Origin of the sequence: uncultured Streptomyces sp. (assembly GCF_947488945.1) — a bacterium.
Lineage (GTDB): Bacteria > Actinomycetota > Actinomycetes > Streptomycetales > Streptomycetaceae > Streptomyces.
In genome coordinates this window covers 170,996-228,666 of sequence record NZ_CANLBS010000012.1, presented here as the reverse complement: position 1 = coordinate 228,666, position 57,671 = coordinate 170,996, and the positions used below count along the sequence as shown (strand labels likewise).

The window sequence follows — 57,671 nt, the reverse complement described above, 5'->3', positions numbered from 1 at the left end:
GCGCCTGATGGCGCTCGCCCGGTGGCCGGAACGCGAGCCGGTGGTGGCCCTGTGGGTCTGGCAGTGCGTGGTGGCCGGGGTTCTGGTGTCGTTCGCCCTCTCCATGACGCTCAGCGCGGCCGCCGCCTGGCAGGCGGTGCGCGGCCACGTGTTCGCGCCGGCCCCGCACGCCGTGGTCGACGCGTACGCCCTCGCCGCGTACGGCCCCTGGTCCGGTGTGGTGGCGGTCCTGCTCGCCTTGGGCGGGGTGTGGTCCGGCCTGATGCTGCTGCGCGAGATCGGCCGGGCGCGGCGGCAGCGGCGCGTGCGACGGGCCGAACTGCTGACCCGTGCGCCCCTGTTGCCGGGCGAGAAGCCCGGCGGTGACCGGTTGGTGGTGCTGGAGGGCGAGCGTCCGGATGCCTGGTGGCTGGCGGGCACGACGCCGCAACTGGTGATCACCACGGCCGCGCTGGGCCGTCTGAAGGGCCGCCAGCTCGACGCGGTGCTGGCCCACGAGCAGGGACACGCGCGGGCCCGGCACGACTGGCTGCTGCACTGTTCGGCCGCGCTGGCTGCGGGTTTCCCGCAGGTCCCGGTCTTCGCGGCGTTCCGGGACGAGATGCACCGGCTGGTGGAGCTGGCGGCGGACGACGTGGCGTCGCGGCGGTTCGGCAGGCTGACGACCGCGCTGGCGCTGGTGGGGCTCAACGAGGACCGCGGGGTCTTCGGACCGTGCCCGACGCCGCACGCCGAGGTGCCGAAGCGGGTGAACCGCCTGTTGTCCCCGGTCGAACGCCTGACGGCGGGCCGTCGGCTGCGGCTCACCGCGGTCGCGGCGCTGGTCCCTGCGGTGCCGCTGGTGGTCGCCCTGGTGCCCGGCCTCAACGCACTGCGCTGACCCTGCGCCCCGCGTGGCGTTGCCGGCTCTCCCCTCCCTGGCGCCCGCCGTCGGATCGGCACGGGGCGCGTGTCTCCCTGGCCCGCCATCGGATCGGTACGGGGCGCGTGTCTCCGGCCCCTGCGCTGGCCGTGGGCGGCGCTCATCGGCGAGGATCGGTCCATGTCCTCCCCGTCGCCGTCCTCGCTCCGCTCCCCCGCCCGCCCTGGATCGCCGGTGCGGGACCGCACCGTGGCCCGAGGGGTGCGTGCCGGGGTGGCCTGCGGCGGACTCTCGCTCGTCCTGCTGGGTCTGGTTGCGGCCGGCTGGGCGCCGCTGCTGCGGCTGGACCGCGCGGTGGCCGAGGCCCTGCACCGTCGCGCGGTGGCCGACCCCGGTCTCGTCCACGCCAACCGGATCATGACGGACTGGGTCTGGGACCCCTGGACGGTACGCGCGCTGCTCGCGGTGGCGGTGGTCGTGCTGTGGTGGAAGGGCGCCCGGACGACGGCGGGGTGGGTGGCGGCGACGGCGCTGCTGGCCTCGGCGGTGCAGCAGGGGGTCAAGGCCGCGGTGGGGCGGGAGCGGCCGCACTGGCCGGACCCGGTGGACCTCGCCCATTACGCGGCTTTCCCGTCCGGCCATGTGATGACGTTGGTGGTGGGGAGTGGGGTGCTGTTGTGGCTGGTGCACCGCGCCGGGGCCCGTCCCGCCGTCCGGCGGGGTGCGCTCGCCCTGGCCGGCGTCTCCGTCGTGGGGGTGGGGTTCACGCGGGTCTTCCTCGGGGTGCACTGGCTGTCCGACGTGGTCGGCGGGGTGCTGATGGGTTCCTGCACCGTGGCGTTCGCGGTCGCGGCGCGGGCCGCCGCACGGGCGCGGACGGGGAGCTGAGCGGACCGCGGGACGTACGGGGCGGAGCCCCGGCCGTGGTGGCGCGCCCGGACCGTGCGGTGCGGGCGGACCGGGCGACGCGGGCGGACCGGGCGGTGCGGGCGGGCCGGGCGGCGCGGGTGGGGCGGGGGTTCCGGGGCCGGTTGTGGCCCGGCGGACGGACCGGGCAGGATCGGCGCATGACGATCAAGGGCGTGATGTTCGATTTCTCCGGGACTCTCTTCCGCATCGAGTCGGTGGACTCCTGGTTCCGCTCGGTGCTCCCGGCGCACGGCGTCCGGCCGGCCGAGGAGGAGATCGGGCGGTACGTGGCGGAGCTGACGGCCGCCGGGGCGCTGCCGGGCGGTCCGCAGCCGGTGCGGGTTCCCGCGCGCCTGGCGCGGGCGTACGCGCGCCGGGACGAGAGCGCGGAGTTGCACCGTGCCGCGTACACCGGGCTGGCCCGCGAGGTGGCGCTGCCCGAGGACGGACTCTACGACGCGCTCTACGCCCGCCACATGGAACCGGCGGCGTGGCTGCCGTACCCGGACGCGGCGGAGGTGCTGCGTGGGCTGCGGGCGGACGGGACGCGGATCGCGGTGGTCAGCAACATCGGCTGGGACTTGCGGCCCGTCTTCCGCGCCCACGGACTGGACGAGTTCGTCGACGCCTATGTGCTCTCCTTCGAGCACGGGGTGCAGAAGCCGGACCCGGAGCTCTTCCGGACCGCGCTCGCGGCCCTGGACCTGCCGCCCGCGGAGGCGGTGATGGTTGGCGACGACCGGCACGCGGACGGTGGGGCGGCGGCCCTGGGCTGCGAGGTCCGCTTCGTGGACCACCTCCCGGTGACCGGGCGGCCCGACGGTCTGCGGGCGCTCGGGCTGGTCGGTGCCGGGGCGGCGTGACGGCGGGGCGGCCTGACGGCGGGGCGGCGGGGCCGTGTGACGGCGGGCACGAGCGGTGCCCCCGGTGTGACAGCGGGCACGGAAGGCGCGGGGCGGAGGGCGGTTGCCGCACGCAGTGTCCGGAATGTGAGCAAGGCCCCGGTGTGACAATCACCGCCGTGTGACAATCACCCTGCCCTTTAGCGTGCGGGTTGACCGAATTGCGGTCGTAGCCTGGGTCCATGTCCACCATGCCGACCTCGTCCCGTTCCGTACGTACCGCAGCCGCCGTGAATCGTGAGATCCGTGCCCTGTGGAAACGTTCGGGCGGCCTGCTGTCCCCCGAGGAGGAGAGGGCGTACCAGCGGTTGCTGGTGGAGTGGGCCGCGGCGACCGGTACCAGCGTGCGCACCGCCGCCTGATCCCCGCCGCCCCGCCCGCCGGGCCCTCGGGGCGTACCCCCGGCCACGGTGCGCGGCGCCTCTCTCCTACCCGTCCCGCCTCGTCGGCGCGCCCCCGTACCGCCCTTCCGTCGCGGCGCGTCCCCGAACCGCCCTTCCGCCGCGGCGCGTCCCCGAACCTCCGCCCCCTGCGTCCGGCATCCGGTCCGGCCGGGAACCTGCGACGGCGCACGTGCGAGAGTCGGACCATGAACGATCGGCGCACACCCACCGTCCTCCGGCTCGCCGGGCGGGACGTTCCGCCCGGGAGCGGGCTCGGGCCGCTTCTGGGGGCCTACCATCTGGCCACCGAGGCGGAGAAGGGCGTTCCGGTGCCGGGTGTCGGAGCGCTGCCGGCCCGCTACCGGGCCGAAGTGGTCTCCCCGCACATCGCCTTCGAGGGGGACACGGTGCTGCTGGCACGGCGGGAGGGGGATCCCGTCGGGTGCGCGGTCGTCACGCGGCCCGTCGACGGCGGCAGCGAGCTGAAACGGCTCTGGTGCGTTCCGGCGGCGCGCGGCACGGGGGTCGCCTCGGCGCTGGTCGCGGAAGGGCTCGCGGCCGCGGCGCGGGCGGGCGCGGGTACGGTCCGGCTGTCGGTGTGGCGGTGGCGGGAGGCGGCGATCGGCCTGTACGCGCGGGCGGGGTTCGCTGTGGTGGAGCCGTGGGACGACCGGCCGGGGCTGGTCTGCATGGAGCGGGCGGCGCCCGCCTGATTCCGGCGATCCCCCGCGTCGCCGGAACCGGGCGCCACCCGGCGGTCGTTCCGGCCGGGTGAGCGCCGGATCAGCGTTGCCGGGCCGGCGCAGGGCTACAGCATGTCCCCGGCGGGCTCACCGGTCAATGAATTTCCTTCGCCCTCGCGTGGGCGCTCCCTCTCCGGCCTCGTGCGCCGCCAGGAACGGCTGCGGGCCGCCGGGTGTCCCCGACGGCCCGCGCACGACGCTCCCGCGGAGGTCTCCGGCCGGATCAGCGGTCGAAGTAGTCCGGCTGCGTCTGCACGTTGAGCTCGTCCAGCCGCACCCGCTTGGCCGGGTCGGTACGCCGGTCGTTCAGCGCCAGGACGTCGAAGCCCTTGGCGATGTCGTTGGAGTAGATGTAGCCGTTGTAGTAGTACGCCGACCAGGGACCGGCCGTCGTGACGCGGTCGAGGGTGACCGGGCCGCGCTCGAAGTACCCGATCTCCTTGGGCTTCGAGGAGTCGGTGAAGTCCCAGACGGAGATGCCGCCCTGGTACCAGGCCTGGACCATGATGTCGCGGCCCTTGACCGGGATGATCGAGCCGTTGTGGGCGACGCAGACCTCGACGTCGGCCTGCGGGCGGTCGATCTTGTAGTAGCTGCGGAAGACCAGCTTGCGGTGGTCGCCCCGGCCGACGATGTCGTAGATGCCGTCGGCGCCGCGGTTCGGGCCGATGGCCGCGTTGCAGGTGGCCGCGCCGCCGCCGCCGAGCTCGTCCGTGAAGACGACCTTGTCCGCGTCCTGGTTGAAGGTGGCGGAGTGCCAGAAGGCGAAGTTCACGTTGTCCTGGACCCGGTCGATGATCTTCGGGTTCTCGGGGTCCTTGATGGAGAACAGCAGGCCGTCACCCAGGCACGCGGCGGCCGCCAGGTCCTTGGACGGCAGCACGGTGATGTCGTGGCAGCCGGTCGTCCTGGAGACGCCGGGGTTGGTCGGGGCCCCCGGGTTGCCACCGTCCGGGAAGAGGACGGGGAAGTTGACGATCCGCGCCTGCTCGGGCGCCTTGCGCGGCACCTTGATGATCGAGATGCCGTCGTGCGGCGGCTGGCAGTCCGGGAACGTCTCGTTGGGCGAGTACGAGGAGACGTAGATGTAGACGTTCTTGCCCTCGGGCACGATCGTGTGGGTGTGCGAGCCACAGGCGGTCTCGACGGCGGCGACGTACTCGGGGTTCCGCTTGTCGCTGATGTCGAAGATCTTCATGCCCTCCCAGGAGGACTTCTCCGTGGCGGGCTGGGTGGTGCTGGAGCACGAGTTGTCGCTGCGCGAGGAGTCGGTGGAGAGGAACAGCAGGTTCCCCGAGACCGAGATGTCGTTCTGCGAGCCCGGACACAGGACCTGGGCGACCGTCTTCGGCTTCCTCGGGTTGCTGATGTCGAAGATCCGGAACCCGTCGTAGTTGCCGGAGAAGGCGTACTTCCCCTGGAACACGAGGTCCGAGTTGGTGCCGGGCAGCGCGTCCTTCGGCACGTTGGCGAGGTGCTCGATGTTGGAGCTGTGGATGATCTCGTCCACGCCGGGTATCTCGCCGCTCGCGATCGCCGCCTCCGCCTCGGCCTGCTGGCTCGCGGAGGCGGCAGCGACTCCGGTGGAGGTGTCGCCGGGCTCCGGCGACGCGGACGCGCTCGTGGCGGTCAGCAGCGTGACGAGGAGTCCGGCGGCGGCTGCCACCGCGCCGAGACGTCTCCGCCGCGCGCGGATGGGATGCAACAAGGTCACTGGGGTCCTCCCTGGTATCCGTCCACGGGGACGGTTCCGAACGGGGGAAGTATCTCCCCTCTCATGTACACATCAACAGATGGCAACAGAGACGTAACGAAAGTTTTTGATCTTTGCCGAGCGGAAGCGTGCTAGGACGGTTCCAGCACATCAACCGGCGCAGGAGGTCCCCGTGTTGTTTCCCCGTCAGACCCGATGCCGGCGGACGGCCGCGCTCGCGGCGGCCGCGCTCCTCGCAATGCTCGCCGTGGCCGGCTGCGATTCCGACGACGGGGAAGGCAAGCCGGCGGCGGACGGACCGGGGGTGGTGGCACCGGGCAAGCCCGGCGAGCCGGCCAGGACGCTCACCGCGGAAGAGGCCTCGAAGGAGATCGTCGAGGACACCCCGAACTCCGCCGACTACCGCTACGTGCAGATGATGATCAAGCACCACGAGCAGGCGCTGGTCATGACCGGCCTGGTGCCGGACCGCGCCTCGTCGGCGTCCGTGAAGAGCCTGGCCGGCCGCATCTCCGCAGGTCAGCAGCCCGAGATCGCCGCGATGCAGGGCTGGCAGAAGAACCACGACGCCGACCGCCACGTGGTGGAGCACGATCACGCGGCGATGCCGGGCATGGCCACCGCCGCCCAGTTGGACGCGTTGCGCGCGGCCCGCGGCAAGGAGTTCGACCGGCTCTTCCTCACCCTGATGATCGCGCACCACCAGGGGGCCGTCACCATGGCGACGGAGGCGTTGTCCGAGGGCAACAACGTGCTGGTGGAGGAGATGGCGACCGACGTGGCCGCGCAGCAGACCGTCGAGGCGGACCGGATGCGGGCCCTGCTGGACTGAGCACGGCGGCCGGGCCGTGGGCCCGTCACGGGCGGGGCGCTCTGCGGACGCGCGTCCGGGGCGAGCCGGGCCGCTGCGGGAATCTTCGGCTGGGCACCGGGTAAGGCGGTGGTGCCGTCGCCGATGAGCTCCCGCGGGCGCCGGGGCTCAGCGGCCGGCCGGGCCGGCGGTCCCGCCGCCGCCCCGCGGTTCCGCTTCCAGCCGCACGGCCTGCAGGCCGGCGGCGAGCAGGACGCTGTCGAGGAGCCCGGGGAAGAGGGTGTCGAGGTCGTCGCGCCGCAGGACGCTCAGCTTCGCCGTTCCCCGGTAGACCTGGCGGATCACTCCGCTCTCCCGGAGCACCCGGAAGTGGTGCGTGGACGTGGACTTGGCGACCGGCAGGGCGAAGCAGGCGCAGTTCAGCTCGTCGGACGCGTCCGCCAACTGGCGCACGATCCGCAGGCGGACGGGGTCGGCGAGCGCGTGGAGGACGCTCTCGACGCGGATCTCGTGGGGCGCGGGGTGGCCGAGGGTGCGGGTGCGGTTTCCCGCGTCGGCCCCTGCCGCACCGCTGGTGGGGGTCACAGTCGCTCCACTTCGTTTCCGGGCACTCGTCGTCGGGCGGCATTCCTCCGGGTGCTCGTCCCGGTGGCCTCCATGGTACGAAAAGCGGCCCGTCCGGGGCCGAGCGGGCGGCCCCGCGCCCGCGGCCCCGTACCTCCGTGCTTGTCGGCGTCGGTCACTCCTTGGCGGCCACCACCAGGCCGGCCCGCGGAACGCCGTCGGAACGGACGCCCAGTTCGGCCAGGGGCTCCAGCCGGGTCCGGAAGCCCGCCCGCTCCAGGTCCCGCAGGACATCGGGCAGACGGAACGTCCGGTAGTACATGACGAAGCGTGGGCGCCACAGGGCGTTGCGCACCCGCATCGCCGTATCGAAGCCCAGCGTCGTCCAGTAGGCCCGCGAGGCGACCGGCGGCGGCGCGCCCATCGGGAAGACGAACAGGCCACCGGGACGCAGCGACGCGTGCACCCCGGCGAAGAGCGCGGGGCGCTCGCGCGGCAGGAAGTGCCCGAACGCCCCGAAGCTCACGGCGAGATCGAAGGACTCCGCGAACGGGAGGGCCAGCGCGTCGGCGCGCACCCAGTCCACCGCGGGTCCCTCGGGTGCGTCCGGCAGCGAGGCGCGCGCCCGCGCCAGCATGCCCGCGCTGAAGTCGACGCCGGTGACGCGCCCGGAGCAGACCTCCCGCAGCACGCCGACCCCCGCGCCCGTCCCGCAGCAGACGTCGAGTCCGGTACGGAACGGGCCGAGCGGCCGGAGCGCGCGGGCCACGGCGCCGAGCACCCGGCCGGGGGTGCGGTAGGGCGTGTGGTCGAACTTCGGGGCGAGCAGGTCGTATCCGTGCTCGACCGAGGAGAGCGCCTGCACGGCCAGTTCGCGGAGGGTGGGGCCCTGTGTGGTGGACATCGCGGCCACCCTACCGAGCGGGCGCCCCCGCCGGGGCCTCTCCGGCGGGGAGCCGAAAAGGCCGGCCGGTCCGGTGGGGCCAGCGGGTCAGACCGAACGGCCGTACTGCTCGGGGACGCGCACCTCGCCGCCGAGGGCGCGGGCGGCGCTGCGGGCGAAGTACGGGTCGCGCAGCAGTTCGCGGCCGATCAGCACCGCGTCCGCCTGTCCGTCGGCGAGGATCTTCTCGGCCTGTACGGGCTCGGTGATGAGGCCGACGGCGGCCACCGGCAGTCCGGTCTCGGTGCGCACCCGCTCGGCGAACGGCACCTGGTAGCCCGGCCCGGTCTCGATCCGGGCCCGGGGGGCGTTGCCGCCGGTGGAGACGTCGAGCAGGTCCACGCCGTGGGCGCGCAGTTCGCGGGCGAAGGCGACCGTGTCGTCCGCGGTCCATCCCTCGCGCTCGTCCTCGGCGTTCTCGGTGAGCCAGTCGGTGGCGGAGATCCGGAAGAACAGCGGCAGTTCCTGCGGCCACACCTCCCGTACGGCGTCGACGACTTCGAGGGCGAAGCGGCAGCGGTTCTCGAAGGACCCGCCGTAGGCGTCGGTGCGGTGGTTGCTGAACGGGGAGAGGAACTCACCGATCAGGTAGCCGTGCGCGCCGTGGATCTCGACGACCTTGAAGCCCGCTTCCAGCGCGCGCTTCGCCGAGGCGGCGAACTGACCCGCCACCTCGTGGATCTGATCGGTCGTCAGCTCCGCCGGAACCGGGTCGCCCTCGTCGAACGGCAGCGGACTCGGTCCGAGGGGCTGCCAGCCGAGCGCCTCGGGGCCGTCGGCGGGGAGCGCCTTGCCGCCGCGCCACGGGGCGTCGGTGGACGCCTTGCGTCCGGCGTGGGCGAGCTGGATGCCGGGCACGGTGCCCCGGCTCTCCAGGAACGCGGTGACGCGGCGCAGCGCTTCGGCCTGGCGGTCGTTCCACAGTCCGAGGTCCATGGGGCTGATGCGGCCCTCGGGGCTGACCCCGGTGGCTTCCACCAGGATCAGGCCGGTGCCGCCGACGGCGCGGGAGGCGTAGTGGGCGAAGTGCCAGTCGTTGGCGACCCCCGTGTCGGGCCCGGTCGCCGCGGCGCTGTACTGGCACATCGGCGGCATCCAGATCCGGTTCGGGACGGTGACCGAGCGCAGGACGTAGGGCTCGAAGAGGGTGTTCAACACGGGCTCCGTTTCGCAGAGGTGGCCGAAGGGGCCGGGGGCGTTCCACGGGACGGCTCCGGCAGGAGCTTTGTACGTGGAGCGTCGTAGTACGACGTTCATCGTACTACGAGGGCCCCGGAAGCCGCGCGGAAGCGGGGCGACGCCGTGGTCCTCACCCGTCGGAGCCGCTCCGGCGACGCAGGGCGATGGGGACGGACCCGTCGTACATCTGGGTCCAGCTCCGCCCCGCGGGGGATTTCCAGGTCACCTGCACCGACCCGCCCTCCACCCTGACGCCGTCCACGGTCATGGGCCGAGGGCCGTCGCGTACGTCGCCACGCCGCAGATCGCGGGCGGGGACGCTGACGGGGTCCGCCGTGCGGGCCAGCTCCGCCTCCCCGGCGGCGGCGAGCAGGGCGGCCGCCAGCCGTCTGGCGGCCTCCGGGGTACAGGTCCAGCGCTCCTCGCCCGCCGGGACGCCGATTCGCAGGCCGACGCGGAGGGGGTCGCCCGCACCGTCCGGGGCGACCTGCCACGCGATCGCGCGGCCCTCGTGGTCCTCGAAGGCGGTCTCCGTCGTCATGCGTCAGTCCGTTCTCGCTCACCGGCGCCGGCCGGTTCTTCCCGGCGCGCGCCGCACGCGCCTGCGGGCATTGCAGCACACCTTCCGCGCCCGCCTCCGGCCGGGCGGCGACGACCCGGTGCGCGCGGGGGGCCGGGCGGACGCACCCGTTCCCACCAGGGCGGACGTCCCGGCTGCGGGCCGTTGTCGGTGCCGGGGTGCACACTGACCGGTATCCGGCGACACAGGCGTTTCGGGAGGTCTTGTCATGACCGATGTGCTGCTCACCGTGGGCACCCGCAAGGGGCTCTTCATCGGCCTGGGCCGTGACGGCAGATGGGAGCTGGACGGCCCCCATTTCAACGCGCAGGCGATCTACTCCGTCGCGGTCGACACCCGTGGCGGCGGCACGCCCCGGCTGCTGGTGGGCGGGGACAGCGCGCACTGGGGACCGTCCGTCTTCCACTCCGACGACCTGGGGGCGAGCTGGGTGGAACCCCGGCAGCCCGCGGTGAAGTTCCCGAAGTCCACCGGGGCGTCCCTGGAGCGGGTCTGGCAGCTCCATCCGGCCGGTCCCGAGGAGCCGGGCGTGGTGTACGCGGGCACCGAGCCGGCCGCGCTGTTCCGCTCCGAGGACCGGGGCGAGTCCTTCGAGCTGGTGCGGCCGCTGTGGGAGCACCCCACCCGGTCGCGATGGGTGCCGGGGGGCGGCGGCGAGGGGCTGCACACGATTCTCACCGACCCCCGCGACCCGGCCGCGGTGACGGTGGCGGTCTCCACCGCGGGCGTCTTCCGGACCAAGGACGGCGGAGAGAGCTGGGAACCGGCGAACCGCGGGGTGTCGGCGGTCTTCCTGCCCGATCCGGACCCCGAGTTCGGCCAGTGCGTCCACAAGGTCACGCGGGACGCGGCCGATCCGGACCGGCTGTACCTCCAGAACCACTGGGGCGTGTTCCGCAGCGACGACGGCGGCGACCGGTGGACCGACATCGGTTCCGGGCTGCCGTCGGACTTCGGCTTCGCGGCGGTCGCGCATCCGCGCAAGGGCGGCACCGCGTACGTCTTCCCGATCAACGCCGACGCCGACCGGGTGCCGGCGGAGCACCGCTGCCGGGTGTTCCGCACCAGCGACGCAGGGGAGAGCTGGGAGCCGCTCTCCGCCGGCCTGCCCGAAGGCGCGCACTACGGCACGGTGTTGCGGGACGCGCTCTGCACGGACGACGCCGACCCCGCCGGGGTGTACTTCGGCAACCGCAACGGCGAGGTCTACGCCAGCGCGGACGACGGCGACACCTGGCGGCAGTTGGCCACGCACCTGCCGGACGTGCTGTGCGTGCGGGCGGCCGTGCTGGCCTGAGGCACGGCCGCGGACGGGGGGCGGGGACACGGCGGGGACACGACGAGAAGGCGTACGGGGGTGTACGGGCCGCGAGGGCCGGGCGGACGGCCCGCCCCTCGCGGCGCCCTCGCGCACTCCCGTCAAGCCCGTCAACCGGCCGCCGACCGGGCAGTTGATCACGCTCGTCGTATCAGCAGTAGAGTGCGGGCCGTGGCAGCACGACCTTTGAAGGACATCATCGAGCCCGGCTGGGCGCAGGCACTCGAACCCGTGGCCGGACGCGTCGCCGCGATGGGGGACTTCCTCCGCGCGGAGATCGCGGCCGGACGCACCTACGTTCCTTCGGGAGCCAACGTGCTGCGGGCGTTCCAGCAACCCTTCGACGAGGTGCGGGTGCTGATCGTCGGTCAAGACCCCTACCCGACACCGGGTCACGCGATCGGGTTGAGTTTCGCGGTCGCCCCGGAGGTCCGCCCGCTCCCCGGCAGCCTGGAGAACATCTTCCGGGAGATGCACACCGATCTCGGCCACCCGAAGCCGTCCAACGGCGACCTCACTCCGTGGACGCGTCAGGGCGTGCTGCTGCTCAACAGGGCGCTCACCACCGCCCCGAGGCGTCCGGCGGCCCACCGGGGGAAGGGCTGGGAAGAGGTCACCGAGCAGGCGATCCGCGCCCTGGTGGAGCGCGGCACCCCGCTGGTGTCGATCCTCTGGGGCCGCGACGCGCGCAACCTCCGTCCGCTGCTCGGCGACTACCCGGCGCTGGAGGCCGCGCACCCCTCGCCCATGTCGGCCGACCGCGGCTTCTTCGGCTCGCGCCCGTTCAGCCGCGCCAACGCCCTGCTGGAACAGCAGGGGGCGCAGCCGGTGGACTGGCGGCTGCCGTGACCGGCGGCGGGCCCTACGCACTCGGCGTCGACTCCGGAGGCTCCGGCCTGCGCGTCGCCCTGTGCGCCGTGGAACCCGACGGCGCGCAGGGGTCCGACGGCCCGGTTCCCGTGGCCCCGCAGGTCCGCACCGGCCCGGTCCGCACCGGCCCGGGGGGCATCGACGCCGCGCACCTGCTGGAACTCGTGCTGCCCGCCGTCGAGACCCTGCTGCACCGGGCCGAGGCGCCGGGCACGGCACCGTCCGGCGAAGTCGGGGCGGCCGGTGGCCGGATCGCCGCGGCGGTGGTGGGCGCCGCCGGGATGGCCACGCTGGGCGGCCGGCTGCGCGCCGTGCTGCCGGGGGCGCTGACGGCCGCGCTCGGGCCGCACCGGCTGGCTCTGGCCGCCGACGGGGTCACCGCGTACGCCGGCGCGCTCGGGATGCGGCCCGGGGCCGTGGTCGCGGCCGGGACCGGCATGATCGCGCTCGGCACCGACCTGTCCCGCTGGCACCGCGCCGACGGCTGGGGCCACCTCCTGGGCGACGCGGGCGGCGGCGCCTGGATCGGGCGGCAGGGCCTGGACGCGGCCCTGCGCGCCCACGACGGTCGGCGCGGCGGGTCGCCCGCGCTGCTGGAGCGGGTGCGGGCGGTGTTCGGAGCGCCCGCGGAGCTGCCGGGCCTGCTCTACCCCCGCGCCGATCGTCCCGCGTTCCTCGCCTCGTTCGCGCCCGAGGTCGCCGCCTGCGCTGCGGCCGACCCGGTGTCCGCGGGCATTCTGCGCGACGCGGGCCGGCACATCGCGGAGGCCGCCGCCGCGGTCTGCCCGGCCCCGGACGCGGCGGACGGGCGGGAGGAGGACCGCCCACGGGTGGCATGGACGGGCGGCCTGTTCTCTATGGGCGAGCCGCTGCTCGTGCCGCTGCGCGAAGAGCTCGCCGCACTGGCCCCGCACGCCGTCCCGGTCCCCCCGGACGGGGACCCGCTCGCCGGGGCGCTGCGGCTGGCACGGGCGCTCGCGCGGGACGAGGTGCGGCTGCCGTCCGATCCGGCGCTGCTGACGGTGGCGGAACCGGGCTGAACCCGCACGGATCCCGCAGGAGGGAGCGGGGCACACCTCCGGTACGTCACTCATACGACATAAGCGGACAGAGGCCGCTCCAGCGGACCCTCCCCGAACGGGAGGGCATCCAAAACCAGTAGCATGCGGCGCCATGAGCACCCCCACTGGGCCCGCTTCCGGCCTGCCCGTACGAATGCCGCGACCTCGCCAGTCCGGACGGCACCGCCGCCCGGAGCCCGTGGTCGCACCCGAGGGCGCCGCGGCGCTCGTCCTCGCCGTTCCCGGCGTCCCCTCCCAGGCCACGCGCGGCCTCGCGGAGGAAGTGATCAGCATCGCGCGTTCCGAGCTGCCCGGCCTCAACGCGCGGATCGGCTACCTCGACGGCGACGACGCGGACTTCCCCGCGCTCGCCTCCGTGCTCGCGCAGTGCGCCACCGAGCGGGTCGCCGCGTACGAGCTGGCCACGGCCGTCGGCCGGGAGGTGCCGGCGCCCGAGGGGCCGTCCGCCGTCGTGGTGCCGCTGCTGGCGGGGCCGGACAGTGCCACGATCCGCCGGATACGGCAGGCCGTGATGGACAGTGGCACGCAGGTCGAGCTCACCGACGTGCTGGGTCCGCACCCGCTGCTCGCCGAGGCGCTGCACGTGCGCCTGTCGGAGGCCGGTCTGGCGCGCGCCGACCGCGCCCGGCTGTTCACCGTGGCCACCGCGGCCGACGGCATCGTGCTCGCCACCGTGGGCGGCGAAGAGGCCGTGCGGGCGGCGGGCATCACCGGCATGCTGCTGGCGGCCCGGCTCGCGGTGCCGGTGATGGCGGCGGCGCTGGACATCGACGGCTCCGTCTCCTCGGTCGCCGCGCAGCTCACCGGCTCGGGCTCCGCCCAACTGGCGCTGGCTCCGTACCTGGTGGGTCCGGAGATCGACGCCAGCCTGCTGGAAGGGGCGGCGAAGGAGGTCGGGTGCGCGACGGCCGAGCCGCTCGGCGCCTACCCGGCCATCGGCAAGCTGGTCCTGTCGCTGTACGCCACGACGCTCGGCATCACGCCGGCGACGCCGCAGGGCGCCCAGGCGCACTGATTTCGCGGCGCACTGATGTCGCACCGAACTGATTTCGCAGCGCACTGATTGCGCACCGTCCCACCGTCGGGTCCGCGCGTTCCGGGATTCACCGGGCCGCGCGGCATCCGGGAAAGACGCCGGACGCGTACGACCGCCGCGGGCCCGAGGGCCCGCGGCGGTCGTGTTCGAAGGGGTCGTGTGAAGGGCCTCCCGGCCGGGCCCGCGAGGGCCGTCGCGCGGGCCGGGGACGCGCCCGCGCGCCGGGACGCGGTCAGGCGAAGATCACGCAGCTGACCGCCGGGACGTCCACGGACCCCGCGGCGGTGGGCACTCCGGTCTCCTGGTCGACGGCGAACCGGGCGACGTTCCCGGACCGCTCGTTGGCGGCGTACAGCCACCGGCCGCCGGGGCCGAGCGCGAGGTCGCGCGGCCAGTGGCCGCCGCAGCCGACGGTCGCGGCCAGCAGGGCCTTGCCGCCGGTCTCGTCGAGGGTGAGCACGGAGATCGAGTCGTGGCCCCGGTTGGCGGTCCAGAGGAAACGTCCGTCGGGCGAGACGACGACCTCGGAGGGGTAGGTGCGCTCCTCGCCGTCGCCGAGGGCGTCCTGCGGCAGCACCGGCGTCTCGTGGAGCGGTTCGAGGACCCCGGCGGCGGCGTCCCAGCGGCAGACCGTGAGGGTGGGCTCCAGCTCGTTCAGGACGTACGCGTGACCGCCGGCGGGGTGGAACGCCAGGTGGCGCGGGCCGGTTCCGGGCCGGAGCGCCGTCTCGCCGTGCCGGCGGGTCTCACCGGTCAGCGGGTCGATCTCCTCCACGCGCACCGAGTCGGTGCCGAGGTCCACGCTGAGCAGCCAGCGGCCCGACGGGTCGGGCCGCACCTGGTGGGCGTGCGGGCCCTCCTGGCGCTCGGGGTCCGGGCCCGAACCCTCGTGCTGGATCACGGCCACCGCGGCGCCGAGCGAGCCGTCGTCCCGGGTGGGCAGGACCGTGACGCTGCCGGAGCCGTAGTTGGCGGTGACCAGGTGGCCCGCCGCCAGGGCCAGGTGGGTGGGGCCGTCGCCCTCCACCGACCGGAGCCCGCCCAGCAGCCGGGGGACCTCGCCCGCGACGTCGAAGGCGGCCGCCGCGCCCTCGGCGGTCTCGCTGACGGCGTAGAGGACGGAGCCGTCGCCGGAGGCCGCCAGATAGGAGGGGTCGGGCACCGCGTCGGTCGCGCCGATCAGGGTCAGCTCGCCCGTGTCCCGGTCCACGGCCGCGACGGTCACGCCCGGACCGCCCGCCGAGGTGAAGGAACCCATGAATGCCCGCACGGCGTTGTTGCCGTCCATCGCGTTTACCCCTCTGCACCGTCGTCGTGCGCGCGCCTCGCGCGCACCCGCCCGACGGTAGCAGGCGGGGTCATGAGGTCTAGACCAATATGGCCCGACGTGTCTCCCTGACCGGGAGTGCGCGTGCGGCCCGGCCCCCGCCGGAGCCCCGGGGCCGGCCGGGTCGCACGCGCGCACGTCAGGAGATGTCGGCGTAGGCGGTGCCGATCCGCAGGTCGTCCACCCGGTTGTCCGCCGCGTGCTCCGGCGCGTCCCGGTCGTAGACGCCCCACTTGGGGTCGTTGTACGTGTTCCAGGTGCGGCCGGTGAAGCGGGTGGAGCCGGTGCTGAACGTCTGCCGGACGCCGTTGTACCAGAGTTCCGCCCAGCCGTCCGAGGCGGAGTCCGAGGTGTGGACCGCGAGGCCGATACGGTTCCAGACGGTCGGCGTCACCGGGGTGGACCAGAGCAACTGCCAGCTCTCGGTGGCCCCCTGCGGGATGTGGAACAGCCGGAGCGCGCCGTCCTTGACCGTCATGATGAGCGGGTAGTTCTGGCCTTCGCCGGGATACGACTTCCACTGGAACGTGACGAAGTCGCCGTCGGTGACCGTCAGATAGCTCGACCAGCCCAGGTAGTAGGTGCTGTTGTTCTGGAAGAGGTAGGCGGAGCCGCCCACCTTGACGCCGCGCGCCTCGCAGCGGATCGGTCCGGCGGGCTTGTCCATCCTCCAGTAGGTGTTGCCGCCGGACGTGGCGGCGGTGAGGCTGCCCGGGGCATCGCACTCCACGGTGCGGAAGACACCCGTCCCGCTGCCCGCGTCGCCGTTCCAGATCGTGGACGCATGGGCGGGTGACGCGAGCAGGAGCGAGGCGATGGCCGAGGCCACGGTGGGCAGGAGCAGTGCGCGTGTACGCATGGGACGCCTTCCTGAGGAGCGAACAGGGGGGTCTACGGGTGGCCGGGCAGTCCCCAGCGGGGTGCGGCGGCGCGGGGCCGGACGGCCCGGACGGCGAGTTCGCCGCCGGGGTCTTCGGCGCCGTCGGCGGGCGCCGGGCGGATGTACGCCTCCCGACCGGCTTCGAGGCCGAGGCGTAGGCTGCCGTCGGGCAGGTCGGTGCGGGGCAGTTCCCGGCCGTCGCCGTCGGTGACGGTCACCGGTCCCGGCATGCCGGTCCGCACGACGCAGGGCGCCCCCGCCTCGCTGCGCAGCCGTATCCAGCGGGTGACGCCGCCCTGTCGGGCGGCGCTCAGGAGGAAGGCGCCCTGGGTGCGGAAGTCGTGGACGGTGACGTCCTGCCAGGCGTCCGGCAGCGCCGGGAAGACCCGGATGACGCCGCCCCAGCTCTGGCAGACCATGTCGTGCAGCGACTGGGCGGCGGACAGCGGGGTCTCGATGACCGGGCCGGACTCCTTGTACATGGTGTTGGGCCGGACGAACCGGTCGAGCAGGCTGGTCAGATGACCGGCCGCCTCGTCCCCCCGCCCCATCTGCGCGGCGATCGAAGCCGCCCCGGTGAAGCTGTAGCCCTGAAGGGCCCCTTCGAAGCCGATCCAGTGCCGCAGCGAACGCTCGATGAGGTCCCGGTGAGCGGGGTTCTCCCAGGTGAGTTCGTACAGCGGATAGACGGCGAGCAGATGGGAGTAGTGGCGGTGCGACCGGGCGAACGGCACGCCGGCGCCGATCATCAGTCCGTTCTCGTCCACCGGGTACGGGGTGAGCCGGTCCAGCACCTCGTGCCAGCGGGGGGCGAGCGGGTCGTCGACGCCCAGGAGGTCCGCGGACTCGACCAGGGTGGCGCACCCCCACCGCAGGAGCTGGAGGTCGTAGGTGCAGTCGGGCGCGACCTCGCCGTACTCGGGCGAGAACGTCGGCGGCAGGTGCAGGCGACCGTCCGGGCCGGGGCGCAGGAAGTGCAGATAGTAGGAGACCGCCCGGCGCAGCAGCGGGAAGACGGTGTCCTCCAGGATGCCGCGGTCCATGGTGTGCCGGTAGCTGAGCCAGACGTTGTGCAGGGCCCAGAGGAGGTTGCCGACCTCGGGTGTCGGCTCCTGTTCGCCGGGGACGCCGATGGGACAGCCGCTCCCGGCGGTCTCGTACCCGCCGTCGAGGTACATGTCGGTGGTGCGCGGGAGGCCCGCCGAGTCGGGGCGGTACGGCCCTTCCAGCTGGTCGGTGAGCCGTTGACGATGGGCGGACAACGCCACCGCGGGGGCGTCGAGCTCCAGGTGGTTGGAGCCGTGGATCATCCAGTACTCCAACTGGACGTTGAGGTTCCACCACACCCCGGGCCAGGGGGTGGGCTCCAGCCAGGGGCCGCAGGTCGCCATCACCGGGGCGTCCGCACGGGCCGCGGAGGCGATCTTGTAGAGCTGGATCCAGTAGAAGCTTTGCAGCCGGGCGTCCGGCACGGAGAGGAAGCTCTTGCGGTAGTACGCGCGCCACCCGGCGCGGTGGTCGGCCGTGAGCGGACCGTACGCGAGCGTGGCGGCCCGGCGCACCGCGTCGAGCGCCGCCTCGCGGGCCCCGGGGGCTGGGTACGTCTGGGCGACGTGGGCGGACAGGACGCGGACCTCCCCGTGGGTCCGCTCGGTCCAGGCGGTCGCGTACTCCCCTCCGCCGAGCAGCTTCTGCACGGCGACGGTCTCCCTGCCGCAGGGCTCCACGGTCGCCGGGGGGTGACCGGTGTACCCCTCGGGGACCGGCTTGAAGGCGGCGCGCGGACTGACCGACTCGGCCGGGTGGAAGGTCCAGGAGAAGGCGTGCTCACCGCCGGTCGGGGTGACCTCGACGGCGAGGAGGGACCGCTTGTCGTGCACCACGGCGCGGAGCGCGAGGGTGCCGCGGGTGGTGGTGAGGGTGCCGGCGAGTTCGGCCTCCTGGAGACCGAGCCGCCAGTCCACGGCGGTGACGGCGCCGGCGGTCCTCAGGGTGAAGTGTCCGACGGGGAGCCGCGCCAGACCGAACAGGGCGCCGAACTCCGGTCGGTGGTCCTGGACTTCGCTGTGCTGGACGGTGAACCGGACGGCGTCGGAGCCGGGTTCGGCGTACACGAGGGAGCCCAGCCGGGCGTTGCCGAGGAACGGCCCTTCGTCCCAGGCGCGCGGCAGCGCGTGCCACACGAGGTCGGCTTCGTCGAGGACCCGCGTCCAGACGCCGTCGTCGGCCCGTACGCGTGCGGGACCGGACGGGGCGGGCCCGCGGCCCGGCGGGCGGTCCGGAGCGTTCGCGGTCCCGTGCGGCGACAGGGGTACGGGTACGGGGGGCACGTCGTGTCCTTGCTCTCGGGGCTCGGCCCGCGGGACGGCCGGCCGGAAGCGCGGGGTTGCTTTCGTGACTCCGTGGGCGGTTCGCGCGGCAGCCGTGCGGGCGGGTGGCCGGTGATGCGGCTCCACGCGGTGGGGTTCCCCGGGCCGGGTGTCCGGGGGACGCGGCCCGGGTGCGCGGGCCGTCGCCGACCTTATGGAAAGCCCTTTCGACCGTCAATACATAGTTTCCAAAATCGCTCATCGGGTTCGCTGCCGTAGGCTCGCCCTCGTCATCCCGACGTCGGCCGCACGCGGCGACGGACGGGCGTCCGGCGCCGATCAGCAGGAGTTCCCGTGCGTTTCACGATGGACGAGCGGCACACCCGCATCCTCGAACTCGTGCGGACCCACGGATCGTTGCGGGTGGCCGAGCTCGCGGAGCACCTCGGCGTCTCGCGGGTCACCGCACGCCGGGACGTGGACCTGCTCACCGACCGGGGGACGCTGCGGCGCTCCCGCGGAGCGGTCTCGTGGCCCGGCGCGTCTCCGGTCCCCCGGCTCCCCCGGGCGGGCTCACCGGATTCCGGGCCGCGGCCCGAGGAGGACGGCACCCCCCGCTCGGACGAGATGTTCGGCATGATCCTGCCCCGGACCAGGCACTACTACGACGAGGTCGTCCGGGGCGTCCGGGAGACCGTCGCCGCGGCCGGCGGGCGTCTGGTCCTGGACTTCACCCGCAGCCCTGCGGACACCGGCACGCAGATCGCGCGGATGGCGGACGGGGGCGCCCGCGGCCTGCTGCTGATTCCCGACTGGGCCGACGGATGGAGCGGCCGGGAGCCCTCCGGCACCGACTCCGGCCTCCCCACCGTGCTGCTGGAACGCCGCGGCACGCCCGGTACGCGCGCGGCCCTGCTGGACCGGGTCTGCTCGGACCACGCGGCGGGGGCGGGCCTCGCGGTGACGCACCTGGCCGCCCTCGGGCACCGGCGGTTCGCGCTGGTCGGCGGCCCCAGCCCCACCCGGGCCCAGACCTCGGCGGGGGCCGAGACCGCCCTGCGCGCGCTGGGTCTGGACGAACACCCGCTCGTCGCCTTCGGGTTCACCTCCTACGACCCGGAGGAGGAGCAGCGCGCCACGGCGGACCGGCTGGCCGGGGCGGTGGCCGGGGGCTCGGTGACGGCCGCCCTCGTCATCGACGACTCGGACGCCATGACCCTGGTGCAACTCCTGCGCGAGCGGGGGGTGGAGGTGCCGCGGGACCTGGCTCTGGTGGCGTACGACGACCATGTGGCGTCCCTGTCGCCGCTGCCGCTGACCGCCGTGGCGCTGCCCAAGTACGACGTGGGCAGGATCGCGGTGGAGCTGCTGCGGCGTCGGGTGCGCGAGTCGGGCACGGCGGGCACGGACGCCCCCGCAGGTGCGGAGGCGGGGCCTCGGCACCACCTCGACCTGATGCCCCGGCTGGTGGTCCGCGACTCGTGCGGGGCGCGGCCCGGTCAGGACCTCTCCGCCCGTTAGGGAGAGCCCCGCGTCGGCCCGGTACCGGACGGCGCTCCGGAGAAAGCTCGGCGTCATGTGTTGACACCTGATCGTGGATTGACCAAAACTTCGCATCGAAGCACAACACTTCCCATCCCCGGCCCGGCCCGCTGAACCGCGGCCCCGGCTCCGGAACCGCCCCCTCTCCCCGGCCCGCCCCGCGCACCCCGCAGGCCCCCGCCCCGCCGTGGCCGGGCCGCTCCGCGATCCCCCGCCCCGGCCCCGGCGCGGAGTCCGACACACCCGCCGGGAAAGCGCTTACCGCACTGCGCCTCCTTCCTCCGCTCGCTGCACCGCGCTCACACCGTCCGGCCGCCGCAGCCCGGTCGGTCGCCTCCCCCGCCGTCAACTCGTCGCCCGTGCAACAGTCCAGGAGACCCCGATGCCCGCATCCCCGTACCTCGACCGCCGTACCCTGCTCGCCGCCGGAGGGAGTGCCGCCGTGCTCAGCCTCGCTCCCCCGTCCGGGGCCGCGGCCCAGGGCGCCACCGGCGGTACCGGCGAGGACGAGTTCGGCATTCTTCTCGCACGTGCCGAAGAGCTCATGACGGGCGGCGCCTTCGACCCCGCCGACCCGGCCTACGCGTCCGCGCTGGCCTCCCTCGACGCGAACGCGTCGGCGCTGTGGGCCAGGATGAACCGCGCCGAGGACCGCACCCACCTGTTCGCCGAGTACGCGCCGGCCTCCCTCCCCGGCAACTTCGGCGAGAGCTACCCGCTGCTGCGTTCCCTCGCCGTCGCCTGGGCCACCCCCGGCACCTCACTGACCGGCAGCGCCGAGGTCGCCGAGGAGCTGGTGTCCGCTCTGCGCTTCCTGTACGACGTGGGGTACAACCCGTCGGGGGCCGGGGACGGCAACTGGTGGTACTGGGAGATCGGCGCGCCGCGCAACCTGCTCGACACCTGCGTGCTGCTCCGCGACCGCATCCCGGCGGACGACCTCGCCGCCTACGTGGCGAACGTCGGGACCTGGGTGCCCGACGCCGACAAGCACCACATCCACCCCGACTGGGGCTACATGACCGGGGCCAACCGGTCCGACAAGTCGATCGTCCTGGCGCTCCAGGGGTTGCTCGGCCGCGACTCCGCCAAGATCGCCCAGGCCCGCGACGCGCTCTCCGACGTGAACGGCGGCGGCGCCCGGACGCTGTTCAGCTACTCCTTCGCGGGGGACGGCTTCTACGAGGACGGCTCGTTCGTCCAGCACGGGACCGTCGCCTACACCGGGTCCTACGGCAACGTGACCCTCGGCGGCAGCGCCTTCGTCCTCGCCCTCCTCGGCGGCTCCACCTGGGCCGTCACCGACCCGGGCGTCACGGTGCTGTACGACGCGGTGGACCGCGCCTTCTCGCCGCTGATCCTCGACGGCCTCCTGATGGACTGCGTCCGGGGCAGGGCGGTGTCGCGCGAGAAGGAGCGCGACTTCAACGCGGCCACCGCCACGCTCTCCCACATGCTGCTGCTCGCCTTCGGCGCACCGGCCGACTACGCGGCCCGGTGGCGCGCGCTGGCCAAGGGCTGGATCGAGCGCAACGAACTCAACCCCTCTCTGGAGCGGGCGGGCATCCCGCAGATCACCCGGGCCAGGGCGGTGCTGGACGACGCCACGATCGTCCCGGCGAGACGTCTCACCGGCCACTTCGTCTTCGCCGACATGGACCGCGTGGTGCACCGCCGCCCCACCTGGGCCCTGGCCCTGTCCCTGTCGTCGAACCGCATCGCCTCCTACGAGTCGCTGAACGGCGAGAACATCCGCCCGTGGTACCAGGGCGACGGGATGACCTACCTCCACACGACCGACGATCCGGGCCAGTTCTCCGACGCGTTCTGGCCCACGGTGGACCCCTGCCGGCTGCCCGGCACCACCGTGGACACCCGTCCGCGCGCGGACGTCGCCCCGACCGACCCGTACCGCCCGCAGCCCGCCAACGCGATCGCGGGCGGAGCGGTCCTGGAGGGGCGCTTCGGGGCCGCGGCCCTCGACCTGGACGCGGCGGACGTCACGCTGCGGGCGCGCAAGTCCTGGTTCACCCTCGACAACGTGGTGGTGGCACTCGGCTCGGGCATCACCTCGACCGACGGCCGCACCGTCGAGACGGTCGTGGAGAACCGCAACCTGCACGCCGACGGCACCGGCCGGCTGATCGTCGACGGTGCGTCGCAGCCGGGCGTGCAAGGCTGGTCGGCACGGTTCGACCGGGCCCGGTGGGCCCATCTGGAGGGTGTGGGCGGATACGTCTTCCCCCAGCCCGCCCGGATGCGCGCGCTGCGCGAGGAGCGCACCGGTTCCTGGCGCGACATCAACACCGGCGGCTCGACGGCGTCCCTGACCCGCCGCTACCTCACCCTCTGGTTCGACCACGGGGTCTCCCCCACCGAATCCGACTACGGTTACGTGCTGCTCCCGGGTCTCTCGGCGGCCGCCACCGCCGTCTGGTCGCTCGCCGCTCCGGTACGGGTCGTCGCCCACGACTCCGCGGCGCACGCCGTCGAGGCCCGCCGCGACGGGCTGACCGCCGTGAACTTCTGGGAGCCGGGCACCGCCGCGGGCATCACGTCGAGCGGCCCCGCCTCCGTCCTCGTGCGACGCGCGCACGGCAGGACCACGGTCGCGGTGTCCGACCCGGGCCGCACCCAGGACACCGTCACCGTCCGGCTCCCCTTCGCCGCCCGCGAGGTGGTGCGTGCGGACGGCACCGTGACGGCCGTGCCGGGCCGGCGGCCGGTCGTCACCGTGCGCACCGGCGGCTCACGCGGGCACACCCACACCGTCGAGCTCTCCTGAACGGGCGAACGGCCCGCACCGCACGGGTGGCCGGCGGCGGACCGCCGGCCACCCGTGGCGTCAGACGAGCAGCCAGACCGCGGTGTCCCCGGGAAGCAGCCCGTCGTCGTCCAGTGGGCCGCTGGCCAGCAGGACCTCGCTGTGGGCGGGCAACTCCGCGGCGCGCTCGGCGAGGTTGACCGCGCAGACCAGGCCGGGGCCCCGGCCGAAGACCAGCGCGCCCTCCGGGGCGGGCAGCCAGCGCAGTGGCCCCTGGGCGAAGGCGGGCAGGGTGCGCCGCAGGCGCAGCGCCTCGCGGTAGAGGCTGAGCATCGAGCCGGGGTCGGCGCCCTGCAGGTCGGCGGCGTACGCCTCCCAGCCCTCCGGTTGCGGGAGCCACGGCTCGTCGCCCGCGCCGAAGCCCGCGTGGGGCTCGGCGGCGGCCCACGGGAGCGGGACGCGGCAGCCGTCGCGGCCCGGATCGGTGCCGCCGGAGCGGAAGTGCATCGGGTCCTGGATGCGTTCCCGGGGCACCTCGGCCTCGGGCAGTCCGAGCTCCTCGCCCTGGTAGACGTAGACCGCTCCGGGCAGGGCGAGGGTCAGCAGGGCGGCGGCGCGGGCGCGGCGGGTGCCGAGTTCCAGATCGGTGGGGGTGCCGAACTCCTTGCGGGCGAAGTCGAATCCGGTGTCCTCGCGGCCGTAGCGGGTCACCGTGCGGGTCACGTCGTGGTTGCAGAGGACCCAGGTGGCGGGGGCGCCGACGGGGGCGTGTTCGGCGAGGGTGTCGTCGATGGTCCGGCGCAGCGGGCCGGCCTGCCAGGGGCAGGCGAGGAAGTTGAAGTTGAAGGCGGTGTGCAGTTCGTCGGGGCGGAGGTAGCGGGCGAAGCGTTCGGCGTCCGGGAGCCAGACCTCGCCGACGAAGATCGCGTCGTACTCGTCGGCGATGGCGCGCCACGAGCGGTAGATGTCGTGGAGTTCGTCCTGGTCGATGTAAGGGTGCGGGTCGACGCCCTCCTCGAAGTCGGCGAGCGCCGGGTCCTTGGCGAGCAGGGCGGCGGAGTCGATGCGCACGCCGGCCACGCCGCGTTCGAACCAGAAGCGGAGGATCTCCTCGTGCTCCTGGCGGACGCGGGGGTGCGCCCAGTTGAGGTCGGGTTGTTCCGGGGTGAACAGGTGCAGGTACCACTCGCCGTCGGGGACGCGGGTCCAGGTGCTTCCGGAGAACTGCGAGGGCCAGTCGTTGGGCGGGAGTTCGCCGCTCTCGCCGCGGCCGGGCCGGAAGTGGAAGAGTTCGCGTTCGGGGCTGCCGGGGCCCGCGGCGAGGGCCGCCCTGAACCAGGCGTGCTGGTCGGAGACATGGTTGGGGACGATGTCCACGAGGGTTCTGATGCCGTAGGCGCGGGCCTCGGCGATCAGTTTCTCGGCCTCGGCAAGGGTCCCGAAAGCGGGGTCGATGGTGCGGTAGTCGGCGACGTCGTAGCCGCCGTCGACGAGTGGGGAGACGTACCAGGGGGTGAACCAGACGGCGTCGACGCCCAGTTCGGCGAGGTGGGCCAGCTTCGACCGGACGCCCGCGAGGTCCCCGGTTCCGTCGCCGTCCCCGTCGGCGAAGCTGCGTGGGTACACCTGGTAGATGGCGGCGGTGCGCCACCAGTCGTCGGTGCGGTCCGGGCGAATGGCTGCCACGTGACGGTCCTTTCGGGCAGGGGGTTCCCCCGCCGCCGGCCCGGTCGGCGGGGCGTCGGCGGCCGGCGGCGGCGGAGGCTTCATGGGTGTGCGTGCGGGTGGCGCGGTACGGGAGTGCCGGGCGGGAGGGGCGGTCAGCCCTTGAGGCCCCCGGCGGTGAGGCCGCTCATGATGTTCCGCTGGAAGACCAGGAAGATCAGGAGTGTCGGCAGCGAGGCGATGGTGAGCGCGGCGATCAGCACGTTCTCGGGCACGCCGGTGGAGAGGGAGTAGATGCCGACGTTGAGGGTCTGCAGGGCCGGGTCCGGCAGGGTGAGCATCGGCCAGAGGAAGTCCTTCCAGACGCCGACCACCGCGAAGATGGAGACCACGCCGAGGATCGGCCGGGAGAGCGGCAGCACGATCGAGCGCAGGATGCGCATCGGCGAGGCCCCGTCCATCGAGGCGGCGTCCAGCAGTTCCTTCGGGAGGGAGTCGAAGAACCGCTTCAGCAGGAAGATGTTGAAGGCGTTGGTCACCGACGGGAGCCAGATGACCCACGGCGAGTTCAGCAGGTTGCGTTCGACGACCGGCACGTCGAGGACGGTCAGGTACTGCGGGACGACGAGCACGGTCGCCGGGATCATCAGGGTGGCGAGCATCATGCCGAGGATCGCCTTGCCGAAGACCGGGCGCAGCCGGGAGAGCGAGTAGGCCGCGGCCACGTCGAACACCAGCTGGAACGCGAGGGCGCCGAACGCGTAGTAGAGGGTGTTGAACAGGAGTCTGGCGAGGTCCATGACCTCCCAGGCGCGGGAGTAGTTCTCCGTGTGGACCGCGTCGGGGACGAGGGTCGGCGGGATCTGCACGGCCTCCTGGGTGGACTTGAGGCCGCTGGAGGCGAGCCAGTAGAGCGGCCCGAGGAAGACCAGGGTGAACAGGCCGACGACGAGTACGAGGGTCACCCAGTAGAGGACCTTGCCGCGGGGCCTGGCGAGCTGGGCGGGCGAGATGAGCGTGCGTGTGGACATCGTTGGTATCCCCCGGTCCTACTCGTCCTCGGCGCGGCTGAGCTTCACGTACGCGGCGGAGACTCCGGCGAGCAGTACGAGGAGCAGCAGGCCGAGCGCGGCAGCGGCGCCGTAGTCGTTGAAGTTGAAGGCGTACTGGTAGATGAGGTGGACGACGGTGGTGGTCGATCCCTCGGGGCCGGCGCCGCCGGTGAGCAGGAACGGCTCCACGAACACCTGCATGGTGGCGATCACCTGCATGAGCAGCAGCAGCGAGAGGATCAGCCGGGTCTGCGGGACGGTCACGTGCCAGATCTTGCGCAGCAGTCCGGCCCCGTCGAGCTCGGCCGCCTCGTACAGCTCGCCGGGGATGCCCTGGAGGGCGGCGAGGTAGATCAGGGTCGCACCGCCCATGTTCATCCAGGTCGAGGCGACGACGACGGAGAGCATGGCGGTGTCGGGGTCCTGCAGCCACTGCTGGGCGGGGAGGCCGAACGTGCCGAGGAGTTCGTTGAGCAGGCCGTAGCCGGGGTCGTAGAGGTACTTGAAGAGCAGCACGGACGCGACCGGCGGCAGCATGACCGGGAGGTAGACCAGCAGCCTGAGGTAGCCCCGGGCGTGCCGGAACTCGTTGAGGACCACCGCGACGACGAACGGCACGGCGAAGCCGAGCAGCAGCGCCAGCGCGGTGAAGAGCAGGGTGTTGCGCCAGGCCTGCCAGAACGCCGGGTCGGCGGCGACGGTGGCGAAGTTGTCCAGGCCGGCCCAGCTGGTCCGGCCGGCTTCGGTCTTCTGGAAGGCGAGCAGGAACTCCCGGACCATCGGGTACCAGGAGAAGACCGAGAAGCAGAGCACGGCGCCGATCAGGAAGCCGTGGGCGGTGAGGTTGCGGCGGAGGCGCAGGGCGAAGGACCCGCCGGAGGGCCGCGGCCCGTCGCCGCGGCGGGGGAAGTGGCCGGGCTCCTTCGCCGTCGGCGGGGAGAGGGTGGGGGCCGACATCGTCGCCTCCTCGGTTCAGGGGTGCCGGGGCCCGGTGCTGCGGGGCCGGGTCCGGACGCGGACAGGGTGCCGGAGGGCCGGCGGGGCCGGCCTCCGGAGCCGGGTCACTGGTGGGACAGGACCTGGTTGACCTGGTCCTCCGCGGTGGACAGGAGCTTGTCGATGTCGGCGTCCTTGTTGGTGAGCAGGCCCGACATCACGTTGTCGAGGACCTTGTACACCTCCTGCGCCTTCGGCGGTTCGGCCTTGCCGGGGACGGGGTTGTCCATGAACGTCTTGAAGTTGGCGACGGGCATCGTGGCGTGCTCGACCCGGGCGGCGTCGTCCTTCGCCTTGGAGTCGCCGAGCCAGAAGTTGGGCTGCGGGACGCCGACGGGCAGCTTGTCCGCCTTGGTGCGGGCCCAGTCGAACTGCCCCTTGCCGACGGTCAGGTTCTTGAAGTTCAGCCAGGCGACGGCGGCCTTGATCTTGTCGGAGGAGATGCCCTGCTTGATCGTGTAGTTGTTGCCGCCCGCGAGGGTGCTGCGCCCGCCGGGGATCGGTCCCATGCCGAAGTTCTCGTACTGGGCGCCGAGTTGCTGCACCATGTACGCGATGTCGTCGGGCGCGGCGAGGAACATGCCCAGCTTGTCGGTGGCTATCTGCTTCTGCAGGTCGCCCCACTTGAGGAGCTGGGTCTTGCCCATGCTGTCGTCCTCCCAGCGCATGGCGTGGAGGTTCTCGGCGACCTGGCGGCCGAGGTCGTCGTTGAAGGCGGCCTTCTTCCCGCTCGCGTCGACGACCTCGCCGCCGATGCTGTACATCTGGGCGGTGAAGTGCCAGCCTCCGGTGTTGCCGGCGCTGTACTCGCCGAAGCCGGCGATGCCCTTGCCGAGTCCGGCGATCTTCTTGGCGGCGGTCCGGACCTCGGCCCAGGTGCGCGGCGGGGCGTCGGGGTCCAGGCCGGCCTGCTGGAAGAGCTTGCGGTTGACGAGCAGGCCCATGGTGTAGTTGCTGGTGGGCAGCCCGTAGAGCTTGCCGTCGTGCTTCAGGGAGTTGAGGACATGGGGGTCGATGTCCTTCAACAGCGGCACGGTCGTGTCGTTGACGTACGCGCTGATGTCGGCGGCGCCGTCGTTGTCCAGGACCTGCGGCAGGTCGGTGAAGTAGGTGTAGAAGACGTCCGGTTGCGACTTGGCCTTGAGCATCGCGGTGAAGCGCGGGGGTTCCAGGCACTGGCCGGGGGTCGAGCGGCCGGAGACGGTGACGTTCGGGTAGGTCTTGTTGAACGCGGCGACGTCCTCCTTCCACTCCTTCAGCTCGGCCGCCTTCGCGGCGGGCGGCATGCAGTCGATGGTGATCGTCACCTTGGTCTTCGGGTCCAGCGGAGCGGCGGGGTCGGAGGCCGCGCCGTTCTCGGAGCCGTCCTTGCCGTCGTCGCTGCTGCTGCTCGTGCCGCAGGCGGCGAGAGCGGTGAGCGCGAGTGCGGAGACGAGGGTGACCGCGCTGGCGCGGTGGGTACGGCGGAACCGGGCGCTTCTCATGGATGATCCCCTTCGGGCATGAAGGTCGGGTCGCTCCACGCCGATGCGTGGTGAGGCGACGCACACTCAACCACCGCCCTCAGATGAACGCAATATCTCGCGCTGATTTCGTAAAAGTTCGACAGGTGACTGCATGTTCCGTTTCCCGGTGGGCTTCCACGAGGCTGATCGCTGTCGGCATCGGGCGTGGGAACGCCGCAGGTCCCCTCCCGCGCACACGGGGAGGGGACCTGCGGATCTGCGGGGGTACGGGCCGGCCGGGCTACCGGGGGGCCTGTGCGGTCGAGCCGCGCACCACCAGTTCCGGTTCGAAGAGCAGCTCGCCCGGGTGCACTTCGCCGCCCTGGATCTGCGCGCACAGCAGTTCCACGGCGGCCCGGCCCATCGCCTCGATGGGCTGGCGCACGGTGGTCAGCGGCGGCTCGGTGCAGTTCATGAACGCGGAGTCGTCGTAACCGACCACGGAGACCTCACCGGGCACCGCGAGTCCGCGCCTGCGGGCCGCGCGGACCGCGCCGAGCGCCAGCGGGTCGCTGGCGCAGACGATGGCGGTGGCGCCCCGGTCCAGCAGACGGGTGGCGGCGGCCTGGCCGCCCTCCAGGGAGAACATCGTCCGCTCCACCCACTCGTCGGACAGTTCGCGCCCGCCCGACCGGGCGATCTCGCGTGCCGCCGCCAACTTGCGCCGCGAGGGGATGTGGTCGGCCGGGCCGAGCACCAGTCCGATCGACTCGTGCCCGAGGGACACCAGGTGGCGCCAGGCCTGCTCGACGGCGACCGCGTCGTCGCAGGAGATGCCGGGGAAGTCGAGGTTCTCTATCGAGGCGTTGATGAGGACGACCGGGATCTTGCGTTCCGCGAGCCGCCGGTAGTGGTCGTGCGGGGCGTCCGCCTGCGCGAACAGCCCGCCGGCGAAGACGACGCCGGAGACCTGCTGCTGGAGCAGCAGGTCCACATAGTCGGCCTCGGAGACGCCGCCCTTGGTCTGGGTGCAGAGCACCGGCGTGAGTCCCTGCTGGGCGAGCGCGCCGCCGATCGCCTCGGCGAGGGCGGGGAAGATCGGGTTCTGGAGTTCCGGCAGGACCAGGCCCACGAGCCGGGCGCGTTCGCCCCGGAGCTGGGTGGGGCGCTCGTAGCCGAGCACGTCCAGCGCGGTGAGCACGGACTGGCGGGTCGCCTGGGAGACACCCGGCTTGCCGTTGAGGACCCGGCTGACCGTGGCCTCGCTGACACCCACCTTCTTCGCTACCTGAGCAAGTCGTCGCGTCATGAGCGCAAGACTAACGCAAGTTCCGCAAGGAACTTGCGTCAGTCTCACGATCCGTCGCGGCGGGGACGCGACCGCTCCCCCGCCGCGCCGCCCGCTCCCTCTACGGGTTGATCTGGATCTTGAAGGTGGAGGTGGTGTTCCGTACGTCCACCGCGTTGCCGGACAGCCTCAGGCCGTTGAAGGTCACCTCGCCGACCGCGGGCCCCTGGCCGGATTCCGGCAGTTCGTTGGCCCACAGACCGAACCCGGACTTCGCGTCGAAGGCGTCACCGCTCTTGCGCGCCCCGGTGATCGAGACGTCCGTGAAGACCGTGTCCTTGATCGGGAACTGGGGCTGACCGCCGACGTAGTTGGTCTGGAACATCACCCCGCTGTAGGTCGGATCGACGATGTCGACGTTGCTCACCCTGATGCCCTGGAAGACCTTCGAGGCGGAGAACACCCAGATCGCCGGGAAGGTCTGCGATCCCCAGAAGTGTCCGCCGGCCCGTTCGATCGAGATGTTCTCGAAGGAGGTGGGCTCGGTCCCGAAGCCGTTCATCGGGTAGCCGAAGTCCAGCGAGGAGATGGTGATCCCCGCGTAGACGAGGGTGTCCGCGACGCGGATGTTGCGGAAGGTGTTGGCGTAGCCGCCGTAGACCGCGATGCCCGCGGCCCGCCAGGTCAGCAGCGTCGTCAGGTTCTCGTAGACGTTGTTCTTCATGTCCGCGCCGCCGGCGTCGATCGCCGAGAACAGCGCGAAGCTGTCGTCGCCGGTGGCCCGCGCCTCGTTGTTGGACACCAGGTTGTCCGTGGAGCCGTTGGTCATGTTGACGCCGTCGGCGAACATGTTCCGGATCCGGGAGTTCTTGATCGTGATCCGGTCGGTGTTGGCGCCCCAGTAGAGGCACACCATGTGCTCGTTCCAGATGTTGTCGATGACGATGTCCTGGACGTTGGCGAAGTCGAAGACCTTGCCGGGACCGTCGATCCGCGAGGTGTAGTTGCCGAAGTAGGCGAAGTTCGCGAACGACGAGCCCTTCGCGGTCGCGTCGGCCCGCCATCCGATGTCGGTGTTCTCCTGTCCCGGAGGAGCCTTGAACTTGGTGTACCAGGGACCGGCTCCGACGACCTTCACGGCCTTGCCGTAGACCTGGAACTTGCTGGAGGTCTCGTAGTCCCCGGCCGGCAGGTAGACGCCGACCAGCGTGCCGGTGGTGTCCATCCGGACCCGGTCGAGGGCGTTCTGCACGTCCTGGTGGGTGAAGCCGGCCGGAACGGTGTACGCCGCCGGGTCCGGGTTGGCGATCTGCGCGACCTGCTCCAGGCTGACGAAGTCGATCGCGTAGGCGGAGGTGTTCGCGGCGTCCTTCTGGAGCCGGATCCTGCTGCCCGCCGGGACCGTCTCGCCGAGCGCGAGGTGCGCCTCGTCGTAGATGTGGCGCGGGGCGCCGGAGGAGGGGGAGTTGCCGGGTGCGGCCTCGGCACCGTACAGCCAGGCGTACTTCGAGGTGAGCGGCAGCGTCTTCTTCATGACGCCGTCGACGTAGACGTTGAGGGTGGTGTCGATGCCGCCGCCGCCCGGGGCGTCCGGTACCGAGAACCGGGTGACGAGGGTGTTGGTGGAGGCGCGGGTGGTGAACTCGACGTACTCGCCGGTGGCGTCCAGGTTGACCGCCTTGCGGCCGGACGCCTCGCCCGCGATGTCGCCGACGGTGCGGTTGGGTCCGACCACCTGGGCGCCGCCGCCGGGGGTGCCGTCCTCGGCCTCGTACAGGTCGAACGGCATGTCGGCGCCGCGGCCCACGAAGAGGGGCCGGCTGGAGGCGTTGTTGGCCCGCTTGACCGGCAGTTCGTTGGCGTCGTCGGCGAGGGTCACCTTGACCGTGAACGAACCGTTGGAGGCGGCCCAGGCACCGAGCTTCACCGGCACGGCGGTCGCGCCCGGCGCGAGGGCCCCGGTGAACGCGCCGGTCAGGGTCTTGACGGTCGCGCCCTTGGAGTCGACCACGGCCAGGGTCACCCCGTGGCTGCCCGGAGCCGCGGCGACGCTGCCCTGGTTCTTGACGGCGACGGAGAAGGTGACGTCGTCGCCGGCCGCCGGGCTGGACGGCGAGGTGGTCACGGAGGAGGCGATCAGGTCCGAACTGGAGACCGGCTTCACCACCAGCGGGTCGGTACCGGTCCAGGCGTTGTTGGTCTCGTTCTGCTCGATGACCTGGCCCGCCGGGTCGACGACCGCGCCGAGCTGGTAGCTGCCCGCCCCGCGCGCGCCGACGGAGGCGCTGACGGTGGTCTGCGCCCCGGCGGCCAGCGCGCCGACCGACGCGGTGGCGACCTTGGCGCCCGCCAGGCGCAGCTCCACCGTGGTGGCCGGCGAGGCGGCCGGGCCGCTGTTGCGGACGGTGGCCCGCAGGGTGATGTCGTCCGACTCGACCGGGGCGGCGGGGGCCGCCGTCACTCCGGTCACCTCCAGGTCCGGGTTGGGGGCCGGAACCCCGATGACCTGGAACTCGGCGATCTGACCGGCCGGGGAGCCGGAGTTGGCGGTGAACTTCAGCTGCACGTCGGCGACCCGTCCGGAGACGGGCACGGTGACGCTGTTGCCGCTCGCCGGGGAGAACGCGTAGCTCCTGGCCGGGACGAGGCTGGTGAACGACGTGGCGCTCTGCTCGCGTCCGAGCACCTCGACGGTCTGGTCGCGGGCCGCCCAGGCGCTGTCCGGGTTGAGCTTGAGCACCAGGTGACTCAGGTCCGCGTTGGAGCCCAGCTTGACCGTGAGGGTGTTCGGGTAGCTGCCGCCCGCGCCCTCCCAGTAGGTGGTCACGTTGTTGTCGTTGGCGTTGACGGCCGCGTAGGTGTGGACGACGGAGGAGGCGCTGATCTCCTTGCCGACCGCCAGGTTGGAGCCGGTCGTCCCGGAGCCGTTGCGGGTGACGGCGTTGCTGTTGCCCGACTGGTTGCCGGCCGCGTCCTTGGCGCGCACCCAGTACGCGACGGTGGCGGAGGCGGGCTGGCTGTCGGTGTACGAGGTGACCCCGGCGCCGACGCTGCCCCGGAGGGTGTTGTTGGCGTAGACGTCGTACCCGGTGACACCGGTGTTGTCGCTCGACGCACCCCAGGTCAGCCGGATCTGGCCGCTCGCCGGCTCGGTGAACGCCAGGTTCGAGGGGGCGGTGGGCGCCTGCGTGTCGCCGGTCGCGCCGCGCCGGGTGACGGTGTTGCTGTTGGCCGACTGGTTCCCGGCCGCGTCCTTGGCGCGCACGTAGTACGCGACGGTGGCGGAGGCGGGGCGGGTGTCGGTGTACGTGGTCACCCCGGCGCCCACGCTGGTCAGCAGCGCGTTGTCGGCGTAGACGTCGTACCCGGTGACGCCGGTGTTGTCGGTGGACGCGCCCCAGGTCAGCTTGATCTGGCCGGTCGCGGGCTCGGTGTAGGCGAGGTTCGACGGGGCGGTCGGCGCCTGCGTGTCACCGGTCTCGGGGCCGTATATCTCCAGTTCGGAGACCTGCGCGCCCGGCTGCACGCTGTTGGCGGTGACGGCCACGCGGACGTAGCGGGTGGTGGCGGCGTCGAAGGTGATCGTCGCCGACTGGCCGCCGGCGCTGTCGAAGGTGTACGCCTGCGACGCGGTGAGGTCGGTGAAGGCGGAGCCGTTGGTGCTGCCCTGGATCTTCAGCGTCTGGCTGCGCGGACCCCAGCCGTCGGGCAGCTTGAGCACCACCCGGTCGACGCGGACGGCGGAGCCGAGGTCGGCCTGGATCCACTGCGGGAAGGCGTTGTTGGCGCTCTCCCAGTAGGTGGCCTTGTTGCCGTCGTTGGCGTTCGGGGCCGGGTAGACGTCGGTGTGGCTGCTGGCGGTGAGGGTGCGGCCGCTCGCCAGGTTGACCGAGGCCGCGGCCGCGGTGTGCACCACCAGCTCGGAGAGCTGGGCGGCCCGTCCGGCGCTGTTGCCGGTGATGGCGACCCGCACCCAACGGGTCTTGGTGGCGGGGAAGTTCACCTTCACCACGTTGGCCGCGGCGGGACTGAAGGTGTAGGTGGCGGAGGTCTTCAGGGTGGCGAAGCTGGTGCCGTCGGTGCTTCCCTGCACCGAGAGGGTCTGGCTGCGGCTCTCCCAGCCGGCCGGCAGCTTGAGCACGACCCCGTCGGCCCTGACCGTGGAGCCCAGATCGGTCTGGACCCACTGCGGCAGCCGGCCCCCCGCGCTCTGCCAGTAGGTGTTCTGGTTACCGTCGGTGACGCCGCCCGCGGCGTAGCGGCTCTGGGCGCTGCTCGCCGCCGCGGGACGGCCGCCCGCCGCGTCGGGGCCGCCGGCCGCGGACGCGGTCAGCGCGGGCCAGCCGAGCGTCAGCAGGCTGGTGACGACCGCGGCGGCCAGGCCGCGCGTTCGCCAACGTTGCACTCTCATGGATCCTCGATCCTCGGCCTCGCGCCCTGACGGCGTCGAGGCACGGCTCAGTCGATGGGGCGATGAGGATTGGATTTATGCGTTCAGCAATACAGGCTTTGCGTTGAACGCTCAGAGAGTTGCAGACAACCCGAGACCCGTCTACCGGTCGCGCAGCCACCGATCGACGGGCCACGGAGGGCTCACCGGCCAACACCGGTGCGTACCAGCGGCTTTCACGGGAGCTGTCGGGAAACGCAAGTTCCCGGCACCGCACGCAAACCGTTTACGCCCTCCCGCAAGGCCGCATCCCCGCCGGACATCCCCGGGGCGGCGTTCGCCCTGCTCGGGAGCCCGCACCGGAAGCGGATCCGGACGGAAAGCGTCCGCCGTACGGGGCCGGGTGCGGGTTCCGCGGCCGGACGGGGACGACGCGGCCGGCCGGCGTTGGCGCGGGGGCGGCCGGCCGGCGGTGGCGTGGGGTGCGCGGCGCGGGGGTGGCGTCGGCCGTACGGCGCCGGGCCCTCCGCGCCCCGCACCCCCGTGGCGCACGCGAAGGGCCGCGGTCGCCCCGCGGGCACCACCGGTCAGCCGGGGGTCGCCGCCGCCACCGGCTGCGCGCCGGGCGCCTCCTCCGGCGCCGGGCGGGCCCAACGGCGGGCCAGCGCGGCGCACACGAGGAGCTGGAGCTGGTGATAGATCATCAGCGGCAGCACGGTGAGCGCCGCCCGGTCCCCGAACAGGACGGCCGCCATGGGCAGTCCGGTGGCGAGGCTCTTCTGCGATCCGCACAGGACGGCGGCGATCCGCGACTCCCTGCCGAGCCCCAGCAGCCGGGCGGCGCCCCGGGTGAGCAGGAGCGCGACGACGAACAGCAGGAGGAGCGCCGCCACCAGGACGAGGAGCGCGGAGACCGTGATCCGTCCCCACACCCCCTGGGTCATCCCGGTACTGAAAGCGGTGTAGACGACCAACAGGATCGATCCGCGGTCGACCGGCCCGAACACCCGCTTGTGGCGTACGACGAAACCGCCGATCCAGCGCCGCAGGAGCTGCCCCGCGACGAACGGTGCCAGCAGTTGACCGCCGAGGCGCAGCAGCCCGTCCGCCGACAGGGGTGCGCTCTCCCCGATCAGCCAGGTCGCCAGCAACGGTGTCGCCACCAGGCCCACCAGGCTGGAGTAGGTGCCCGCACAGATCGCGGCGGGCACGTCGCCCCTGGCCACGGAAGTCAGCGCGACCGAGGACTGGACGGTGGAGGGGACGACGCAGAGAAAGAGCACACCCGCGTACAGCGGACCGGGCCAGAACCCCGACACCGCTCCCGCCAGGGCCAGCCCCAGCAGCGGGAACATGACGAACGTCGAGGCCAGCACCATGGCGTGGAGCTTGACGTGGCGCAGTCCGGCGAGCGTCTCCCGGGTGGAGAGCCGCGCGCCGTAGAGGAAGAACAGCAGGGCGACGGCGAAGCCGGAGGCGGCCGCCGTCGCGTCGGCGGCGCGTCCGGTGGCGGGCAGCACCGCGGCGAGGCCCACCGTGAGGGCGAGCGCCACGACGTACAGGTCGAGGGCCCGGAGGGTCCGCCTCAGACGCGACGGGCCCGTGCGGGCCGTCGCGTCCTCGGCACCGGTCCCCGGGCCCGGGGGTGCCGGGCAGGGCCGCCCGGCACCCCCGTTTCCGGTCGCGGTCATCCCTCGTCGCTCCCGTCCCCGGCCGGGTCGGGGTTGATCAGGGTGTCCATCAGGTCCACGGCGCTGCCGTCGTGGTCGCTGCCCGCCGTCCCTCCCCCGCTCTCGACGTTCGCCGTCCGGTCGACCTCCAGGACGGAGTCGGCATGGGAGTTGTCGAACACGGTGATGAAGCCGCCGTTCGCCGCCTGGGCCTGCGGAGCGCAGGCCAGCAGGAGCGCGGAGGCAGCGGTCACGGTGGCCGCGGCGGCGCGGCGGCCGAGGCCGCGTCGGTGCCCGGTGCCGGTCATGCGCGGACGCCGGCGGGGCTGCCGTGGTGGCGGCTGATGTTGCGAGCGAGCAGGTCGGTGGACTGGCTGACGCCGATGCCGCCGGCCTCGTCGGTGGCCGGGAGGCGGCCGTCGGCGAACTTCAGCTCCGCCAGGGCGGTGTCCATCGCCCGGTGCGCCGCGAACAGGCACGGGGTGCTGTAGATCGCGACGTCGACGCCGAGTTCGGTCAGCTCGGTGAGCGACAGGCGCGGCGACTTCCCGCCCGCGATCTGGTTGAAGAGCAGAGGCTTGTCGCCGACGACGCCGCGGATCCGCCGGATCCACTCGACGCTGCGCACCCCGTCGACGAGGACGACGTCCGCCTCGGTCTCGGCGAGGGCCGCGGCGCGGCGCAGGATGTCCTCCTCCTCGGTGGCGTCCGTGCGGGCGATCACCAGCAGGTCGGTACGGCTCGCCAGCACCAGGTTCAGCTTCTCCAGGTACTCCTCCAGCGGCAGCACCTGCTTGCCGTCGGCGTGGCCGCACCTGCGCGGGCGCTTCTGGTCCTCCAGGATCACGCCGGAGGCGCCGATGCGCTCCAGCCGCTGCACGACGTGGCAGGCGACCTCCGGGTCGACGTACCCGTCGTCGATGTCGACCAGCAGGTGGTGCTGCGGGAAGGCCCCGCGCAGCCGGCCGACGAAGTCCAGCATGTCCGGCCAGGCGATGAACCCGATGTCCGGAAGGCCGTAGTAGGACGCGGCGAATCCGAAGCCGGAGACGAAGAAGCCGTTGTAGTGCCCGGCCGCGACGGACGCCGAGTACATGTCGTAGATGCCGATGAGGGGCGTGGTCCCGGGGGCCGCGACCTCGTCGCGCAGCGCGTCGCCGTAGTTCATGTGGGGGTCCTCCTGCTGGGGGGAAGGGGTGCCGTCCGCACGCGCGAACAACGCGCACGGAAGCAAACCGGAGCGATGGATTCCGTCGAGGCGGAACAAAGCACAGGTCTACCGAACGCAAAATTTTCATGCACAGGTGAATCGATAATTCCCGAGAATTTGCCCCCCAACTACCCCCCGGAGGGGGACAGTCGATGGATGGCTGACGCCACGGTCCGGCGGTCCGACCCACCGCCGGAAACAGCCGGTGCGGTACGAAAATCGGCGGTGCGCGTCGCGGCACCGGACGGTGCGTCCCAGGTACGGAAAGCGGGCGGGGCGGCCGGCCCGTCCCCCGGTCCCACCGGTGGATCCGGCACGTCCCTGTCAAGGCCGAGGTCCGTCGGATACCGTGGGGACGCACCGCCGAGCTCCCTGAAAGCCTTACGGCGCACGGGGGTTGGGGTGCGCGAGAGCGCGCGGGCCAAGGACGGCCACGGAGCGGACCGGCAGCCCCGGCGGGCCGGGTGACCCTCACCCCCGCGGACCGACGGTCCCGGTGCCGCACCGCAGCCCGCACGCGTACCCGTCCCCGCAGCCGCACCCGCACCCGCACCCGCACCCGCACCCGCCATCCGTACCCGTACCCGTACCGGGAGAGCCCGTTGGACACACCTCGCTCCGCCGACCGAACGCCGTACCGCCTGGACCCGGCGGGAGGCTGCCCGCACGCGGCGAACGCCCGGCTGCTGGCCGAGGGCGCCGTCGCGCCGGTGCTGCTGCCCGGCGGGGTGCGGGGCACGGCGGTGCTGGGGCACGACGCGCTGCGGGAGTTCCTCGCGCACCCGGACGTCGCCAAGGACGCCCACCACTTCGAGGCGCTCCGGGCGGGAGAGATCCCGGACGGCTGGCCGCTGCGGACCTTCGCCACCGTGCAGGGGATGACCACCGCCGACGGCGACGACCACCGGCGGCTGCGCTCCCTGGTGAGCAAGGCGTTCACCGCCCGCCGGGTGGAGCAACTGCGCCCCCGCATCGCGGCGTTGACGGCCTCCCTGCTGGACGGCCTGGAGGCGGCGGCCTCGGACGGGAGCGTCGTGGACCTGCGCCGGCACTTCGCGTTGCCGCTGCCGCTGGGCGTCATCTGCGAACTGCTCGGCGTGGACGCCGCGTACCGGGACCGGCTGCACCACCTGTCGAACCAGGTGGTCGCGACGGACATCGGCCCGAAGGAGGCGACGGCGGCCAACCGGGAGATGGTGGAGGTGCTCGGCGCGGTCGTCGCCACCCGGCGCGAGCGGCCGGGGGACGACCTCACCAGTGCGCTGATCGCCGCCCGCGACGAGAACGGCGACCGCCTCGGCCCGCACGAGCTGATCGGCACCCTGATGCTCACCGTCGTCGCCGGCCACGAGACGACGCTCAACCTCATCACCAACGCCGTACGCGCCCTGTGCGCCCACCGGGACCAGCTCGCCCTGGTCCGGTCGGGCGGTGCGAGCTGGTCGGACGTGGTCGAGGAGACGCTGCGGTGGGACAGCCCGGTCAGCTACTTCCCGTTCCGCTACCCGACCCGCGACCTGACGCTCGACGGCACCCTGATCCCTCGCGGTACGCCGGTGCTCGCCGGCTACTCCGCTGCGGGCCGCGACCCGCGGGCGCACGGAGCGGACGCCGACCGGTTCGACGTCACGAGGAGGGCGCGGCACCTCTCGCTGGGCCACGGCGCGCACTACTGCCTGGGCGCGCCGCTGGCCCGCGCGGAGAGCGTCACCGCGCTGGAGCTGCTGTTCACCCGCTTCCCCGGCCTCGATCTCGCCGTGCCGGACGCCGAGCTGCCCCGCCACGCCTCGTTCGTGGGCAACAGTGTGCGCGAGCTCCCGGTGCGGCTGCACGGCTGAGCGTGTGGGCCGCCGGGCGGCCGTACGGCTCCGGGGCACGGGGAAACCCGGCCCCGGAGCGGCCGGGCGGGGCTCAGACGAAGGCGCCGAGACCGGTCACCGCGCGTCCGGTGATCAAGGTGTTGATCTCGCGGGTTCCCTCGTAGGAGTACAGCGCCTCCGCGTCGGCGACGAAGCGGCCGATGCTGTAGTCGAGCACGATGCCGTTGCCCGCCAGGAGTTCCCGCCCCCAGCCGACGACCTCCCGCATGCGGGTGGTGCAGTGCGCCTTGGCCATCGCCGAGTGCTCGTCGCGGAAGGTTCCGGCGTCCTCCAGCTGGGCGAGCCGCACGACCATGCCGAGGCAGGAGGTGGCGTCGCTGAGCATCCGCACCAGCAGGTCCTGCACCAGCTGGAACCGGGCGACGGGACCGCCGAACTGCTCTCGCTCGCGGGTGTAGTCCAGGGCGATGCGGTACGCGGCCAGCATCACGCCGACCGCCTCCCAGGCCACCCCGCTGCGGGTGTGCCGCAGCACGTCGGCCGTGTCCCGGAAACCGTGGGCCTCCTGGAGGCGGTTCTCCTCCGGCACCCGGCAGTCGGTGAGCACGAGGTCGGCGTTCTCCACGGTCCGCAGCGCGATCTTGTTCTCGATCAGGCGTGCGGAGAAGCCGGGGGTCGAGCTGTCCACGACGAACCCGAGCACCCTGCCGTCGTCACCCTCCTCGCGCGCCCAGACCACGACCAGGTCGGCGAAGGTGGCATTGCCGATCCAGCGCTTGTTCCCGTTCAGCACCCAGGTGTCGCCCTCGCGCCGGGCGGTGGTGCGCAGGCCCGCCGCGACGTCGGAGCCGCCCTGCGGCTCGGTCAGCGCGAACGCCCCGATCTTCTCCATCCGCCCCATGGCGGGCAGCCAGCGGCGGCGCTGCTCGGCGGAGCCGCAGCGGGCGATGCTGCCCATGGCGAGTCCGGCGTGCACGCCGTAGAACGTGGCCATGGACGGATCCACCCGGGCCATCTCCAGAGCGATGAACCCGCTGAGCAGGCTGCTCGCCTTCCCCGGTCCTTCGCACTCCTCGTATCCGGCGCCCGCGATGCCCAGCTCGCCGTAGCGCGGGATCAGGTGGTGCGGGAACGTCGCCCTGCCCCACCACTCGTCCGCGTGCGGGGCCACCTCGTCGCGGAGGAACGCCCGGACGCGGTGGAGCGTCCCGCGCTCCTCGTCGTCCAGCAGCTCCTCGAAGCGGTACAGGTCCTCTTCCAGCATGCCGTCAGCCATCGGTCCACCCTCGCGCCGCATGATCAGGTTACTGATCGGTCACCTACCCGGTGATCGGCGGCCGATACCGGCCGGCGCCGCACCGGCGGCCCGGGTGGGCTTCCGGCCGGGCGTCCCTACAGGCCCGTCCAGCCCCCTACAGGCGTATCGGGGAGGCGGGCCGTGGGGCCTTCAGGGGAGCCGCCAGGTCGGCGAGCGCCCGTTCCAGACCGTGCAGGTGGGCCAGCGCCTGCCCGGCGCCCGGCGTGTGGGCGGGGCTGCCGGGAACCTCGGTCCCGAGCGCCGCGCCCGGTGTCGTCAGCGCCTCGACCGCCGCCTCGACCCGCCAGCACGCCGCCGCGAGCCGGGCGTCGTGCGAGGCGTCCGGATCAGCGGCGACGGAGGCGAGCCCGCGCACCTCGCGCGCGCAGTCGTCGAGGAGCGCGAGGACCTGCCGGGCCCGTCGCTTACGGGCCCTCGCGGGGTTGAGCGGATGGACCAGCGGGGCGAGCGACAGGCGCACCCGGCCGAGGACCCCCTCCAGCTCGGCGACCCCGCGCTGCGGATCGGCGTCCGCGTCCCCCGCGAGCCGGGCCGCGGCCTCCGCCGTGCACGCGTGCACGCAGCGCAGCGCCCGCTCCACCCACGCCTCGGTGACGGAGTGCGTGGTCACCGGCAGCACGAACAGCACCGCCAGCACCGCTCCGAGCGCCCCGACGGCCGTCTCGGACGCCCGCAGCACCAGCAGGTCCGCGTCGAGCACCCCGAGCAGCCCGTAGAGCATGCTCGCCATGACGGTCACGGACAGCATCATCCAGGTGTAGGAGACGGCGGCGGTGTAGAAGATCCCGAACACGCTGAGCGCCACGACCACGGCGGCCACGGCCGGCTCGTGGTGCAGCGGGACCGCCACGGCGAAGCCCAGCACGATCCCGAGCGCGGTCCCGAGGAACCGCCTGAACCCGCGCACGACGGTCTCGCCGCGCGAGGTGGTGGCCACGAACACCCACCAGGTGGCGCCGACCGCCCAGTACCAGCGCTGGTCGGAGAGCACCTGCCCGGCGGCGAGCGCGAACCCGGCCCCCAGCGTGGCCTGCACCGCCTGGCGCGTGGTGATCCGCCCGAGTCCGCTCCCCCCGGTCGGCGGGGTCACCGGCACGGGGGCCGCGAGCCGGCGCTCGTAGCACCACGCTCCGAAGCGGACGGCGGACGACGCGGCGATCGACAGCAGCATCGCCAGGCAGAGCGCGGGCAGCCGGCCGGGCACGACGTGGAGGAACTGGGCGCAGAAGTACGCCATGAAGGCGAACACACCGAGCGAGTGCCCCCTCGGTCCCCACCGCCGCGCGTAGACCCCACCGCCCACGACGGCCAGGAAGGCCAGATCGCGTGCGACGGGCGTGTCGTGCAGCACGGCGGCCAGCGCGAGCACCGGTATCCCGACCGGGGCGAGCAGGGCGGTCGTGATCGCCTGCCCGCGCACGGTCGGGTCGGTCACGGTGAACAGCGCGAGCAGCGCCGCCAGTCCGCCGGCGATGACGGCCGGGAGCCCGAGCCCCGCCGCCGCGCACAGGCCGACGGCGAGCGCGATGCCGAGCACCGCCCGCGACGCGAACCGCAGCCGGACCCGCCCCGGGTCCCGCGCGACGAACGCTCTCCTCAGCAAACCGGCCCCGCCCTCTCGCATCTGGTTCCGCGCGGAAACGGGCGCGGACATGAGAAAGGCGCCGCAAGGGTCCCGGAGGACCCGCAGCGCCATCGACCGGACCATCTCACCATCCGAGGGGCTGATGGTTCAACAGAGGCTCAGAATGGTGTGCCATTGGCCCACGTATAGCGCGACGGGTCGAGCCGTCACAGGGCCAACGGGCCGGTGCGGCGACGCGTCGCGCCGAGGAGGTCGTCCCGCCCTCGCCCCCGGATGCCTCAGGGGGGCGGCGCGGCTTGCGGGAGGCGAGTGCCGTCAGGGGTCGTGGGCGAAGTGGAGCCTCAGCAGGTCCACGCCGCGGTCGTCGCCGCGAGGGCGCGGATCGGCGTCCCCGACGGCGACGGCCCTGCGCGCACCGCCGGGCCGCCCGGCCGGGTACGGACGCCCCGGACCGCCCGCCCGAGGATCACCGGCCCCCGTCCGCGCGGGGACCTGGGCGGGAGAGCGCTCTCCGACGAGGCTCGTCCCGCGCGCCCCACCCTTCCGGAAACCGCCCCCGGCACCCACCAGCCACGACCCGCGACGAGGGGACGGCAGGGCCCGGACCTCGTATGCCGCCGTCCGTAACAGCTGGTTCACAAGGCCTTGACACGTACTCATCAACGGCGGAACACTCCGGCTATATCGGGAGAGCGCTCTCCGAGACTGCGGTCCAGCGGGCGAACCCGATCCGACGGCGGCCCGTCCGCCCCCGCACGCAACCTGCCCAGGAGGTCCGGCGACCCGGCACCCGGACGCCGTCGACGGCCCCCGCGCACCCCCACGGAACGGCGCCACCGCACCCCCCTCCCATCCCGACGGACACCCCAGGAGGTCTCCATGTCAGGGAGATCGATGTTCCGCAGGTCCGCACTGAACTCCGCGTTACTCGTCGGCGCGGCGACGCTCGCCACGGCGGCCGGACTCGTGCTGCCCGGCCTCTCCGCCGAGGCCACCCCGGCGAAGGCGCCGACGGCGGTCACGGCCGCCGGTCACGCCGGGCACGCCATGGCGGCACCGGCCGTCCCCTCCGGCGACGACCCCGACGGCGACGGCTACATCCCGGCGGTACCGCAGGTCACCGCCCCGCCGGCCGGCCCGATGCCGACCCACCGGTACTTCCACGAGTTCCAGGCCAACTGCACCGTCTCGCACACCAAGCCGGACGACCCGATCGTGTATCCGGGGCAGCCCGGCGCCTCGCACGACCACACGTTCATGGGCAACACCAGCACGTACGCCGGATCCACCACCGCCTCGCTGGCGTCGGCCGGAACGCTCTGCAAGGCGCCCGGCGACAAGTCGGGCTACTGGATGCCCTCGCTGTTCAAGGGCGACCGGAAGATCCTCCCGGTCGGCCCGCAGACGATCTACTACAAGGCGGGCGTCACCGACTACACCAGCGTGCGGCCGTTCCCGAAGGGGCTGCGGTACGTGGTCGGCAGTCCGATGCAGACCGCCGCCGAGTTCCGCGCGCACAGGGGCTTCGTCGAGGGCTGGGAGTGCGGGGACAGCTTCTTCAACACCGAATTCCCGGCCACCTGCCCCGAGCGTCCGGACGTTCAGCTCAACATCCGCTTCCAGGCTCCGAGTTGCTGGGACGGGAAGTACCTCGACACCCCCGACCACAAGGCCCACATGTCCTACCCGGTGGTCAAGCCCGGCACCAACGACAACATCTGCCCGGCCACCCACCCGGTGGCGCTGCCGATGATCGAGTTCAAGATGGCGTGGCCGGTCAACGGCGACATGTCCCAGGTGCGGCTCGCCAGCGGGACCGGGCACTCCTTCCACTACGACTTCATGAACGCCTGGGACGACCGGACGCTCGCGGCGCTCGTGAACCACTGCGTCGTCGGCGGCCTCCAGTGCGACGCGCGGGGCTACGACCAGACGCACCCCGAAAGGGGCGCAGCGCTGAACGAGCGCTACGAACTCCCCTGATCCGGCTCCCGTCCGGCGCGCCGCGCGAGCCGTGGCCCCCACCCGCGGGGCGCCGGGCGGGCTCCGTCCCCCCTCGAAGGAGAAACCGATGCGCAGAACACTTCCCCTGGCGGTGTCCACCGCCCTCGCGGCGGCCGCACTCGCCCTGCCCGCCTCCCCCTCGCAGGCGGCCGGGTCCGCCGCGGGCACCGATACGCAACCACACGCCGCAGCCGCCGGAAACGTGGTGAAGGTGACCGGCGCACAAGGGAACTGGCAGCTGACCGTGAACGGCGCGCCGTACACGGTCAAGGGCCTGACCTGGGGCCCCTCCCCCACCGACGCCGCCCGCTACCTGCCCGACGTGAAGTCGATGGGCGTCAACACCGTCCGCACCTGGGGCACGGACGCTTCCAGCGCCCCGCTGTTCGACGCGGCGGCGGCCAACGGGATCAAGGTGATCGCGGGCTTCTGGCTCCAGCCGGGCGGCGGCCCCGGCAGCGGCGGCTGCGTGAACTACCTGACGGACACCGCCTACAAGAACACCGTGCTCGCGGAGTTCCCGAAGTGGGTGCAGACCTACAAGGACCATCCCGGCGTGCTCATGTGGAACGTCGGCAACGAGTCGGTGCTCGGCATGCAGAACTGCTACGGCGGGGCGGAGCTGGAACGGCAGCGCGACGCGTACACAGCGTTCGTCAACGACGTGACGAAGCGGATCCACGCCGTCGACCCGAACCACCCGGTCACCTCCACCGACGCGTGGACCGGCGCGTGGCCGTACTACCGGCGCAACGCGCCGGACCTGGACCTGTACTCGGTCAACGCGTACAACGACGTGTGCAACATCAAGTCCACCTGGCAGAGCGGTGGTTACACCAAGCCGTACCTGGTGACCGAGACCGGACCGGCCGGCGAGTGGGAGGTGCCGGACGACGCCAACGGGGTGCCGGCCGAGCCCGCCGACACCGCCAAGCGCGACGGTTACACCCGCGCGTGGAACTGCGTCACCGGCCACCCGGGCGTGGCGCTCGGGGCGACGCTGTTCCACTACGGAACGGAGTACGACTTCGGGGGCATCTGGTTCAACCTGCTGCCGGCCGGCGAGAAGCGCCTGTCGTACTACGCGGTGAAGCGGATGTACGGCGGATCCACCGCCGGCGACAACACCCCGCCCGTGGTCGCCCCGCTCACCCTCGACCGGGACGCGGGCAGCGTCCCCGGCGGCAGGGAGCTGACGGTCACGGCGCCGGCCTCCGACCCCGAGGGGGACGCCCTGTCGTACGAGGTGCTGCTCAACAGCAAGTACATCGACGGCAGCGGCGCCCTGACCAGCACCCCCTTCAGCAATCTCGGTGGCGGGAGGCTCCGGTTCACCGCGCCGGACCGCACCGGCGTGTGGAAGGTGTACGTCAAGGTCAAGGACGGCCGCGGCAACGTCGGCGTGGAGACCCGTTCCCTCCGGGTGGTCGCGCCGCCCGTGAGCGGGGTGAACCTCGGCCGGGGGAAGCCCGCCACGGCGTCCTCCTGGCAGCAGGACTCCACCGGCGGCTGCCCCTGCCCGGCCGGAAACGCGGTCGACGGCAGCGCCACCAGCCGCTGGGCGAGCGCCTGGAGCGACCCGCAGTGGCTCAGTGTCGATCTGGGCGCCCCGACCGCGGTCCGGCACGTCCAGCTCGACTGGGAGGCGGCGTACGGCAAGGCGTACGCCGTCCAGCTCTCCGACGACGGCCAGAACTGGCGCACCGTCAAGCAGGTGACGGACGGCAACGGCGGCATCGACGACTTCGACGTCTCGGGGACCGGCCGTTACGTGCGCCTGTACGCCACCGCGCGCGGCACCGGCTACGGCTACTCGCTGAACGAGTTCGGCGTCTACGGCTGAGCGGACCGGCCCCGCGCGCCCGCGCCTACGGGACGGTCGCGCGGACCGCGGCGGCGCAGGTTCGCGCGCAGGGGTGGACGCGACACGGAGGGTGACCGCCTCCCCCGCCCCTCGTCCGCGCGGGCCGGGCCGGGGGCCCTCCGGTCCGCCAACGTCCGGACCCCGAAACCCTGTTCACCTTCTGACGAACCGGCAGCCCGCGCACAGTTTCTCTGTCACAACTCTTGACGCCTCCCGCCCGCAGGAGAACCATCTGGACCCACGAGAGAGCGCTCTCCCGGCGTTCGTCCCACATCCCCCTCCCCGGGTCCGCGCACGTTTCCGCCTCCGGCAGACCTCCTCCGCCGGAGGCGGGGCGCGGCCCCGGGACACGACACCCGCACCCCCCGACACCTCAGGAAGGGCTGACATGCTCATGTCTCCCCCCGGTTCACGGCGCCCCGACGGCGCACGGTCCCGTACGTGGCGCAGGCCCCTGGTGGGTCTGCTCACCGGCGCGCTGGCGGCCACGGCACTCACCCTGCTGCCGGCCGCAACCGCCGAGGCGGCCCCCGCCCTGCTCTCGCAGGGCAAGACGGTGACCGCCTCCAGCCAGGAGAACTACGGCACCCCGGCGACCTCGGCGGTCGACGGCGACAACGGGACCCGCTGGTCCAGCGCGGCCGCCGACCCGCAGTGGATCAGCGTCGACCTCGGCGCGTCCGCCTCGGTCAGCCAGATCGTGCTGAACTGGGAGACCGCCTACGCCAAGGGATACCGGATCGAGTTCTCCGCCGACGGGTCGACCTGGACCACCAAGTACTCCACCACCACCGGCGACGGAGGCAACGACACCGTCGCCGTCTCCGGCGACGCGCGGTACGTGCGGGTGACCGGCACGACCCGTGCGACCCAGTACGGCTACTCCCTCTGGGAGTTCCAGGTGTTCGGCACCACCGGCGGCGGCACCACCGGCCCGATCCAGGGCGGTGGCGACCTCGGCCCGAACGTCCACGTCTACGACCCGTCGACGCCGGACATCCAGGGCAAGGTCGACGCGATCTTCCAGCAGCAGGAGTCCGCGCAGTTCGGCTCCGGCCGGCACGCGCTGCTCTTCAAGCCGGGCACGTACAACAACCTCAATGTGCAGGTGGGCTTCTACACCTCGGTCTCGGGCCTCGGCCTCAAGCCGGACGACACCACGTTCAACGGCGACGTGACCGTCGACGCGGGCTGGTTCAACGGCAACGCCACGCAGAACTTCTGGCGGTCGGCGGAGAACCTGGCCCTCAACCCGGTCAACGGCACCAACCGCTGGGCGGTCTCCCAGGCGGCCCCGTTCCGCCGGATGCACGTCAAGGGCGGGCTGAACCTGGCCCCGAACGGCTACGGCTGGGCGAGCGGCGGCTACATCGCCGACAGCAAGATCGACGGCACCGTGGGCCCGTACTCCCAGCAGCAGTGGTACACCCGTGACAGCGCGGTCGGCGGCTGGACCAACGGCGTCTGGAACATGACCTTCTCGGGCGTCGAGGGAGCGCCGGCGCAGGCGTTCCCGACCCAGCCGTACACCACGCTGGACACCACTCCGGTCTCCCGCGAGAAGCCGTTCCTCTACCTGGACGGCAACGAGTACAAGGTCTTCGTGCCCGCCAAGCGGACCAACGCGCGCGGCGTCTCCTGGGCCGGCACCCCGCAGGGCCAGTCCCTCCCGCTGAGCCAGTTCTACGTGGTGAAGGCGGGCGCGACCGCCGCCACCATCAACGCGGCGCTGGACCAGGGCCTGCACCTGCTGTTCACGCCGGGCGTCTACCACCTGGACCGCACCATCGAGGTCAAGCGCGCCAACACGGTCGTCCTCGGCCTCGGCCTCGCCACCGTCATCCCGGACAACGGGGTGACCGCGATGAAGGTCGCCGACGTGGACGGCGTGAAGCTGGCGGGTCTGCTGATCGACGCGGGTACCGTCAACTCCCCGACCCTGCTGGAGGTCGGCCCGGCCAACGCCTCCGCCGACCACGCCGCCAACCCCACCACCGTCCAGGACGTCTTCGTCCGGGTCGGCGGCGCCGGGGCGGGCAAGGCCACCACCGGCATGGTGATCAACAACGACGACACCATCGTCGACCACACCTGGATCTGGCGCGCCGACCACGGCGAGGGCGTCGGCTGGGAGACCAACCGGTCCGACTACGGCTTCCGGGTCAACGGCGACGACGTCCTCGCCACCGGCCTCTTCGTGGAGCACTTCAACAAGTACGACGTGGTGTGGGCGGGCGAACGCGGCCGGACGATCTTCTTCCAGAACGAGAAGGCGTACGACGCCCCGAACCAGGCGGCCATCCAGAACGGGAGCATCAAGGGGTACGCGGCCTACAAGGTCGAGGACTCCGTGAACGTCCACGAGGGCTGGGGCCTGGGCAGCTACTGCTACTACAACGTGGACCCGACGATCCGTCAGGAACACGGCTTCCAGGCGCCGGTGAAGGCGGGCGTGAAGTTCCACGACCTGCTGGTGGTCTCGCTCGGCGGCAACGGCCAGTACGAGCACGTCATCAACAGCACGGGTCCGGGCACCTCGGGCACCTCCACGGTGCCGTCCACGGTGACCTCCTTCCCGTAAACACGCCCCACCCGCGACACCGGGGGCCCCGCCGCGACGGAGGCCCCCGGTCCGCCACGCGGAACGCACCACGCACCACGACACCGACGCCGGCCGGGCTGGAACCACAGCCCGGCCGGCGTTCCGGCGTGCTCGGGTCGCCCCGCACCGGCCGGGCCATTGGTCCGTACATGGGACAATCCACCGGACCATCTGTCCTGCGGGGACGCTCCCCGCTCCCCCATCAGGAGGCACGGCCCATGGCGGTGGACGCCCTCGACACCCGCATCCTGCGGCTGCTCATCGAGCAGCCGCGCACCAGCGTGCGGGAGTACGCCCGGGTGCTCGGCATCGCGCGGGGGACGCTGCAGGCGCGGCTCGACCGGCTGGAGCGGGACGGGGTGATCACCGGGACGGGCCCCGTGCTGTCCCCCGCCGCGCTCGGACATCCGGTGCTGGCCTTCGTGCACCTGGAGGTCACCCAGGGGCATCTGGACGAGGTGGGGGACGCGCTCGCGGAGGTGCCGGAGATCATCGAGGCGTTCTCGACCACCGGCGGCGGCGACCTGCTGACGCGGGTGGTGGCCCGCGACAACGGGCACCTGGAGGACGTGATCCAGCGGCTGATCCAGTTGCCGGGGGTGGTGCGCACCAGCACCGAGGTGGCTCTGCGGCAGCGGGTCCCGCACCGGGTGCTGCCCCTGGTGGAGTCGCTGGCGCGGGCGGCGGCGACGCGCGGCTGAGGCGGTGCCGCGCGGGGCGGACGGGGACGGCGCCGACGCGGGGTCAGAAAGCGTGACGAACCGATGAGTAGGCCGTCCGTGGGCACCTCGCTCCCACCGGACCGATATCCTGATCATCGCCGCGCGTCCCGCCCTGTTCGCTCCTCGTGAGTCCGACCGGTGAGCCGTCCCGGCTGTCACAACGAGCCACAATTCGAGATTGGTGTACAGGTGCTGGTAGCTGATCGGTACCGGTTGGTGTCCCCCATCGGCCGTGGCGGCATGGGCGAGGTGTGGCGGGCCACGGACGAGGTCCTGGGCCGGGATGTCGCCGTGAAGCTGCTGCTGGGGGACCGGGCCGACTCCTCGTCGACCGCCCGGTTCCGGCTGGAGGCCCAGACCGCCGCACGGCTGAGCCATCCGCAACTGGTGGCCGTCTTCGACTTCGGCACGTGGGAGGACCGGCTCTATCTGGTGATGGAGCTGGTCGAGGGACGCAGCCTCGGCGACCTGCTGAACTCCCAGGAGTCGGTGCACCCGGAGCAAGTGGCCCGGATCGCGGGCGAGGCGGCGGCCGGTCTGGCCGCCGCACACCGCCAGGGCGTCGTGCACCGGGACATCAAACCAGGCAACCTGATGCTGGACGCCAACGGCTCGGTGAAGATCGCCGACTTCGGGATAGCCCAGTTCGTGGACGATCCGTCGACGGCGCTCACGACGGCCGGCCAGATCGTCGGCACGAGCCTCTATCTGGCCCCGGAGCGGGCCCTCGGCCGCACCGCGGGCGCGGACTCGGACATCTACTCCCTGGGCTGCGTGATCTACCAACTGCTGCTGGGAAAGCCGCCGTTCCGCTCGGACACCGCCACCGCGACGCTGTACATGCACGTCGACGCGGCGCCGGTACCGCTGCGCGACCAGGGGGTCGCCATCTCCCCCGCGTTCGACGCGTACCTGCTGGGGCTGCTCGCCAAGAAGCCCGAGGACCGGCCGACGGCCCAGCAGGTCGCCGACTGGTTCCGCACCGAGGCGTGGCGGGGGCGGCCGGAGCCGATGCCGCAGGCGGCGCCGGGGGCGCGGCCCGGCTCGGAGGCCGGGGGCAAGGCGACGTACCGGCTGCCGGCCTCGGGGGGCGGTGGCAGACGGCGGGCCGCCCCGCCCGCCTCGCGCGCGGCGGTCCGTGCCACCGCGCGCAACGCCGGGACCGGCCGGAGCACCGGCTCCGCGCACGGAACGGGCGGTGGCACCGGCCGCGGCGCCACCGCCGCGGGAGCGTCCGGTGCTGCCCGGCGGCGCACCGCGGGCGAGGCGATCAGACGGCGGCCGAGGGTGGCCAGCGCGGTGGCCGGCTCGATCGCGTTCGTGGTGGCCGTCTACCTGGGCAGTGTGATCTTCGCACCGGACTCGGACGCCCAGAAATCCGAGACGCCGGGCACCGAGACCTCGCAGGGCGTGGAACCGCAGACCGAGGGCTCCCCCGCCCCGGCCGTGTCCGGGGGGCAGCAGGACGGTGTTCCGCCCTCGGACCAGGACTCCGGCGACGAGCTGGACTCCGGGGACGACGAAGGCCCGGGCGGGAACGGCCCGGACGGCGGCGACGACTGACGGCCGCCGCCGCGCCGGGCCGGGCGGCTACCAGCGGTCGTGGACCGAGGTGCGGAAGCGCCGGTCGTACAACTCGCGCACCGCGTCCAGCGTGGTGTCCGGGAGCGGCGCGAGGGCGGCGGCGCCCGCGTTGGCACGGGCCTGGTCCACGGAGCGCGCGCCGGGGATGACGGTGGTGACGCCGGGCTGCTGGACGATCCAGCGGAGCGCGGTCTGCGCGGGCGTGGCGCCCTCGGGGGCGAGCGCGGCGAACTCCGCGGCGGCGGCCACCCCGGTCGCGTAGTCGACGCCGGAGAAGGTCTCCCCCTGGTCGAACGCCTCGCCGTGCCGGTTGAAGGTCCGGTGGTCGTCGGGGGCGAAGACGGTGTCCGCGGTGTAGCGGCCGGAGAGCAGACCGGAGGCGAGCGGCACCCGGGCGATGATGCCGACCCCGGCCTTCGCGGCCTGCGGCAGCACCTCGTCGAGCGGCTTGAGACGGAACGGGTTCAGGATGATCTGGATGCTCGCCACCCCCGGCCGGGCGAGTGCGGTGAGCGCCTCGGCGCAGGTCTCCACGCTCACCCCGTACGCGGCGATCCGCCCCTCCTCGACCAGGGTGTCCAGCGCGTCGTACACCTCGTCGGAGGAGAGGACGGCGCTCGGCGGGCAGTGCAGTTGCACGAGGTCGAGGGTGTCGACGCCGAGGTTGGCCCGCGAACGGTCGTTCCAGGTACGGAAGTTGTCCAGAACGTAGTTCTCCGGGAGCTGCTCGGCCCGGCGGCCCATCTTGGTGGCGACGAAGACGTCCGCGTCGGGGCGTGCCGCGAGGTAGCGGCCGATCAACTGCTCGCTGCGCCCGTCCCCGTACACGTCGGCGGTGTCGAAGAAGGTGACGCCGGACTCCACGGCGGCGTCCAGGACCCCGGTGGCCTCCTTCTCGCCGACCTCGCCCCAGTCGGCGCCGAGTTGCCAGGTGCCCTGTCCCACGACCGATACGTCACGGCCGGTCCTGCCAAGAGTGCGCTGTTCCATGGGATCATGCTAGGCGCTGTCTGCGAGGGGCCCCGCGGGGGTAGGCGGGTTCTGTCGTGCGGGTGCCCGAATCCGGCGGCACAGTGGAAGGAGCGGCCGGGCACGCGACCCGCCGCCCGACGGAGGGAGCCCGGCATGGCGGACGAGTCCGAACCGTCCCCCCGCTTCGTCGTGCAGATCCACGACGCCCGCCGGATGCACTTCGACTTCCGGCTGGAGGTCGACGGCGTGCTGAAGTCGTGGGCGGTGCCCAACGGCCCCTCGGACGATCCGCGCGACCGCCGGCTCGCCGTGCCCACCGAGGACCATGAGCTGGGGTACCGGGAGTTCGAGGGGGTCATTCCGGCCGGCCAGTACGGCAGCGGCACGGTGATCGTGTGGGACCAGGGCACCTACACCCCGCTCGGCCACGACAAGGCCGGCCGGCCGGTGCCGTTCACCGAGTCCCTGGCCCGGGGGCACGCCACGTTCCGGCTGCACGGGACCAAGCTCCGGGGGGAGTTCGCGCTCATCCGCTTCCGGGCGGGCGGCGAGGGTCCCGGCAAGGAGGCCTGGCTGCTGATCAAGGCCAAGGACGGCCTGGAGGTCAGGGACCGGCCGGGTTCGCCGGACCCGCACCACGCCCGCTCGGCCAGGACCGGGCGCACCCTGCGGCAGGTGGCGGCGGCCTCGGCGGTACGCGGAACACCCTGAGGCGGAGGCCTCCCGTCGCCCCGGAGGCCGTCAGTGGTCGCCGCGGGACTCGTAGGCGCTGCGCGCGGCCAGCACGTCGGGCATGGCGGCTTCGAGGAAGAGGATCAGGTCCACCAGCCTGGCGGCGGTGGCCGTCCCGAGGTCGGTGAGCGCGTACTCGACGTGCGGAGGGATGCTGGAACGGACCTCGCGGGTGACCAGCCCGTCCCGCTCCAGCGCGTGCAGGGTCTGGGAGAGCATCTTCTCGCTCACCCCGTCCACCTTGCGGCGCAGCGCGTTGAACCTCGCCGGTCCCTGGTGCAGGCCGGCCAGCACCAGGCTGCCCCAGCGACCGGTGGCGTGCTCCAGCACGGAGCGTGACGGGCAGTCGCGCTCGAACACGTCGAAGACGAGGGCGGTCAGGCCGTACGTCTCCTCCGCGGCGCGGGTCGGACCGGTCCCGTCGGCGGGCGGCTCGGACACCGGCGGCTCATTCGTGATCCCCATGACCCCAGGTTAACCGGACGAACCCACCGAAGGCACTGTCGGAACGAAAGTGCGTAACTCTCTCCGTGGCGACGTGTGGACCACACCGCGGGGGGTAGCCGCGCAGTCCGGGGAGGCCGGCGCCGACTCGCGGTCCCCTCGCTCCGCGTGGAGGATCGTTGCGACCGGTCAGCCGCGTGGTCGCCCCGGCGCCCCCGGCGCCCCACCCACCCATACCGACCGGAGACCGTACACATGGCAGAGAGCACCCTCCCCCTGCTGTTGAAGGGATACGCCTGGCTGCCGGACGCCCGTCGGCGCAACGGCGGCGAGCCCCTGCGCACCCGGCTGCTCGGGAAACCGGCGATCGCCCTGCACGGCCCCGAGGCGGTGAGGTTCTTCTACGACGAGGACCACGTGCACCGCCGCGCCGCGTTGCCGGAGCCGGTCGTCGACACGCTCTTCGGCCGGGGTGCCGTGCACACGCTCGACGGCGACGCGCACCGGGTCCGCAAGGCGATGTTCCTCGGCCTGCTCACCGACCCGGTGCGGGTGCGTGCGCTCGCCGACGAGGTGGCACGGGAGTGGGACCGCGCCAGGACCGAGTGGTCCGGGCAGCGGGAGGTGACGCTGTTCGACGCGTTCGCCCTGGTGCTGACGCGCGCCGTCCACACCTGGGCCGGCGTACCGCTCGCCGAGGGCGAGGCGGCGCCGGTCGCCCGGGACCTGGTGGCGATGGTGGACGGCTTCGCATCGGCGGGACCGCGGCACTTCCGGGCGCGGGCCGCCCGCCGCCGCCAGGAGGAGCGCATCGCGTCCCTGGTGGAGCGGGAGCGGCAGCGGGCGGCCGGCCCCGGAGCGGCCGACGACTCCCCGTTCCGGACGGTGACCGGGCACCGGGACGCCGACGGATCCCCGCTGCCGACGCACACGGCGGCGGTCGAGGTGCTCAACATCCTGCGCCCGACCGTGGCGGTGACCTGGTTCGCGACGTTCGCCGCGCACGCCCTGCACCGGTGGCCGGAGCACCGCGCCGCGCTGATGAACCCGGACGATCCGGCGTACGCGACGGCCTTCTCCCAGGAGGTGCGGCGCTTCTATCCGTTCGCCCCGTTCGTCGGCGGGCTGGCGGCCCGGGACCTCCAGTGGCTCGGCCGCCCGGTCCCCGAGGGCACCCTCGTCCTGCTCGATCTGTACGGGCACAACCACGACCCGGAGCTGTGGCCCCGGCCGTACGCCTTCGATCCGTCCCGGTTCCTGGACACGCCGGTCGGGCGCGACGACCTGGTCCCCCAGGGCGGCGGCGATCCGGCGGCCGGCCACCGGTGCCCCGGCGAGGACGTGACGCTCACCGTCCTCGCCACCCTCTCGACCCTGCTCGCCCGCCTCTCCTACGAGGTGGTGGAACAGGACCTCCGCATCCCCCTGAACCGCGTCCCGACGGCGCCGCGCAGCGGTTTCGTCGTCACGGACGTCCACTGACCCCGACCGGCCCGCACGGAAAGGAGCCGCACATGTCCGACGACGCACGAGGTGACGACGTCTACCAGCCCACCGGCGACGATTCGCAGAACCCTCCGACGGACGACCTCGACCTGGAGAACGTCCTGGACGAACGGGACCTGGACGACCAGATGGAAGAGGGCTACTCCCCGCCGGAGAAGCCGCTCGGCGTGGAGAAGTACGGCACCACGGGCGCGGAGGAGCGGGAGGGCGAGAGCCTCGACCAGCGCCTCGCGCAGGAGACCCCGGACGTCGAGCCGGTCCCGGGGGACGGCATCGGCGATCTGACCGACGGCGACGGGGAGCCGGAGGACGACGTGGTGTCCGACGGCCCGCGGGCCGGACGGCTGGCCCAGGACCGCTCGGAGCCCGGCCGCGCCAACGACGTGGTGGCCCACGACGTCGGCATCGACGGCGGCGCGGCGTCGGCCGAGGAGGCGGCGGTGCACCTGGTGGAGGACGACGGCACCGGGACCTGACCCCCGCCCCGCGCCCCCTCCGGCCCCTGCCGCCCCGCGCACGCGGGGCGGCAGGGGCCGTTCGTGCGCCTGGGAGGGGGCGGCGGATCAGGCGGGGACGGTGACCCGCCGGACTGCCCGCACCCGCGTGCCGCACCCGCCCTTCGGGGCGATCGCCGTCATCCCACGCGCCGCCCGGCGAGCGGGGCGGTCTGCTCGCCGTCTCCGTCGCGCACGCCGGAGAGGAAGGCGTCCAGCGCCTCCTCGGAGGTCTTCTCCGGCCGCCAGCCGAGGACGTCGTGCGCCCGCGAGCAGTCCATCAGCGGCAGGCGCAGCACCGCGTCGAACAGGTGCGGGGAGGCGGGCACCGCACGGGCGCGCCAGGCGGTGGCCAGCGCGGTGCGCACCACCGCCACGGGGACCCGGACCACCTTCGCGCCGAGCTTCTCCCCCAGCAGCCGGGGGTCGACGACCGGTCCGGCGGCCAGGTTGAAGGGGCCGCGCACGTCCTCGCGCACCGCCAGGAGGTAGGCGCGGGCCGCGTCGTCGGTGTGCAGGATCTGGAAGCGCAGCCCGTCCAGGTCGGGGACGTACGGCAGCAGGCCGGGCCTGATGAGAGGGCCGGGGAAGAACTTTCCGGCGAAGATGCGGCGCTGTTCGGGGGCCGCCTCCTTCTTGAAGAGGAAGCCGGGGCGCATCCGCACGACGCGGATCTGGGGATGGCGCAGCTCGAAGGTGTCGAGAACGCGTTCCAGGTAGGCCTTCTCCCGGCAGTAGGCGGCGTCGGGCCAGCCGTGGGTGGGCCAGTCCTCGTCGACGCCGGGGCCGGTCTTGGGACCCGGGGAGTACGCACCGACCGACGACGCGTGCACCAGGGCCGGCACTCCGGCGTCGCGGACCGCCCGGAAGACCCGCATCGAGCCTTCGACGTTGCCGCGCCAGGTGACGACGGGGTCATGGGTCGGCTGGAACCGCCAGGCGAGGTGCACCACCGCGTCGGCGCCGTCCAGCAGCGCGCGCAGGGTCCGCTCGCTGTCGTCCTCCTCCAGGTCGATGCCGGCCCAGGCGACCTTGGGCACCGAGAGCAGCGGAATCCTGCGCGCCAGTCCGAGGACCGAGCCGACCGAGGGGTCCGCCGCGAGGGCCCGGACCACGCTGGTCCCGACGTTCCCCGTCGCCCCGGTGACCACGACCCGCAGGCCGGCCTCCTCGTCCCTGTGCGTCTGCGGGGTCTGCGGCGTCTGCGGGGTCTGCGCGTCCATGACCGTGTCTCCGTCCGTGGTTGCCGTACGGCGTGGGGAGTGACCTCCTGGTCAACGTAGAGGAAGCGGAACGGTCCCGCGCCCGCAGCCGGGCAGGGATGAGTTCGGGAACGGGTGCGACGGAGCCGGGCTGAGGAGCGTGGTCCGGGGGCCGTGTACGGCTGCGCCCGCGGCCGGACGGCGGGCGCGAGGTCAGGCGAGGTGGTCGAGTTCCTCTCGGCGCACCGGGTGGCTGAAGGGGAGGCCGCGGGCGAACCGTGCGATCTCGTCGAGGGCGGAATCCGCCATCCGCTGCACCTCGTTGCCGAACGAACCGGCGAAGTGCGGGGTGAGCAGCACGTTGGGCAGGTCGTAGAGGGGCGAGTCGGACGGCAGCACCTCGGGCACGGTGACGTCGATGACGGCGCGCAGCCGTCCCGCGACGAGTTCGGCGGTGAGCGCGTCCTGGTCGACCAGGGCTCCGCGGGCGGTGTTGATGAAGGTGGCGCCGTCCCGCATCAGCGCGAGCCTCCGGCGGTCGATCATGCGGAGGGTCGAGGGGAGTTCCGGCGCGTGCAGGGAGACCACGTCGGACTCGGCGCAGAGCGTGTCGAGGTCGACGGCGCGGACGCCTAGCTCCGTCGCCCCGGTGGCGGAGAGGTACGGGTCGTGGACGAGGACGTCGAGGGCGTAGGGCCGCAGGAGTTCCATGACGCGCCGGCCGATGCGGGAGGCGCCGACGATGCCGACGGTGCGCCGGTAGTTGCCGACGTCCGTGAAGAGCGAGCGCCAGTCGTCGTGGCCGCGCACCCGGCGGTAGGCGTCTCTCGCCTCCAGCACGTGCTTGTTGAAGAACAGGACGCAGGCCACGGTGTATTCGGCGACGGGCAGCGCGTTGGCGGAGGCCGCCGAGGAGACCTGGATGCCGCGGTCCCAGACGTGTGCGGGAACATGGCCGCGGACCGAACCGGCGGCGTGCACCACGGCCCGCAGCTTGGGGGCGGCGGCCAGGACGGCCTCGTCGAGCGGCGGACAGCCCCAGAACGTGAGCAGGACCTCCGCGTCGGCGAGCGCCGCGCGCACGGCCGGGTCGGTGAGGTCCTGGACGAGGAGGCGGGTGTCGCACCGGGCGATCCGGGCGAGCCGGGTCAGGGTCCGCTCGCTGAGCAGGGTGGGGGCGAATTCGGGATCCATCGCCAGCAGGACACGGGGCCGGCTCGGTTCGTGCGGGGCGAGTGGGGCGTCGGCGGCCGGGTCGGCGGGCAGGGCGGTCATGAGGGCGACAGTAGGGATCACTATTTCGATCGTCAAGATCGAACGATCGCGTTTTTTCGATATTCGGTCGTCCTGATCGCTGTTGTAGATCACTGACCGGCACCCGGATCCCCTGAGCACCAGGAGCCGACGTGCGGTATTCGGCCGAGGAACGACAGCACGGCCTCTGACCGACACCCCTACCGGGACCGCGCCCAGGACCGCGCCAGGCTCGGCGCCTGGTCGGGTCCGGTGGGGGCGAGCCGCCGCCCACCCCGTTTGGATGCGGGACGGCACCGAGACCGACGGCGGCGGAGCCTCTGAGGCTCTGCGCCACTTCGCTCCTGCTGATCGAAAGATCGAAAATTCGCTCCATGCCTCTTGACGTCGATCGTCACGCTCGCCAATATTCGGCGTGTGGCCGGATACCGGCAGTTGGCCGGACACCTGGGCGCCACTCGTCCGATCCCGCCGGGCCGCGCTCCCTCAGTTCCGGGAGCCGTGGTGTGGACGCCGGGAGCGGAGCACGTCGTCATGTGGAAGAAGGGGAGCGGCATGTCGCTGGCACTGAAGGAACCGGAGGCCCGCCCGAAGAAGGCGGCGGGCACCGGGAATCCGGGCAGAACACGCCCCCGCCCCACCGGACTGTGGCACCGGATCGTCAGGGACCGGGCGCTCCTGCTGCTGATGCTTCCGGGCGTCCTGTTCTTCCTGGTCTTCCAGTACGGCGCGCTGTTCGGCAATGTCATCGCGTTCAAGAACTACATGCCGTTCCTCGGCCTCCAGGCCAGCCCCTGGGTCGGATTCGAGAACTTCGAGACACTGTTCTCCGAGCCGGCCTTCTGGCACGCGGCACTGAACACGGTGGTGCTGGCCCTGGTGCAGCTCGTCTTCTACTTCCCGGTCCCGCTCGCCCTCGCTCTGCTGCTGCACAGCCTCACCCAGGGGCCGGTGCGCAAGTTCGTGCAGAGCGTCGTCTATCTGCCCCACTTCATCTCGTGGGTCATCGTCGTCGCCCTCTTCCAGCAACTGCTGGGATCGAGCGGGGCGCTCAACGGCGCACTCGGCGGTGACGACGGGCATCTGATCGACATACTGGGCAATCCGGACCTGTTCAAGCCCTTGATGGTGCTG

Annotated in this window: 45 protein-coding genes (2 of these 45 running past the window's edge); 22 read left to right on the top strand and 23 right to left on the bottom strand. The window is 72.9% G+C overall.

Features of this window, described 5'->3' with window-relative positions:
- The 5 genes from Q0994_RS20875 to Q0994_RS20855 all read left to right on the top strand — a co-directional run.
- Positions 1-880, top strand: partial view of a M56 family metallopeptidase gene (locus tag Q0994_RS20875; RefSeq protein ID WP_299537239.1) — the 3' portion only. It extends 56 nt beyond the left edge of the window; 880 of the gene's 936 nt are visible here — the last part of the coding sequence; its start codon lies beyond the left edge, outside the window; it ends in the stop codon at positions 878-880.
- 162 nt (positions 881-1,042) lie between these two features.
- Positions 1,043-1,750 (top strand): phosphatase PAP2 family protein, encoded by a 708-nt coding sequence (locus Q0994_RS20870; RefSeq protein ID WP_299537236.1) that lies wholly within the window; start codon positions 1,043-1,045, stop codon positions 1,748-1,750.
- Positions 1,751-1,929: 179 nt separating this feature from the next.
- Positions 1,930-2,634 (top strand): HAD family hydrolase, encoded by a 705-nt coding sequence (locus Q0994_RS20865; RefSeq protein ID WP_299537234.1) that lies wholly within the window; start codon positions 1,930-1,932, stop codon positions 2,632-2,634.
- A 221-nt stretch (positions 2,635-2,855) separates the two neighbouring features.
- Positions 2,856-3,035: a hypothetical protein gene (locus tag Q0994_RS20860; protein WP_299537232.1), complete on the top strand. Its 180-nt coding sequence runs from the start codon at positions 2,856-2,858 to the stop codon at positions 3,033-3,035.
- A gap of 227 nt (positions 3,036-3,262) precedes the next feature.
- On the top strand, positions 3,263-3,769 hold the full coding sequence (locus Q0994_RS20855) for a GNAT family N-acetyltransferase (protein ID WP_299537230.1): 507 nt from the start codon (positions 3,263-3,265) through the stop codon (positions 3,767-3,769).
- 253 nt (positions 3,770-4,022) lie between these two features.
- Here the strand turns inward: Q0994_RS20855 and Q0994_RS20850 are convergent, their stop codons facing one another.
- Complete coding sequence (locus Q0994_RS20850) at positions 4,023-5,513, bottom strand: LVIVD repeat-containing protein (RefSeq protein ID WP_299537227.1); 1,491 nt, start codon at positions 5,511-5,513, stop codon at positions 4,023-4,025.
- 238 nt (positions 5,514-5,751) lie between these two features.
- Between Q0994_RS20850 and Q0994_RS20845 the strand changes: the two genes are divergently transcribed.
- Positions 5,752-6,345 (top strand): DUF305 domain-containing protein, encoded by a 594-nt coding sequence (locus Q0994_RS20845; protein WP_299537291.1) that lies wholly within the window; start codon positions 5,752-5,754, stop codon positions 6,343-6,345.
- A gap of 147 nt (positions 6,346-6,492) precedes the next feature.
- On the opposite strand, the gene Q0994_RS20840 is transcribed toward Q0994_RS20845, so the two are convergent.
- The 4 genes from Q0994_RS20840 to Q0994_RS20825 all read right to left on the bottom strand — a co-directional run bounded on the left by Q0994_RS20840 (position 6,493) and on the right by Q0994_RS20825 (position 9,551).
- Positions 6,493-6,909, bottom strand: a complete 417-nt coding sequence (locus Q0994_RS20840; RefSeq protein ID WP_299537224.1) for a helix-turn-helix transcriptional regulator — start codon at positions 6,907-6,909, stop codon at positions 6,493-6,495.
- Positions 6,910-7,063: 154 nt separating this feature from the next.
- The gene (locus Q0994_RS20835) at positions 7,064-7,792 is read right to left on the bottom strand and encodes a class I SAM-dependent methyltransferase (RefSeq protein WP_299537221.1); all 729 of its coding nucleotides are present in this window, start codon (positions 7,790-7,792) and stop codon (positions 7,064-7,066) included.
- A gap of 87 nt (positions 7,793-7,879) precedes the next feature.
- Positions 7,880-8,986, bottom strand: a complete 1,107-nt coding sequence (locus Q0994_RS20830; RefSeq protein ID WP_299537288.1) for an NADH:flavin oxidoreductase/NADH oxidase — start codon at positions 8,984-8,986, stop codon at positions 7,880-7,882.
- Between the two features lie 154 nt (positions 8,987-9,140).
- Entirely contained in the window at positions 9,141-9,551 is a 411-nt protein-coding gene (locus Q0994_RS20825) for a hypothetical protein (RefSeq protein ID WP_299537218.1), read from the bottom strand.
- Positions 9,552-9,798: 247 nt separating this feature from the next.
- On the opposite strand from Q0994_RS20825, the gene Q0994_RS20820 reads away from it, so the two are divergent.
- The 4 genes from Q0994_RS20820 (at position 9,799) to Q0994_RS20805 (ending at position 13,875) form a co-directional block, all read left to right on the top strand.
- The gene (locus Q0994_RS20820) at positions 9,799-10,887 is read left to right on the top strand and encodes an exo-alpha-sialidase (RefSeq protein ID WP_299537214.1); all 1,089 of its coding nucleotides are present in this window, start codon (positions 9,799-9,801) and stop codon (positions 10,885-10,887) included.
- 192 nt (positions 10,888-11,079) lie between these two features.
- Positions 11,080-11,757 carry a uracil-DNA glycosylase gene (locus Q0994_RS20815; protein ID WP_299537211.1) on the top strand — a complete coding sequence of 226 codons (678 nt, stop codon included), beginning with the start codon at positions 11,080-11,082 and terminating at the stop codon, positions 11,755-11,757.
- The gene (locus Q0994_RS20810) at positions 11,754-12,818 is read left to right on the top strand and encodes an N-acetylglucosamine kinase (RefSeq protein ID WP_299537208.1); all 1,065 of its coding nucleotides are present in this window, start codon (positions 11,754-11,756) and stop codon (positions 12,816-12,818) included. The genes Q0994_RS20815 and Q0994_RS20810 overlap by 4 nt, the downstream gene beginning before the upstream one ends.
- A gap of 133 nt (positions 12,819-12,951) precedes the next feature.
- On the top strand, positions 12,952-13,875 hold the full coding sequence (locus Q0994_RS20805) for a sirohydrochlorin chelatase (protein ID WP_299537205.1): 924 nt from the start codon (positions 12,952-12,954) through the stop codon (positions 13,873-13,875).
- A 253-nt stretch (positions 13,876-14,128) separates the two neighbouring features.
- Here Q0994_RS20805 and Q0994_RS20800 read toward each other — a convergent pair whose 3' ends face one another.
- The 3 genes from Q0994_RS20800 to Q0994_RS20790 all read right to left on the bottom strand — a co-directional run bounded on the left by Q0994_RS20800 (position 14,129) and on the right by Q0994_RS20790 (position 18,433).
- Positions 14,129-15,184 carry a lactonase family protein gene (locus Q0994_RS20800; RefSeq protein WP_299537202.1) on the bottom strand — a complete coding sequence of 352 codons (1,056 nt, stop codon included), beginning with the start codon at positions 15,182-15,184 and terminating at the stop codon, positions 14,129-14,131.
- Between the two features lie 178 nt (positions 15,185-15,362).
- Positions 15,363-16,082, bottom strand: a complete 720-nt coding sequence (locus Q0994_RS20795; protein WP_299537199.1) for a heparin lyase I family protein — start codon at positions 16,080-16,082, stop codon at positions 15,363-15,365.
- A gap of 32 nt (positions 16,083-16,114) precedes the next feature.
- Entirely contained in the window at positions 16,115-18,433 is a 2,319-nt protein-coding gene (locus tag Q0994_RS20790; protein WP_299537196.1) for a glycosyl hydrolase family 95 catalytic domain-containing protein, read from the bottom strand.
- A gap of 333 nt (positions 18,434-18,766) precedes the next feature.
- Here Q0994_RS20790 and Q0994_RS20785 point away from each other — a divergent pair, with 333 nt between their 5' ends.
- Together Q0994_RS20785 and Q0994_RS20780 are read left to right on the top strand one after the other, a co-directional pair.
- On the top strand, positions 18,767-19,933 hold the full coding sequence (locus Q0994_RS20785; protein WP_299537193.1) for a substrate-binding domain-containing protein: 1,167 nt from the start codon (positions 18,767-18,769) through the stop codon (positions 19,931-19,933).
- Positions 19,934-20,336: 403 nt separating this feature from the next.
- The gene (locus tag Q0994_RS20780; protein ID WP_299537189.1) at positions 20,337-22,739 is read left to right on the top strand and encodes a polysaccharide lyase 8 family protein; all 2,403 of its coding nucleotides are present in this window, start codon (positions 20,337-20,339) and stop codon (positions 22,737-22,739) included.
- A 60-nt stretch (positions 22,740-22,799) separates the two neighbouring features.
- Here Q0994_RS20780 and Q0994_RS20775 read toward each other — a convergent pair whose 3' ends face one another.
- The 9 genes from Q0994_RS20775 to Q0994_RS20735 form a co-directional block, all read right to left on the bottom strand.
- Positions 22,800-24,404: a glycoside hydrolase family 13 protein gene (locus Q0994_RS20775; protein ID WP_299537186.1), complete on the bottom strand. Its 1,605-nt coding sequence runs from the start codon at positions 24,402-24,404 to the stop codon at positions 22,800-22,802.
- A gap of 134 nt (positions 24,405-24,538) precedes the next feature.
- Complete coding sequence (locus Q0994_RS20770; protein WP_299537183.1) at positions 24,539-25,414, bottom strand: carbohydrate ABC transporter permease; 876 nt, start codon at positions 25,412-25,414, stop codon at positions 24,539-24,541.
- A gap of 18 nt (positions 25,415-25,432) precedes the next feature.
- Positions 25,433-26,392, bottom strand: coding sequence for a carbohydrate ABC transporter permease (locus Q0994_RS20765; RefSeq protein ID WP_299537180.1), 960 nt, complete (start codon positions 26,390-26,392; stop codon positions 25,433-25,435).
- A 104-nt stretch (positions 26,393-26,496) separates the two neighbouring features.
- The gene (locus Q0994_RS20760; protein WP_299537177.1) at positions 26,497-27,915 is read right to left on the bottom strand and encodes an ABC transporter substrate-binding protein; all 1,419 of its coding nucleotides are present in this window, start codon (positions 27,913-27,915) and stop codon (positions 26,497-26,499) included.
- A 262-nt stretch (positions 27,916-28,177) separates the two neighbouring features.
- On the bottom strand, positions 28,178-29,185 hold the full coding sequence (locus Q0994_RS20755) for a LacI family DNA-binding transcriptional regulator (protein WP_299537175.1): 1,008 nt from the start codon (positions 29,183-29,185) through the stop codon (positions 28,178-28,180).
- A gap of 100 nt (positions 29,186-29,285) precedes the next feature.
- Positions 29,286-33,575: a discoidin domain-containing protein gene (locus Q0994_RS20750; RefSeq protein WP_299537172.1), complete on the bottom strand. Its 4,290-nt coding sequence runs from the start codon at positions 33,573-33,575 to the stop codon at positions 29,286-29,288.
- Positions 33,576-34,141: 566 nt separating this feature from the next.
- Complete coding sequence (locus Q0994_RS20745; protein WP_299537169.1) at positions 34,142-35,245, bottom strand: bile acid:sodium symporter family protein; 1,104 nt, start codon at positions 35,243-35,245, stop codon at positions 34,142-34,144.
- The gene (locus Q0994_RS20740; protein ID WP_299537167.1) at positions 35,242-35,532 is read right to left on the bottom strand and encodes a hypothetical protein; all 291 of its coding nucleotides are present in this window, start codon (positions 35,530-35,532) and stop codon (positions 35,242-35,244) included. The genes Q0994_RS20745 and Q0994_RS20740 overlap by 4 nt, the downstream gene beginning before the upstream one ends.
- Positions 35,529-36,392: an oxaloacetate decarboxylase gene (locus Q0994_RS20735; RefSeq protein WP_299537165.1), complete on the bottom strand. Its 864-nt coding sequence runs from the start codon at positions 36,390-36,392 to the stop codon at positions 35,529-35,531. Before Q0994_RS20735 ends, Q0994_RS20740 begins: the two co-directional genes overlap by 4 nt.
- Positions 36,393-37,036: 644 nt before the next feature.
- On the opposite strand from Q0994_RS20735, the gene Q0994_RS20730 reads away from it, so the two are divergent.
- The gene (locus Q0994_RS20730) at positions 37,037-38,272 is read left to right on the top strand and encodes a cytochrome P450 (RefSeq protein WP_299537163.1); all 1,236 of its coding nucleotides are present in this window, start codon (positions 37,037-37,039) and stop codon (positions 38,270-38,272) included.
- A gap of 73 nt (positions 38,273-38,345) precedes the next feature.
- On the opposite strand, the gene Q0994_RS20725 is transcribed toward Q0994_RS20730, so the two are convergent.
- Together Q0994_RS20725 and Q0994_RS20720 are read right to left on the bottom strand one after the other, a co-directional pair.
- On the bottom strand, positions 38,346-39,530 hold the full coding sequence (locus Q0994_RS20725; RefSeq protein ID WP_299537161.1) for an acyl-CoA dehydrogenase family protein: 1,185 nt from the start codon (positions 39,528-39,530) through the stop codon (positions 38,346-38,348).
- 136 nt (positions 39,531-39,666) lie between these two features.
- A complete protein-coding gene (locus Q0994_RS20720) occupies positions 39,667-41,175 on the bottom strand; it encodes an FUSC family protein (RefSeq protein WP_299537158.1) in 1,509 nt (502 codons plus the stop codon).
- 876 nt (positions 41,176-42,051) lie between these two features.
- On the opposite strand from Q0994_RS20720, the gene Q0994_RS20715 reads away from it, so the two are divergent.
- The 5 genes from Q0994_RS20715 to Q0994_RS20695 all read left to right on the top strand — a co-directional run bounded on the left by Q0994_RS20715 (position 42,052) and on the right by Q0994_RS20695 (position 49,912).
- The gene (locus tag Q0994_RS20715) at positions 42,052-43,140 is read left to right on the top strand and encodes a DUF1996 domain-containing protein (protein WP_299537286.1); all 1,089 of its coding nucleotides are present in this window, start codon (positions 42,052-42,054) and stop codon (positions 43,138-43,140) included.
- 88 nt (positions 43,141-43,228) lie between these two features.
- Positions 43,229-45,004, top strand: coding sequence for a discoidin domain-containing protein (locus Q0994_RS20710; RefSeq protein ID WP_299537155.1), 1,776 nt, complete (start codon positions 43,229-43,231; stop codon positions 45,002-45,004).
- Positions 45,005-45,419: 415 nt separating this feature from the next.
- Positions 45,420-47,606 carry a discoidin domain-containing protein gene (locus tag Q0994_RS20705; RefSeq protein ID WP_299537284.1) on the top strand — a complete coding sequence of 729 codons (2,187 nt, stop codon included), beginning with the start codon at positions 45,420-45,422 and terminating at the stop codon, positions 47,604-47,606.
- A 239-nt stretch (positions 47,607-47,845) separates the two neighbouring features.
- Entirely contained in the window at positions 47,846-48,328 is a 483-nt protein-coding gene (locus Q0994_RS20700; protein WP_299537153.1) for an Lrp/AsnC family transcriptional regulator, read from the top strand.
- A 261-nt stretch (positions 48,329-48,589) separates the two neighbouring features.
- Positions 48,590-49,912 (top strand): serine/threonine-protein kinase, encoded by a 1,323-nt coding sequence (locus Q0994_RS20695; protein ID WP_299537281.1) that lies wholly within the window; start codon positions 48,590-48,592, stop codon positions 49,910-49,912.
- A 27-nt stretch (positions 49,913-49,939) separates the two neighbouring features.
- Here the strand turns inward: Q0994_RS20695 and Q0994_RS20690 are convergent, their stop codons facing one another.
- On the bottom strand, positions 49,940-50,923 hold the full coding sequence (locus Q0994_RS20690; RefSeq protein ID WP_299537151.1) for an aldo/keto reductase: 984 nt from the start codon (positions 50,921-50,923) through the stop codon (positions 49,940-49,942).
- 135 nt (positions 50,924-51,058) lie between these two features.
- Here Q0994_RS20690 and Q0994_RS20685 point away from each other — a divergent pair, with 135 nt between their 5' ends.
- The gene (locus Q0994_RS20685) at positions 51,059-51,616 is read left to right on the top strand and encodes a DNA polymerase ligase N-terminal domain-containing protein (RefSeq protein WP_299537149.1); all 558 of its coding nucleotides are present in this window, start codon (positions 51,059-51,061) and stop codon (positions 51,614-51,616) included.
- A gap of 30 nt (positions 51,617-51,646) precedes the next feature.
- Here the strand turns inward: Q0994_RS20685 and Q0994_RS20680 are convergent, their stop codons facing one another.
- On the bottom strand, positions 51,647-52,102 hold the full coding sequence (locus Q0994_RS20680) for a helix-turn-helix domain-containing protein (RefSeq protein ID WP_299537145.1): 456 nt from the start codon (positions 52,100-52,102) through the stop codon (positions 51,647-51,649).
- A 234-nt stretch (positions 52,103-52,336) separates the two neighbouring features.
- Between Q0994_RS20680 and Q0994_RS20675 the strand changes: the two genes are divergently transcribed.
- Entirely contained in the window at positions 52,337-53,563 is a 1,227-nt protein-coding gene (locus Q0994_RS20675; protein ID WP_299537143.1) for a cytochrome P450, read from the top strand.
- Positions 53,564-53,595: 32 nt separating this feature from the next.
- Positions 53,596-54,063 carry a DUF5709 domain-containing protein gene (locus tag Q0994_RS20670; RefSeq protein WP_299537142.1) on the top strand — a complete coding sequence of 156 codons (468 nt, stop codon included), beginning with the start codon at positions 53,596-53,598 and terminating at the stop codon, positions 54,061-54,063.
- 158 nt (positions 54,064-54,221) lie between these two features.
- On the opposite strand, the gene Q0994_RS20665 is transcribed toward Q0994_RS20670, so the two are convergent.
- Positions 54,222-55,304, bottom strand: coding sequence for an NAD-dependent epimerase/dehydratase family protein (locus Q0994_RS20665; RefSeq protein ID WP_299537141.1), 1,083 nt, complete (start codon positions 55,302-55,304; stop codon positions 54,222-54,224).
- A gap of 192 nt (positions 55,305-55,496) precedes the next feature.
- A complete protein-coding gene (locus tag Q0994_RS20660) occupies positions 55,497-56,558 on the bottom strand; it encodes a hydroxyacid dehydrogenase (RefSeq protein ID WP_299537278.1) in 1,062 nt (353 codons plus the stop codon).
- Positions 56,559-57,092: 534 nt separating this feature from the next.
- Between Q0994_RS20660 and Q0994_RS20655 the strand changes: the two genes are divergently transcribed.
- Positions 57,093-57,671, top strand: the 5' portion of a protein-coding gene (locus Q0994_RS20655; protein WP_299537137.1) for a sugar ABC transporter permease. The gene runs 408 nt beyond the window's last position; the window shows 579 of its 987 coding nt (coding positions 1-579); its start codon is at positions 57,093-57,095; its stop codon lies beyond the right edge, outside the window.

Bases quoted from the DNA above. Each gene is read 5' to 3' on its own strand.
- Q0994_RS20870 (WP_299537236.1), top strand. From the start codon at position 1,043: ATGTCCTCCCCGTCGCCGTCCTCGCTCCGCTCCCCCGCCCGCCCTGGA.
- Q0994_RS20865 (WP_299537234.1), top strand. From the start codon at position 1,930: ATGACGATCAAGGGCGTGATGTTCGATTTCTCCGGGACTCTCTTCCGC.
- Q0994_RS20860 (WP_299537232.1), top strand. From the start codon at position 2,856: ATGTCCACCATGCCGACCTCGTCCCGTTCCGTACGTACCGCAGCCGCC.
- Q0994_RS20855 (WP_299537230.1), top strand. From the start codon at position 3,263: ATGAACGATCGGCGCACACCCACCGTCCTCCGGCTCGCCGGGCGGGAC.
- Q0994_RS20845 (WP_299537291.1), top strand. From the start codon at position 5,752: ATGCTCGCCGTGGCCGGCTGCGATTCCGACGACGGGGAAGGCAAGCCG.
- Q0994_RS20835 (WP_299537221.1), bottom strand. From the start codon at position 7,792: ATGTCCACCACACAGGGCCCCACCCTCCGCGAACTGGCCGTGCAGGCG.
- Q0994_RS20825 (WP_299537218.1), bottom strand. From the start codon at position 9,551: ATGACGACGGAGACCGCCTTCGAGGACCACGAGGGCCGCGCGATCGCG.
- Q0994_RS20820 (WP_299537214.1), top strand. From the start codon at position 9,799: ATGACCGATGTGCTGCTCACCGTGGGCACCCGCAAGGGGCTCTTCATC.
- Q0994_RS20805 (WP_299537205.1), top strand. From the start codon at position 12,952: ATGAGCACCCCCACTGGGCCCGCTTCCGGCCTGCCCGTACGAATGCCG.
- Q0994_RS20800 (WP_299537202.1), bottom strand. From the start codon at position 15,184: ATGGACGGCAACAACGCCGTGCGGGCATTCATGGGTTCCTTCACCTCG.
- Q0994_RS20795 (WP_299537199.1), bottom strand. From the start codon at position 16,082: ATGCGTACACGCGCACTGCTCCTGCCCACCGTGGCCTCGGCCATCGCC.
- Q0994_RS20780 (WP_299537189.1), top strand. From the start codon at position 20,337: ATGCCCGCATCCCCGTACCTCGACCGCCGTACCCTGCTCGCCGCCGGA.
- Q0994_RS20770 (WP_299537183.1), bottom strand. From the start codon at position 25,414: ATGTCCACACGCACGCTCATCTCGCCCGCCCAGCTCGCCAGGCCCCGC.
- Q0994_RS20765 (WP_299537180.1), bottom strand. From the start codon at position 26,392: ATGTCGGCCCCCACCCTCTCCCCGCCGACGGCGAAGGAGCCCGGCCAC.
- Q0994_RS20760 (WP_299537177.1), bottom strand. From the start codon at position 27,915: ATGAGAAGCGCCCGGTTCCGCCGTACCCACCGCGCCAGCGCGGTCACC.
- Q0994_RS20755 (WP_299537175.1), bottom strand. From the start codon at position 29,185: ATGACGCGACGACTTGCTCAGGTAGCGAAGAAGGTGGGTGTCAGCGAG.
- Q0994_RS20750 (WP_299537172.1), bottom strand. From the start codon at position 33,575: ATGAGAGTGCAACGTTGGCGAACGCGCGGCCTGGCCGCCGCGGTCGTC.
- Q0994_RS20745 (WP_299537169.1), bottom strand. From the start codon at position 35,245: ATGACCGCGACCGGAAACGGGGGTGCCGGGCGGCCCTGCCCGGCACCC.
- Q0994_RS20740 (WP_299537167.1), bottom strand. From the start codon at position 35,532: ATGACCGGCACCGGGCACCGACGCGGCCTCGGCCGCCGCGCCGCCGCG.
- Q0994_RS20735 (WP_299537165.1), bottom strand. From the start codon at position 36,392: ATGAACTACGGCGACGCGCTGCGCGACGAGGTCGCGGCCCCCGGGACC.
- Q0994_RS20725 (WP_299537161.1), bottom strand. From the start codon at position 39,530: ATGGCTGACGGCATGCTGGAAGAGGACCTGTACCGCTTCGAGGAGCTG.
- Q0994_RS20715 (WP_299537286.1), top strand. From the start codon at position 42,052: ATGTTCCGCAGGTCCGCACTGAACTCCGCGTTACTCGTCGGCGCGGCG.
- Q0994_RS20710 (WP_299537155.1), top strand. From the start codon at position 43,229: ATGCGCAGAACACTTCCCCTGGCGGTGTCCACCGCCCTCGCGGCGGCC.
- Q0994_RS20705 (WP_299537284.1), top strand. From the start codon at position 45,420: ATGTCTCCCCCCGGTTCACGGCGCCCCGACGGCGCACGGTCCCGTACG.
- Q0994_RS20700 (WP_299537153.1), top strand. From the start codon at position 47,846: ATGGCGGTGGACGCCCTCGACACCCGCATCCTGCGGCTGCTCATCGAG.
- Q0994_RS20695 (WP_299537281.1), top strand. From the start codon at position 48,590: ATGGGCGAGGTGTGGCGGGCCACGGACGAGGTCCTGGGCCGGGATGTC.
- Q0994_RS20690 (WP_299537151.1), bottom strand. From the start codon at position 50,923: ATGGAACAGCGCACTCTTGGCAGGACCGGCCGTGACGTATCGGTCGTG.
- Q0994_RS20685 (WP_299537149.1), top strand. From the start codon at position 51,059: ATGGCGGACGAGTCCGAACCGTCCCCCCGCTTCGTCGTGCAGATCCAC.
- Q0994_RS20680 (WP_299537145.1), bottom strand. From the start codon at position 52,102: ATGGGGATCACGAATGAGCCGCCGGTGTCCGAGCCGCCCGCCGACGGG.
- Q0994_RS20675 (WP_299537143.1), top strand. From the start codon at position 52,337: ATGGCAGAGAGCACCCTCCCCCTGCTGTTGAAGGGATACGCCTGGCTG.
- Q0994_RS20670 (WP_299537142.1), top strand. From the start codon at position 53,596: ATGTCCGACGACGCACGAGGTGACGACGTCTACCAGCCCACCGGCGAC.
- Q0994_RS20665 (WP_299537141.1), bottom strand. From the start codon at position 55,304: ATGGACGCGCAGACCCCGCAGACGCCGCAGACCCCGCAGACGCACAGG.
- Q0994_RS20660 (WP_299537278.1), bottom strand. From the start codon at position 56,558: ATGACCGCCCTGCCCGCCGACCCGGCCGCCGACGCCCCACTCGCCCCG.